This is a genomic window from Streptomyces sp. NPDC050738 (genome assembly GCF_040654175.1).
Lineage (GTDB): Bacteria > Actinomycetota > Actinomycetes > Streptomycetales > Streptomycetaceae > Streptomyces.
The window spans coordinates 340,334-395,534 of the sequence record NZ_JBFAHN010000005.1 but is presented as its reverse complement, the minus strand read 5'-3'; the positions used below and the strand labels follow the sequence as shown (position 1 = coordinate 395,534).

Sequence of the window (55,201 nt, the reverse complement as noted above, 5' to 3'; positions counted from 1 at the left end):
CCGCCCGAGCATGAGGCCCCGGTCGACCCGGTCTCGGGCACGCTCTCGGTCGGCGTCCCGGGACCCGACACGGTCGTCCGTATCGTCGACGAGAAGGGCGAAGACGTCCCCTTCGGCGAACAGGGCGAGATCGCGGTGAGGGGACCGCAGGTCGTCTCGGGCTACTGGCGCCTGCCGGAAGCCACCGAAGCGGCTTTCCCCGACGGCGAGTTGCGTACGGGCGACATCGGCTTCATGGACGCCGACGGCTGGCTCTATGTCGTCGACCGCAAGAAGGACATGATCAACGCATCGGGCTTCAAGGTCTGGCCGCGCGAGGTCGAGGACGTCCTGTACACGCACCCGGCGGTGCGCGAGGCGGCGGTCGTCGGCATCCCCGACGCGTACCGGGGCGAATCGGTGAAGGCGTACGTCAGCCTGCGGCCGGGCACCTCGCTGGAGCCCGGCGAGCTCAGTACGTACTGCAAGGAACGCCTCGCCGCGTACAAATACCCGCGCGAGGTGGAGATCCTGCCGGAACTCCCGAAGACGGCGAGTGGGAAGATCCTCAGGCGGGAACTGCGTTCCCCGCACTGAGACGTACACGCGACGAGAGGAAGGTGGCGGCCCCATGGCAGCCAGGACGACCGACGGGAACGGCACGCCCGTCCCCCAGAGGCTGCTGGCCGCCGCCACCCGCCTCTTCGCCGAGCGCGGCTACGACCGCACCTCGGTCCAGGAGATCGTGGAGGCGGCCGGAGTCACCAAGGGCGCGCTCTACCACTACTTCGGCTCGAAGGAGGACCTCCTCCACGAGATCTACGCCCGGGTGCTGCGCCTCCAGCAGGAACGCCTGGACGCGTTCGCCGAGGCGGACGGTCCCGTGGAGCAGAGGCTGCGGGACGCGGCGGCGGACGTGGTCGTGACGACCATCGACAACCTGGACGACGCGTCGATCTTCTTCCGCTCGATGCACCATCTGAGCCCGGAGAAGAACAAGCAGGTCCGGGCCGAACGCCGCCGCTACCACGAACGCTTCCGCGCGCTGATCGAGGAGGGCCAGAAGCAGGGGGTCTTCTCGGCGGCGACCCCCGCGGACCTGGTGGTGGACTACCACTTCGGCTCGATCCACCACCTGTCGACGTGGTACCGCCCGGCGGGCTCCATGACCCAGACCGAGGTGGCGGCCCACCTCGCGGATCTCCTGCTGAGAGCTTTGCGCCCGTAGGCGACCTCCGGTCGCTCTGTCCTCAATCGCCGGACGGGCTTGATGTGGCCGACCCGCGCGTGTGAGCCGATACCGGCAAAATCTCGGCCCGCGCGTGCGAGCCGAGATCAGCAAGAACTAGCGCCTCCGGCGATGAGGAGCGGGGGTCCGGGGGCGGAGCCCCCGAAACGCCCCTGGCCGCGCCTACATGTACCGCTTCAGCTCCCGCCGGGCCAGCGACCGCTGATGCACCTCGTCCGGCCCATCCGCAAGCTTCAGCGTTCGCGCCCCCGCCCAGAGCTCCGCCAGCGGGAAGTCCTGGCTGACCCCGCCCGCCCCGTGCAACTGCACCGCGTTGTCGATGATGTCGACAACCGCCCGCGGCGTAGCGATCTTGATCGCCTGGATCTCCGCGTGCGCCCCCCGGTTGCCCACCGTGTCCATCAGCCAGGCCGTCTTCAGCACCAGCAGCCGCAGCTGCTCCACCGTGACCCGCGCGTCCGCGATCCAGTTCTGTACGACGCCCTGCGCGGCGAGCGGCTTCCCGAAGGCCTCCCGGGACACGGCCCGCCGGCACATCAGCTCGATCGCCCGCTCGGCCATGCCGATGAGCCGCATGCAGTGGTGGATACGCCCAGGGCCCAACCGCGCCTGGGCGATGGCGAACCCGCCGCCTTCCTCGCCCACCACATTCCCCACCGGCACCCGCGCGCCGTCGAAGACGACCTCCGCGTGGCCACCGTGGTAGTGGTCCTCGTAGCCGTACACCGTCATGGCGCGCCGTACTTCGACACCAGGCGTGTCGCGCGGCACCAGGATCATCGACTGCTGACGCCGGACGTCCGCACCCTCCGGATCCGTCTTCCCCATCACGATGAAGATCTTGCAATCGGGGTTCATGGCCCCGGAGATGTACCACTTCCGGCCGGTCACGACGTACTCGTCGCCGTCCCGCTCGATCCGCGTCTCGATGTTGGTCGCGTCCGACGAGGCGACCTCGGGCTCGGTCATCGCGAAGGCGGAGCGGATCTCCCCGGCGAGCAGCGGCTCCAGCCACTGCTTCTTCTGCTGCTCGGTGGCGAACTGGAACAGAAGCTCCATGTTGCCCGTGTCGGGGGCCGCGCAGTTCAGCGCGGTGGGGCCCAACTGCGGTGAGCGGCCGGTGATTTCGGCGAGCGGGGCGTACTGGAGATTGGTCAGCCCGGCGCCGTACTCCGCGTCGGGCAGAAACAGATTCCACAGCCCCTGCCGACGCGCCTCCGCCTTGAGCTCCTCGACCACGGCAGGCGTGTCCCACGGGGAGTCGAGCAGCGCGCGCTGCTCGTGCGCGACGGCTTCCGCCGGGTAGACGTGCTCGTCCATGAAGGCCAGCAGCTTGGTGCGCAGCTCTTCGGTCTGTGCGTCGTATGCGAAGTCCATGGCGGGTGTTCAGCCTTCCTGGAGGGTGGTGAGGCCGTGTTCGATGAAGACGGGGACGAGCCCGCCGATCTGGTCGAAGCCGGCGCCGACGGTCTGGCCGAGGGTGTAGCGGTAGTGGATGCCTTCGAGGATCACGGCGAGCTTGAACCAGGCGAAGGCCGTGTACCAGGCGATGGCGGAGGTGTCCCGGCCGGAGCGCTCCGCGTAGCGCGCGATCAGCTCGGCGGGGGAGGGGTGGCCCGCGGCGCCGCTCGTCGTGGAGACCGGTGATTCGGGAAGCCCCAGGTCGGAGCTGTACATCACCAGCAGGCCGAGGTCGGTGAGCGGATCGCCCAGGGTCGACATCTCCCAGTCCAGGACGGCCTTGATGCGGTCGTCGTCGCCGAGAAGGACGTTGTCCAGGCGGTAGTCGCCGTGTACGACGGTCGGCGCGGGGGAGTCGGGCAGCGCGCGGCCGAGCGCGGCGTGCAGCTCGTCGATGCCCGCCAGCTCCCGGTTGCGCGAGGCGTCCAACTGCTTGCCCCAGCGCCGCAGTTGCCGGTCCAGGAAGCCCTCGGGCCGCCCGAAGTCGGCCAGTCCGACTGCCGCGGGGTCGACGGCATGCAGGTCGACGAGCGTGTCGACCAGTTCGAGGATCGCGCCGCGGGTGCGCTCGGCGCCGAGCGGCGCGAGCTGCGGAGCCGTGCGGTACGGCGTCCCCTCGACGAACTCCATGACGTAGAACGGCGATCCGATCACCGCATCGTCCTCGCAGAGCAGCACCGGCTCGGGGACCGGCACGGCGGTCGGGTGCAGCGCGCTGATCACCCGGAACTCGCGCTTCATGTCATGAGCCGTGGCCAGTACGTGCCCGAGCGGCGGCCTGCGCACGACCCACCGGCCGGTGCCGTCCGTGACGACGTAGGTGAGATTGGAGCGGCCGCCCTCGATCAGCCGGGCGCTGAGCGGTCCGCTCACCAGTCCGGGGCGCGCGCGGTCCAGATACCCGCGGAGCGTCTCCGGGTCGATACCTGGGGGGTGGACTGCGCTCATGAGAGGCACCTCCGGCAACTAGGGGTGAACGTGGTACGGACACATCATGCCGACCAGTCGGTATGCAGTCCACCCCCGGGGTGCCCGCAGCTATGCGTGACAGGCCACAGGAACCCCGCCGTTCATCGCCGCCATGTCCCCGAACACGGCCACCGCATCGAGCGGGGACCCCTCGGGCAGACCGTCCAGCTCAGCGTAGGCGCGGTGCAGATTGGCCACCAGGCGCTCGCTCTCGCGCAGCGCCGCGAACTTCCCGAGCTCCGCCTCGCGCGCGGCCTCCAGAGGCGTGAGGCCCTTGGCGTACGCGGCACCGGCGACCTCGGCGACGTACAGCAGATAGCGCTCGGTGTCGTCGTACGCCGACGGATCGGTGACCGGACCGTGGCCGGGCACCACGACCGTCGCGTCCAGCCCCCGCAACAGCTCCAGCGCCCGCAGCGAGCCGCTCAGCGATCCCATCGGGAGGAAGGGGGTGCCGCCCCGGAAGACCAGATCGCCGGTGAAGACGATCCGCTGCTCGGGGAGGTGCACGACGGTGTCGCCGGTGGTGTGGGCCACGCCGGGGTGGATCAGCCGTACCTCGGTCGTCCCGACATGGACCGTGAGGCGCTCGCTGTACGTGAGCGTGGGCGCCGTGATGCTGATGTCGCCGAAGTCCGTCTGCGGCCACACGAGATGGAGCTGGCGCCCGGCGGCCAGCAGCTCGCGGCGGCAGGATTCGTGGCCGACGACGGTGGCCCGCGGGATGAAGAGGCTGTTGCCGTAGGTGTGGTCGCCGTGGTGGTGCGTATTGACGACGATCCCCGGCGGCGGCGCCCCGACCGCGGCGATCGCCTCGCGTAACGCCCGCGCGCGGCTCAGGGTGGCGGTGGTGTCGACGAGCACCGTCGAGGTGCCGTCGCTGACGATCCCGGCGTTGTTGAGGCACCAGCCACCGTCCGGCTGTACATAGGCGTGGACCTGCGGTGCGAGTCCGACGGTGTACGGAACTGCGGCGGCCATCGGTGTCCCCCGGAGATGTGGTCCAGCTGATCCGCACACCTTAGATGCGACCGGCCCCCGTCCCCGGTTGCGCAGTGACGTCGCAGGTCAGAGGCTCGTCACTATGAAGGCGATCAGCTACAGCAGCTACGGCGGGCCCGACGTCCTGGAGTACGGCGACCTCCCCGACCCCAAGGTGGGCCCCGACCAGGTCCTGGTCAAGGTGCGGGCCGCGTCCGTGAACCCGGTCGACTGGAAGTGCCGCGAGGGCTACCTCGACGGGATCCTCGACGCGGTCTTCCCGGTGATCCCGGGCTGGGACGTCTCCGGCGTGGTCGTCCAGCCCGGCGCATCCGTCACCGAATTCGCCGTCGGCGACGAGGTCATGGGCTACGTCCGCGAGGACTTCCTCTCCCGCGGGACCTTCGCCGAGTACGTCGCCGCGCCGGTCCGCACCCTGGCCCGCAAACCGCTGCGCCTCAGCTTCGAGGAGGCCGCGGGACTGCCGCTGGCCGGACTCACCGCGTACCAGGTCCTGCGCGCCCTGGAGATCGGCCCGGGTGACACGGTCCTGGTGAACGCGGCGGCGGGCGGGGTGGGTTCCCTCGCCGTACAGCTGGCGAAGAACGTCGGCGCCCGGGTCATCGGCACCGCCAGCGAGCGCAACCACGAGCATGTGCGCGCGCTGGGCGCGGAGCCGGTCACGTACGGGGAGGGACTCGCGGACCGCATCCGCGCCATGGCACCCGACGGTGTCGACGCGGCCTTCGACACGGTCGGCGGCGAGACCCTGAAGGTCTCCGCCGACGTGCTGGGCCCGGGCGGCCGGCTGGCCTCCGTCGCGGACGGAGAGGTGACGAATCTCGGCGGACGCTATGTGTTCGTACGGCCCGACGCGACAGATCTGCACACGCTCGGAGTCCTGGCCGACGAAGGCGTCGTCACGGTCCACGTGGACCGCACCTTCCCGCTGGAGCAGGCGGCCGAGGCACACCGGCTGAACGCGGAGGGCCGCACCCGCGGGAAGATCGTCGTCACGGTGGACTGGGACAAGTCCTAGTCCGCGGAGGTCTACGCAGGCGAGACCGCGAACGCGACCACCAGGCCGGCCAGTGCGAGGAACGCGCCGCCCAGAGCCATCGCGACCGCGGTCACCTCCTCGGCGGGCGCGCCACCGATCTGGCGGCTGCACTTCAGATCCCAGACGGCCTGAATCATCAGCGACGCCCCGACGACCCCGAAAAGAATAAGAATGAAATCGGACATATCCCTACTGTGCGGGTGTCCGGGTTCAGCGGATGATCGCCACGCCGAACACGGCCAGCGCAAGAGTGCAGGCGGCGGCGGTCAGGGCGCCGCGCGGCGACATCACCGAGGGCCGCGACGAAGCCCCGACATCGACCAGCCGCCGGTGGGCGACCCGCAGGAACACCACCCAGAGCAGCAGGCCGGAAGCGGCCGCCACGAGATCGGCGGCGGTCGCCCCGTTCATCGCCTGCTTTCCCGCGAGGACGGCCGCGACCGTGAAGCTCAGCGTCGTACGCCGCCAGGCCAGCCGGGTCCGCTCCGGCTGCAGGCCCGGGTCCCGGTCGGTCACTTGCCCGCCAGGCCGAGTGCCACGACCACGACCATCGCCACGGCGACGACCGCGACCGCGAGACTGAGCAGGGTCGGGAAGGCGGTCACGGGCAGATCCTCGCCGCGCCGCATGGCGCGCTCGCACCGCACCCAGTGATTGACCGCGCGCACCGCGCACAGCGCGCCGGCGCCGAGCAGTGCCAGCGACATCCCGACGCGGACGCCCCAGCGCAGGTCGGGCAGGAACTGGTCCACGGCGAACCCGCCGCCGATCAGGGCCAGGGCGGTTCTGATCCAGGCGAGGAAGGTGCGTTCATTGGCGAGCGAGAAGCGGTAGTCGGGGGTCTCGCCCTCGTCCCGGATCCGCTGAGGTGCGAACCAGAGCCTCAGGCTCTGCACAAAGTCGATCACCTGGCCGAGACTAGCCGCCTCCACGCGGCCAGCCCGTCCGGCACCCACTCCCACTCGCCGAGGCGCTGCGTCAGCTCCTCCTCGGTGAGGAAGCCGTGCCAGGCGACCTCCTCGACCTGGGGGTGCACGGGCAGGTCGCAGCGGACCTCGTACACCCAGGCCCACCAGCTGTGGCCGTCGTCGCCCTCGTAAAGGAACTTGAAGAGCGGGACGGGCCTGGCCAGTCCGTGGACGCCCAGTTCCTCCTCCGCCTCGCGCAGGGCGGCCTCCTCGTAGGACTCGCCCGCCCCGACGACGCCGCCCACGAACATGTCGTGCAAGGAGGGGAAGATCAGCTTCGTGGGTGTGCGCCGGTGGACGAAGATCCGGCCCTCGCCGTCCCGCACCAGTACGGCCACGCACCGGTGCATGAGCTTCTTCGCGTAGACCTCGCCGCGTGGATGCTGTCCGGTGACCTGGTCGGACGCGTCGACGACATCGAGTATTTCATCGGCAGGGTTCATGCGGCGATCTTCTCGCGCGTCCGCACCGCCGTCCCCGCGGGCATCGCCGGATGCAGACCGAGGGCCACGATCCCGGCCACGATCGCGGCCAGTCCCGCCGCCTCCCAGGCCAGTGCGCCCACGTCCGTACGCAGCCGGTCGCCGAGGAAACCGACGCCGCAGACGATGCCCGCAAGGGGCTGCGCGGCCGTCAGGGCCGGCAGGGACATCCGCAGCGGCGCCGTCTCGAACGCGCTCTGCACCAGCACCAGGCCGGTGATCCCGAGCACCACCACCGCGTACGGCTGCCACGTCGTCACCAGGTCGAAGAGGCCGCCCCGGGAGAACCGCTGCCCGCTGACCCGGGTCAGCGCGTCCTGCAGTCCGTACAGCAGCCCCGCCGCGAGGGAGAGCAGCGTGGCTCCTGCGCCGAGCCGCGATCTCTTCGCGTACACCGTCAGCAGCAGGGCGACGCCCGCCACCACGCCGATGATCAGCCAGTGCCGCGTCGGCCCGGCCACCGCGACGCTGCCGTGCGGCTGACCGGCCACGATGAACGCCGTCACCCCGCCCGCGAGCAGGGCGAGTCCGCCCCAGCCCTGGCGGCCCAGCGACTGCCCCGTCTGCCACCGGCTCAGCGCCATCGCGAAGAGCAGATTGGTGGCGAGCAGCGGCTCGACGAGCGAGACCTCGCCCCAGCCCAGCGCCAGCGCGCCGAGCACCATGCCGCAGATCATCAGTCCGATCCCGGCGAGCCAGCGCGGCACGCGTACGAGATCGAGGAGCAGGCGCCACGACAGGAAGTCGCTGAGCGGGGCGCGCGCAGCGGCGTTCTGTTGCAGTACGAAGCCGAAGCCGAGGCAACAGGCCGCGCTCACGGCGAGTGCAAGGACCAGGACCGACACGTGTCTTCCACCTCAAGACCGGTCAGGGGGCGGGTACTTGGCGACGATAGCGCCCCCTGGAGCGGATTCCCCCATCGAGTGCCCCGAACGTGACGGTTGACTCGGTCACGTTCCGTACAGAAGATTCTGACCGGACAGTAACTTCTCCTGGCAGGGATGGGCCCATGGCGTACGACGCTGATGTCATCGTGATCGGGGCCGGGCTCGCGGGCCTGGTGGCGACCGCCGAGCTGGTCGACGCCGGCAAGAAGGTCATCCTGCTCGACCAGGAGCCCGAACAGTCGATCGGCGGACAGGCGCACTGGTCCTTCGGCGGACTGTTCTTCGTCGACTCGCCCGAGCAGCGCCGCTTCCGGATCAAGGACAGCCGGGCGCTCGCCATGCAGGACTGGCTCGGCACGGCCGGCTTCGACCGCGACGAGGACCACTGGCCGCGGAAGTGGGCCGAGGCGTACGTGAACTTCGCGTCGGGGGAGAAGCGGGCCTGGCTGCACGCCCAGGGCATGCGGTTCTTCCCCGTGGTGGGCTGGGCGGAGCGCGGTGGGTACGACGCCACCGGGCACGGCAACTCCGTGCCGCGCTTCCACATCACCTGGGGCACGGGCCCCGGCGTCGTGGCGCCCTTCGTGCGGCGGGTGCGCGAGGGAGTGGCGCGCGGGCTGGTCGAGTTCAGGTTCCGCCACCGGGTGACGGGGCTCTCCCGTACGGGCGGATCGGTGGACACCGTCACGGGCGAGATCCTCGAGGCGAGCGGCGCCGAGCGCGGCACGGCGAGCACGCGTGAGGTGACGGGGGAGTTCGAGCTGACGGCCCAGGCGGTGATCGTCACCTCCGGCGGCATCGGCGGCAACCACGACCTCGTACGCGCGAGCTGGCCCGAACGCCTCGGCACCCCGCCGGAGTTCATGCTCTCCGGGGTGCCCGCACATGTGGACGGCCTGATGCTCGGCATCACGGAAGCGGCGGGTGCGCACCACATCAACCGCGACCGTATGTGGCACTACACCGAGGGCATCCAGAACTGGAACCCGATCTGGGCCAAGCACGGCATCCGGATCCTGCCCGGCCCCTCCTCGCTCTGGTTCGACGCCCGGGGCAAGCGCCTGCCGGTGCCGCTCTTCCCCGGCTTCGACACGCTCGGCACCCTGGAGCACATCCAGAAGTCCGGTCACGAGTACACCTGGTTCATCCTCGACCAGAAGATCATCGGCAAGGAGTTCGCGCTCTCGGGCTCCGAGCAGAACCCCGACCTGACGGGCAAGTCGATCCGCGACGTCATCGGCAGGGCGCGCGCCGACGTGCCCGCTCCGGTGAAGGCGTTCATGGACAACGGCGCGGACTTCGTGGTCGAGAACGACCTGTCCGCCCTGGTCCGCGGGATGAACGCGCTCACCAAGGAGCCGCTCATCGACGAGGCGGACCTGCGGCGCGAAATCGAGGCCAGGGACCGGGAGATCGCCAACCCCTTCACCAAGGACCTCCAGGTGATGTCGATCCGCGGGGCCCGCAACTACCTGGGCGACAAGCTGATCCGCACCGCGTCCCCGCACCGCATCCTGGACCCCAAGGCGGGCCCGCTGATCGCGGTGAAGCTGCACATCCTGACGCGCAAGTCGCTGGGCGGCCTGGAGACGGACCTCTCGTCGAGGGTCCTCACGGAGAACGGCGAACCCCTGCCGGGTGTCTACGCGGCGGGCGAGGCGGCGGGCTTCGGTGGCGGCGGCGTACACGGATACCGGTCCCTGGAGGGCACGTTCCTCGGGGGCTGCATCTTCTCGGGCCGTACGGCGGGCCGGGCGGCGGCGAAGGCGGTCGGCTAGCCGCGGGCTGCGGCGGACGTCCGGGGGCGGCGCCCCCGGACCGGCGCCGGCTCGCCACGGTTCCTACAGCCGCTCCACGACCCGGAACCGCTCGGCCACGATCATCGTGTCGTCGTCCACGGTGAACCCCGGGTCCCCCAGGGCCTCCCTCATGTCCTCGCCGTGCCAGAACCCCTCATGATCGGTCCGCCATCGGGCGACCGACGTATGGCCCTCGCCCTCGTCGATCGCATGCTGCAGATCGACGTCCCCCAGCCGCAGCACCCGTACCTCGGTGACCTCCACCACCGCGATCTCGACACCCGCGGAGTCGATCAGCGCCGACCGTTCCCCCACCGGCGGCAGCTCCTCGCGTTCCACCTCGTACTCGGCGAGCAGCCCGGTCGTGGAGACCTTCTCCCCGCTGAGCACGGCATTGACGAGCCGGTCTCTGAGCGGTCCGGGGAAGGCGAGCAGGAACGGCTTGAGCGGTTCGGAGTTCGGCATGACGCCAAGGGTACGTAAATCCTCCCCCCGGAAAGGGAGTTGAGGAGTCCGCGACTCCAGATCGCCCTTGACGTGGACCTGCCCGGACCGCTTTGCTGTGCGTGATCATTCACTCACCGCAGCCGGGAAGGGCTTCAGCGGATGTCTCCGCCTCCCCTCGGCCGCTCCCGAAGACGGGGCGGCCAGCACGTGGACCCGGCGCTCGACGACTCCGAACTCATCGACGCCCGCGCCCAGTTGACGCAGGGCCGATGGACCCGTGTCCGCTCCCTCCTCGCCGGTACGGGTGAGGACTGGGACCGCCGCGGCCACCGTCTCGTCGTCCTCGCGGCGGGTTCCGCGTCCGCCGCCTGGGCGCGTGACTGGCAGCTCGCGGAGCCGGAAAGCCCCGACGCCGCCACGCTCCTCGCCTGCGCCACCGTCATCCGTACGCTCCGCGGCAAGGACTCCGAAGCCGCCGCGCACGATGCCTGCCGCTCCGCAGCACGCCTCGCCCCCGCCGATCCGACCCCCTGGCTGGCGCTGCTGATCCTGGCCCGTGCCCGCTCCACCGAGGACGAGGTCAGCCGGCTTTTCGAAGAGGTACGGGCCCGCCACCCCGACCATCACCACGCGCACCACCTGATGGCGGCACGCCTGGCCGAGCGCCACCCCGACGCCGGTCAGGACCCGCTCCACGAGGTGTACGACTTCGCCGCCTGGGCGGCCGAACAGGCCCCTGCCGACTCGCCGTTGGCCGTGCTGCCCGTCGTCGCCCACGCCGAGCGCTACCGGGTGCTCGCCGCCGCCGGCAGCGAACCGAGCGACCCCGCACGCTCCTCCCACTGGACGGGGCGCCGGGCCAGCCAGGTGATGAAGGCCGCCTTCGACTGGTGGCTGGAGTGGGAGCGCGAGGACCACCCCCGCAACCGTATCGACCTCAACTTCCTTGCCCACGCGAAGTACTGCGAGGGCCGCCCCGCCGAGGCCGCGGCCCTCTTCCACCGGATCGGCGAGCACGCCACCGGAGCCCCCTGGTCCTACCCGGACCGGGATCCGTACGAGGCCTTCAGTGCCGCGCGCGACGCAGCGCTCGGCTCCGTGTAAGCAATCCCGACCTCTCACGAAGGGACCGACCCGCCATGGCGCCGGGCAGTACGAGCACGAGCACGACCGAGACCAGTGGGATCAGCACGTTCAAGGGGCAGGAACAGGCCCTGCGTGCAGGCAGGCTGGGCACGGCGGGGCTGCTTCTCTCCGTGCTCGCCGCGAGCGCGCCCCTGATGGTGGTGGCCGGGGTGATGCCCACCATCTTCGGCCCGATGGGCATCGTCGGCCAGCCGCTCCTCTACGTCATCCTCGGCGTGGTCCTGGTCCTCTTCAGCGTCGGCTACGCGGAGATGAGCCGCCACGTCCACAACGCGGGCGCGTTCTACGCGTACATCGCCCGCGGCCTGGGCGCCACCGCGGGCGCGGGTGCCTCCTTCGTCGCGCTGGTCGCCTACAGCGCCATGCAGGTCGGCATCTACGGCATGTTCGGCTTCGAGGTCTCCGGCCTCTTCCAGACGTACCTGGACACCGAAATAGCCTGGTGGATACCGGCGTTGGCGGCCGTACTCGTCGTCGCCGCACTGGCCTGGCTGAAGATCGACCTCAACGCCAAGGTCCTCGGCGTCCTCCTCCTCATCGAAGTCGCCCTGGTCGTCATCTTCGACTTCTCGGCCTTCGCGTCCCCGGCCAAGGAGGGCATCTCCCTCCACGCGTTCAACCCCGACACCCTCACCGGCGCGGGCCTCGGCACCGCGCTGTGCTTCTGCATCGCCGCCTTCGTCGGTTTCGAGCAGGCGCCGGTGTACGCGGAGGAGACCAGCCGCCCCCAGGTCGTCGTCCGCCGCGTGATGTTCCTCGCCGTCGGCTTCGTCGCGCTCTTCTTCGCCCTCAGCTCCTGGGCGCTGACGGTCGCGGCCGGCCCCTCCGCGGTCAGTGAGCAGTCGGGGAAGCTCGGCCCCGGACTCCTCTTCGCCCTCAGCGAGTCGACGCTGGGCAAGACCTTCACCGACGTACTCCACATCCTGTTCGTCACGGGCATGTTCGCGGCGATGCTCAGCTTCCACAACGTGGTCGCCCGCTACGCCTTCGCCATGGGCCGCGAGGGCCTGCTCCCCGCGGCCTTCGGCCGTACGAACAGGGCCAGCGGCGCCCCCGGCACCGGGTCCGTGCTCCAGAGCGTCATCTCGGTGATCGTGGTCGTCGCCTTCGCCGTCGTGGACGACAAGCCGGCCGGCGACCCGACCGTCCCCGTCCTGCACCTCTTCACCTGGATGGGGAACATCGGCGCGCTCGGCATCATCGTGCTGATGGCGGGCGCCTCGATCGCGGTCATCGCCTTCTTCGTACGGCGCGGAGCGGCCGCCGCCCAGGCCTGGCGGCTGATCGCGGCTGCCCTCGCCTGCGTCGCACTGATCGTGATCGCCGTCTACACGGTCAAGGACTTCGACGTCCTGGTCGGCGCGGGCCCCGGATCGGCGCTGAGCTGGATGCTCCCCGCGATCGTGGGCGTCGCCCTGGTGGTCGGTCTCGTCTACGGAGCCGTACTGCGCGCGACCAGGCCTGCGGTCCACGCCCGGATCGGCCTCGGCAACGAAGCCTTCCAGCTGGACAAAGCCGCCGAACAGATGTGACGAAACACTGACGAGCACCCGCGAGGCCTGTCCTTCGGCGCCCGCGGGTGCTCGAATCGTCTTGTGAACGCAGCAGAACAGCCAGTGGAGCCCGACGAGGCCGGCGGAAAGCCCATCGGCCGCCGCCTGCTGCTCTCCATGCTCGGACTCGGTGCCGCGGGAGTCGTGGCCGCGCCGTACCTCCAGGACGGCCTCGAATCCGTCCTCTCCACCGCATCGGGCAAGGACCCCACCGGTCTGACCGGACTGCTGCCCAACGGAGGCGGCTTCCGCTACTACTCGGTGACCTCCTCCGTCCCGCACAAGTCGGCGGCCGACTACCGCCTGACGGTGGACGGCCTGGTCGACCGCCCCGCCACGTACACACTCGACTCGCTGCGCGCACTGCCCCAGACCCGACTGGTCCGCGACGTCCAGTGCGTCACCGGCTGGAGGGTCCCCGGCACGCCCTTCGAGGGCGTCCAGCTCTCCCGGATCCTGGACGCCGCCGGGGTGCGCCCAGGAGCCCGGGCCATCCGCTTCACCTGTTTCGACGGTGCGTACAGCGAGAGTCTGACCCTCGAACAGGCCCGCAGGGCCGACGTGTTGGTGGCCCTGCGCATGCAGGACAAACCGGTGGCCCACTCGCACGGTGGCCCGGTCCGTCTCTACGTAGCACCCATGTACTTCTACAAATCGGCGAAATGGCTGTCCGGCATCACGGTGACCTCCGATGTCCAGCGCGGCTACTGGGAGGAACGCGGCTATGACACCGATGCCTGGGTCGGCAAGTCCAACGGACGAGGCGACACCCCGACCGCCTGAGCACGTACGCCGCTTCGCGCGCCCGGTGCGCTGGGTCCACCGCTCGACGGCCGGCCTGATGCTGCTGTGCATCGCCACCGCGGCCTGCCTCTACGTTCCCCAGCTGGCCGAACTCGTGGGCCGCCGCTACCTGGTGGTCACGCTCCACGAATGGTCGGGCCTGCTGCTGCCCGTCCCGGTCCTGATCGGCCTGGTCTCCCGCGCGCTGCGCGCCGATCTGGGGCGCCTCAACCGCTTCGCCCCGTACGACATGCGCTGGCTGCGCTCCGTGCTGCGCCGCGACGGGGCGCTCCGGGAGGCGGCCAAGTTCAACGCGGGCCAGAAGGTCTACGCGGCCTGGATCGCGGGCGCGAGCCTGGTGATGCTGGGCACGGGCCTGCTGATGTGGTTCACGCACCTCACGCCGCTGGTGTGGCGTACGAGCGCGACGTTCGTCCACGACTGGCTGGCGCTGACGGCGGGCATCGTGATCGCGGGCCATGTGGGAATGGCGCTGGCGGATCCGGAGGCGCGGCGGGGGATGCGTACGGGATCGGTGAGCAGGGAGTGGGCGGAGCGCGAACACCCGCGGTGGAAGGACTGAGCCGCGACTCCGCCCCACTCCGGGCTAGATGACCAGTGACAGCAGCAGGACGAAGACGAGCGCGACCACCGAGATGATCGTCTCCATCACCGACCAGGTCTTGAGCGTCTGGCCGACGTTCATCCCGAAGTACTCCTTCACCAGCCAGAATCCGGCGTCGTTCACATGGCTGAAGAAGAGCGAACCGGCGCCGATCGCGAGCACCAGCAGCGCGGTGTGCGGGGTGGACATGTCGGCGGCGAGCGGCGCCACGAGACCGGCGGCGGAGACGGTCGCCACGGTCGCGGAACCTGTCGCGAGCCGGATCACCACCGCGATCAGCCAGGCCAGGAGCAGCGCGGGGATCGACCAGTCCTTGGAGATGTCCATGACCATCTGACCCACACCGCAGTCGATCAGCGTCTGCTTGAAGCCGCCGCCCGCACCGACGATCAGCAGCACACCGGCGATCGGCGCGAGGGACTTCTCGACGGTCGTCGACAGCCGGTCCTTGGTGAATCCGGCGGCGCGGCCCAGCGTGAACATTCCGACGATCACCGCGGCCAGCAGCGCGATCAGCGGGGAGCCGATCACGTCGAAGACACGCTGGATCATGTGGGTCGGGTCGTCCACGACGATGTCGACCAGGGCCTTGGCCAGCATCAGCACCACGGGCAGCAGCACGGTGGCGACCGTGGCCCGGAAGCTCGGCCGCGTCTCCAGGTCCTCCGAGGGACGGGACGGAACCATGCGCTCCGGCGCCTGGATGTCCACCCAGCGCGCGGCCACCTTCGAGAACAGCGGACCGGCGATGATCACGGTCGGAATGGCGACCAGGACACCGAGGGCGAGGGTGACGCCCAGGTTCGCACCGACCGCGTCGATCGCGACGAGCGGTCCGGGGTGCGGCGGGATCAGCCCGTGCATCACGGAGAGTCCGGCCAGCGCCGGGATGCCGATGCGCATCAGCGAGTAGTTGCCGCGCTTGGCGACCAGGAGCACGACCGGGATCAGCAGCACGATGCCGACCTCGAAGAAGAGCGGCAGCCCGATGATCGACGCGATGAGGACCATCGCCCACGGCATCAGCCGCCCACCGGACTTGCCGGCCTTCGCCAGGATCGTGTCGACGATCTGGTCGGCGCCGCCCGAGTCGGCGAGGAGCTTGCCGAGGATCGCGCCGAGCGCGATGAGGACGCCGACGCCCGCGACGGTCGAGCCGAGCCCGGCGGTGAAGCTGAGGATCACCTTGTCGAGCGGTGCACCCGCGAAGGCGCCGAGCGCCAGGGACCCGATGGTCAGGGCGAGGAAGGCGTGGAGCTTGAACTTCGTGATGAGCAGGACGATGACGGCGATGCCCGCGAGGACCGCGATCCCCAGGTGGGCGTTGCCCGCCGAGGTGATCGGCGCGACGGCGTCCGCTGCCAGGGTCTCGACGCTGAGACTGGACACGGTGGGATTCCTTTACTGGTCGAACCGGCGCAGTGCTGCGACGGCCCGCTCGGTGATGGCTTCAGGGGTTCCGGTGATGTCGACGTCCAGGCCGGCCTCGTCCTCGCCCAGCGGCTGCAGGGCGGCGAACTGCGAGTCGAGGAGCGCGGTGGGCATGAAGTGGCCCTTGCGCTCGGACATCCGCTGCTCGATCAGAGCGCGGTCCCCGGTGAGGTGGAGGAAGAGCACGCCGGGCGCCTCGGAGCGGAGCCGGTCGCGGTAGACGCGCTTGAGCGCGGAGCTGGAGACCACCCCGCCGAGCCCCTCGCGGCCGTGCGCCCACCGGCCGATGGCATCGAGCCAGGGCCAGCGGTCCTCGTCGTCGAGCGGGGTCCCCGCCGACATCTTGGCGATGTTCGCCGGCGGGTGGAAATCGTCGCCCTCGGCGTACGGAACGCCCAGACCGGCGGCGAGCAGCGGACCGATCGTGGTCTTGCCTGTCCCCGCCACGCCCATCAGGACGACGACTCGGGTGGTGCTCATGGGTGGTGCCTCGCTGTCTTCATCGACATCGGTCCGTTGCCAGTCGCTACTGAAACCCATTAGGTACGACGTATTCAAGAGTCTGTGACTTAAACGTCATACATATTCGCTACGGGGGTCGCCCCGTACCCTGAACCCATGACCACTGAGGGCCGGGGGCTGCACGCCCATGTGCTGGAGAATCTCGGCCCCGCGATCACGGCGGGCGAGTACCCGCCGGGCAGCGTCCTGCGCACCGACGAGCTCGCCCAGCGCTTCGAGGTGTCGCGCACGGTCATCCGCGAGGCGGTCCGGGTCCTGGAGTCGATGCACCTGGTGGAGTCCAGGCGCCGGGTCGGCGTGACCGTACGGCCGGCCGAGCAGTGGAACGTCTACGACCCGCAGGTCATCAGGTGGCGCCTCGCCGGTGCCGACCGCCCCCGCCAGCTCCGCTCCCTGACCGTGCTGCGCTCGGCGCTCGAACCCGTCGCCGCGGGCCTCGCCGCCCGGTACGCCACCCCCGAACAGTGCGCCGACCTCACCGGGCAGGCGCTCGGCATGGTCGCCTCGTCCCGGGGCCAGCAGCTGGAGCAGTACCTCGTCCACGACATCGCCTTCCACCGCATCGTGCTCTGCGCGTCGGGCAATGAGATGTTCGCGCGCCTCGGCGATGTGGTCGCCGAGGTTCTTTCCGGACGCACCCATCACCAGGTGATGTTCGAGGACCCCGACCCGGCCGCCGTGACCTTGCATGTGCAGGTGGCGGAGGCTGTACGGGAAGGCAATGCGGCCCGTGCCGAGGAGCTCACCCGCGAGATCGCTGTCGGCGCGCTGAAGGAGCTCGACGTCCTCGCCCCCTGATCTGTGCCGTCGCAAACCTTTTGTGACAAAGAAATCATTGGGGCGCCGGGCGGTATGCGTGCCGTCCGCGCCCCTCTACGCTGTCGCCTTGATCGTGACCCCCCACGTAAGGCAACGCACCCGCATGAGTGACCTCACCACCGCTCCGGCCGAGACCGCCCCACACGTCGACGCCGGGGACGAGGGGTACAGCAAGGACCTCAAGTCGCGTCACATCAACATGATCGCGATAGGCGGCGCGATAGGCACCGGCCTCTTCCTCGGCGCCGGCGGCCGGATGGCCGGTGCGGGCCCCTCCCTCGCGATCGCCTACGCGGTCTGCGGAGTCTTCGCCTTCTTCGTCGTACGGGCACTCGGCGAGCTCGTCCTCTACCGCCCCTCCTCCGGCGCATTCGTCTCCTACGCCCGGGAGTTCATGGGCGAGAAGGGCGCGTACAGCGCGGGCTGGCTCTACTTCCTCAACTGGTCCACCACCGCGGTCGCCGACATCACGGCCGCCGCCACCTACGCCCACTTCTGGGCGGTGTTCAGCTCGGTCCCGCAGTGGGTCTGCGCGCTCGTGGCCCTCGCCGTGGTCCTCACCGCCAACCTGATCTCGGTGAAGTACTTCGGCGAAATGGAGTTCTGGTTCTCCATCATCAAGGTCGCAGCGCTGGTCGCCTTCATGTGCGTCGGCATCTATCTGGTCGTCACCCAGCACTCGGTCGACGGCCACACCCCCGGCTTCTCCACCATCGGTGACAACGGCGGCATCTTCCCCAGCGGCATGATGCCGATGCTGCTCGTCATCCAGGGCGTCGTCTTCGCGTACGCCTCCGTGGAACTGTGCGGCGTCGCCGCGGGCGAGACCGAGCACCCCGAGAAGATCATGCCCAAGGCGATCAACTCGATCATGTGGCGCGTGGGCATCTTCTACGTCGGCTCGGTGGTCCTGCTCGCGCTGCTGCTCCCGTACACCTCGTACTCCGACGGCGAGAGCCCCTTCGTCACCGTCCTGGACAAGCTCGGTGTCCCGGGCGCGGCCGGCGTGATGAATCTGGTGGTCCTCACCGCCGCCCTCTCCAGCCTCAACTCCGGTCTGTACTCCACCGGCCGCATCCTGCGCTCGATGTCCCTCTCCGGCTCCGCGCCCCGGTTCACCGGCCTGATGAACAAGGGCAAGGTCCCCTACGGCGGCATCCTGCTGACCGCGGGCTTCGGCGTCCTGGGCGTCGCGCTGAACTACCGGTTCCCGGGCGAGGCCTTCGAGATCGTGCTCAACTTCGCCTCGATCGGCATCCTCGGCACCTGGGGCATGATCATGCTCTGCTCGCTGCTGTTCTGGCGCCGCGCGCAGGACGGCAGGGTCACCCGCCCCGGCTACCGGCTGCCGTGGGCCCCGTACACCCAGATCGTCACGCTCGCCTTCCTGGCCGCCGTCGTCTTCCTGATGTGGTGGGGCGGCGGAATCGGCCGCACCACCGTCTACTGCCTGCCGCTGATCGCCGCGGCACTGGTCGGCGGCTGGTTCCTCGTACGCGGAAGGGTCCAGGAGGTCGCCGCCGAGCGCCAGGGCCTGGGAGAATAGCCCCGAGCGACCACTCGGCGAGACGGAAGGCTGCAGACGGTATGGCACAGCAGGTCCAGGGGGTCATCGCCCCCGGCAAGAACGAGCCGGTCCGCGTGGAGACGATCATCGTCCCCGATCCCGGCCCCGGTGAAGCAGTGGTCAAGATCCAGGCCTGCGGGGTCTGTCACACCGATCTGCACTACAAGCAGGGCGGGATCAACGACGACTTCCCCTTCCTCCTCGGCCATGAGGCGGCAGGCATCGTCGAGTCGGTCGGGGACGGCGTCACCGACGTCGCCCCCGGCGACTTCGTGATCCTCAACTGGCGTGCGGTGTGCGGCAATTGCCGGGCCTGCCTGCGCGGCCGCCCGCAGTACTGCTTCGACACCCACAACGCCACGCAGAAGATGACCCTCCTCGACGGGACCGAACTCTCCCCGGCGCTGGGCATCGGCGCCTTCGCCGAGAAGACCCTGGTCGCCGCGGGCCAGTGCACCAAGGTCGACCCGTCCGTCTCCCCGGCCGTCGCGGGCCTCCTCGGCTGCGGCGTGATGGCGGGCATCGGCGCCGCGATCAACACCGGCCAGGTCGGCCGCGGCGACACCGTCGCGGTCATCGGCTGCGGCGGCGTCGGGGATGCGGCCGTGGTCGGTGCGCGCCTCGCGGGCGCGTCGAAGATCATCGCGGTCGACATCGACGACCGCAAGCTCGCCACCGCGCAGTCGATGGGTGCCACGCACACCGTCAACTCCCGCTCCACGGACCCGGTCGAGGCGATCCGCGAGCTCACCGGGGGCTTCGGCGCCGACGTCGTCATCGAGGCGGTCGGCCGCCCCGAGACGTACCAACAGGCCTTCTACGCACGCGACCTGGCCGGGACCGTCGTCCTGGTCGGCGTCCCGACGCCCGACATGAAGCTGGAACTGCCGCTCATCGACGTCTTCGGGCGCGGCGGTGCGCTCAAGTCGTCCTGGTACGGGGACTGCCTGCCCTCCCGGGACTTCCCGATGCTCATCGACCTGCACCAGCAGGGCCGGATCGACCTCGGCGCGTTCGTCACCGAGACGATCGCGCTGGGCGAGGTCGAGAAGGCCTTCGAGCGGATGCACGAAGGCGATGTCCTGCGCTCGGTGGTGGTCTTCTGATGGCGGCCCGCATCGACCACCTCGTCACCTCGGGCACTTTTTCGCTCGACGGCGGCACCTGGGACGTCGACAACAACGTCTGGATCGTCGGCGACGACACGGAAGCCGTCGTCATCGACGCGGCGCACGACGCCGAGGCGATCCTGGCCGCACTCGGCGGCCGTACCCTGCGCGCGATCATCTGCACGCACGCGCACAACGACCACATCGACGCGGCCCCGGCCCTCGCGGCCGCCACGGGCGCCCCGGTCCTGCTCCACCCGGACGACCTCGAACTGTGGAAGCAGACCCACCCGGACCGCGCCCCCGACGCCGAACTGGCCGACGGCCAGCGGCTGCCGGTGGCCGGCACGGAGCTCACGGTCCTGCACACACCCGGCCACGCACCGGGCGCGGTCTGCCTGTACGCACCCGGGCTCGCCACCGTCTTCACCGGTGACACGCTCTTCCAGGGCGGTCCGGGCGCGACCGGCCGCTCGTACTCGCACTTCCCGACGATCGTCGACTCGATCCGCGAACGGCTGCTGACGCTGCCGCCCGAGACCGAGGTCCGTACCGGCCACGGCGATGCGACCACCATCGGCGCAGAGGCCCCGCACCTGGAGGACTGGCTCCGGCGGGGCCACTGAACTCTTGCGTCAGGCCTTGCGGGCGACGCCCACCCACCCCGGGATCGGGGCGTCGCCCGCGACGGGCACCCGCTCACCGAGTTCGCTCTTCCACTCGGCGGCCAGCTCCACTCCGCTGCCGACGAGCTCCAACCCGTCGAAGAACGCGGTGACTTCGTCCCGCGTACGCAGCCGCAGGGTCATCCCGCGCTCCCGGTACATGGCGGCGGCCTTCGCCGCGCCCTCGAGGTCGAAGTCCCCTGTGACATGGGAGATGACCACGAAACTCCCGGACGGCAACTGCTCCACCAGCCGGTTCACCAGCGTGTGGGCGTCGCCGTCCTCGATGAAGTGCAGCAGCGCCACGAGCGACAGCGCGACCGGCTTCTCGAAGTCCAGGGTCTTCTTCGCCTGCTCCAGGATGGTCTGCGGATCCCGGGCATCGGCCTGTACGTACTCGGTCACGCCCTCGGGAGTGGACCGCAGGAGCGCCTCGGCATGCGCCAGCACGATCGGGTCGTTGTCGCAGTACACGATCCGCGCGTCAGGGGCGGACCGCTGCGCGATCTGGTGGAGATTGGGCTCGGTCGGTATGCCCGTACCGATGTCCAGGAACTGGCGCACCCCGGCCGACTCGGCGAGCCACCGGGTCGCCCGGTGCATGAAGGCCCGGTTGGTCAGGGCCATCTCCCGTCCCCGGGGGTCGAGTTGGAGCAGCTGCTCCGCCATGGCCTGGTCGACCGGGTAGTTGTCCTTGCCACCGAGGAACCAGTCGTACATCCGGGCCGGGTGCGGCTTGGTGGTGTCGATCTCCGTCATCAAAAGCTCCTATGCGGGGGGTGTCAGTTGACGAGGAAGTCGGCGTTGCCGGCCTTTGCGCCCAGGATGAACGCGCTGATCTCGCCGTGGGTGTAGATGAGAGCGGGGCCGTCAGGGTCGGCGGACTGGCGCAGGGCGATTCTGCCGTCGGCCAGCTTCATGGCCTCCACGCAGTTGCCTCCGTTGCCACCGCTCCACGGCTTGCGCCAGCCTTCGGCACCGAGATCCGCGGCGGGCATGCCGTTGTAGATGCGATCCATTCACAGCTCCTTGCGGAGATCCCTCAGGAGCTCCTTCGTGCGTTGTGCAGTCGCCGCCTGGGCCGCCATGCGGTCCATCACCTCGAGGTGGGCGGCCACCTCGGTCCGTCCGTCGAGATAGACGGCGCCGGTCAGATACTCGCTGTAGACCATGTCGGGCAGCTCGGGGATCGCGAACCGGAAGAGCACGAAGGGTCCGTACGTACCCGGGTGATGCCCTGTCGCGAACTCGGCGATCTGCAGCGTGACATGAGGCAGTTCGGCGGCCTCGATCAGCCGGTCGATCTGGGCCCGCATGATGGCCGGTGTGCCCACAGGCCGGCGAAAAACCGTTTCGTCCATGACGACCCACAGCTTGGGGGAGTCGTGCCTGGCAAGCAGTGACTGCCGCTCCATCCGCAGCGCCACATGGCGCTCGATGTCTTCGGGTCGGGTCTGGCCGACTGCTCCGCCGCGCAGCACGTGGAGTGCGTACTCCTCGGTCTGCAGCATGCCGGGCACGAAGTGCGGTTCATACTGCCTGACCAGGCTTGCCGCGCCCTCCAGGCTGACGTACATGGAGAACCAATCGGGCAGGATGCCGTGGAAACTCTGCCACCACCCTGGCTTGTTGGCCTCCTCCGTCAGCTCCACGAAGGACTCGGACTCCTGCTCCGTAATGCCGTAGGCCTTCAGGAGCAGCTGCACATAGGGGATCTTCAGTGCGACCTCTGCCGTCTCCATCCGACGGATCGTGGCAGGGGTGACCCGCAGAACCTTCCCGGCCTGTTCACGGCTGAGTCCCGCTCGTTCACGCAGATCCAGCAAGCGCTTTCCGAGAACGACCTGGCCAACGGTGGGGGCGGACCGCGGTTCACTCAACTCAAACCTCCGCATGGGCAGTTGGGAGCAGTGTGCCATGCCGTCCGTGTCCCGGACACACCACTCTGCATATTTCAGAGTGCCTCTTGCCAAGGTGTCGGTGACGGGTGGACAGTAGATCACTGAACTAGTTCACGCGGCTGCCGCGCGCCCCCGGGGGGAGGCGTGAGCCGGAGCTGTCTCCCCGTGGTGAGGATCTCGTCGTGGCTTCTGGCAGTGCGCTCGTCCCCCTGCTTCCGACCGGGCGCCGGTACGGGTTCGATTTACGAGCACGTCCCGAATCGGTGGGCCAGGCACGCCGGTTGGTGATGCACCGGCTGGCCGGCTGGGGCTTCTCCGAGGAGACCGGCGACACCGCCGCGCTGGTGGTCTCCGAACTGGTCACCAATGCGGTGGTGCACGCCTGCGGTGACCGTGTGCGCGGTGAGCTGAGCGCCGTCCAGGGAGTGCTCCGTATTTCCGTGCAGGACGGGGGCCGGGTACCCGACGGGCCCCGGCTCTGCCGTGCACCCCAGGGCGAGCACGGCCGCGGACTCCTGCTGGTCGATGCCGTCAGCACCGCCTGGGGCGTGCAGACCGAAGAGCGTGCCCCGGGTCGTACGGTCTGGGCGGAGCTGCCGTGCTGAGGGCCGTACTCTCCCGCGACCCCGCGCTCTGGACCCCGCTCGGCTGTGATGCCGTAGGCGTGCCCGAGCACTACGGGCTGCGTCTCATGGCGCGTCTGTCGCGCCCCGGCAGCGTCTTCGCCGACACCGACACCGGCTGGTGGTGGTGGATCGTCCCGGCGGGCTCCGACCGCGACCTGCGGTGGCCCGAACCCGCCCATTACGCCCCTGGTGCGTGTATCCCCGCAGGCCGTCCCCGCCTGATCCACTGGCCGGACGCCAAAGTGCCGTACACCCCGCCGATCCCGCTCTACCTGATGATCTGCCAGCTCGCGGGTGCCGTGCCCTCCTGGGCCCAACTCGGCTGACAGCCGAGCCTGTTGACCGTTTCCCGACCGTCAGGCGTCCGCCGTCGCGGCACAACGCAAAAAGCCGGCCAGGATCGCTCCTGACCAGCTCTTTGTCATGTACTGCATGGTGTCCGAGGGGGGACTTGAACCCCCACGCCCGATAAAGGGCACTAGCACCTCAAGCTAGCGCGTCTGCCATTCCGCCACCCGGACAAGGTGTCTGTCTCGCGGCCTTGCGGCCGTTCCGACGTGGAAAACAATAGCAAACATCTGAGGGTGCTCGATCACCCCTCTGGCCTGCGTGAACGCCGTGTGTCGGCGGGCGGCCGCTCTTGGGGGTCGGGGGGTGGGCGCGTAAGGATGGGGGAGGTGGACCACCTGCACCGACGGTGAGAGGAAACAGCGTGAGCGAGTCGAGCACGAGCCGATACGTCTCCGGCGAGGACGAGGTCACCGACCTCTGCCGCGATCTGATCCGGATCGACACCAGCAACTACGGCGACCACTCGGGACCGGGCGAGCGGGCCGCCGCCGAGTACGTGGCGGAGAAGCTCGCCGAGGTCGGGCTGGAGCCGCAGATCTTCGAGTCCCACCCCGGGCGGGCCTCGACCGTGGCCCGTATCCAGGGCGAGGACCCCTCGCGGCCCGCGCTGCTCATCCACGGGCACACCGATGTCGTGCCGGCCAATGCCCAGGACTGGACGCACCACCCCTTCGCGGGGGAGATCGCGGACGGGTGCGTCTGGGGCCGCGGCGCGGTCGACATGAAGGACATGGACGCGATGACCCTCGCGGTCGTACGGGACCGGATGCGCAGCGGCCGCAAGCCCCCGCGCGACATCGTGCTGGCCTTCCTCGCCGACGAGGAGGCCGGCGGCACGTACGGCGCCCGGCACCTCGTCGACAAGCACCCGGACCTCTTCGAGGGCGTGACCGAGGCCATCGGCGAGGTGGGCGGTTTCTCCTTCACCGTCAACGAGAACCTGCGGCTGTATCTCGTGGAGACGGCCCAGAAGGGCATGCACTGGATGCGGCTCACCGTGGACGGCACCGCCGGGCACGGGTCGATGACCAACAACGACAACGCCATCACCGAGCTGTGCGAGGCCGTCGGCCGGCTCGGCAACCACAAGTGGCCGGTGCGGGTGACGAAGACCGTGCGGTCCTTCCTCGACGAGCTCTCCGACGCGCTGGGCACCCCGCTCGACCCGGAGGACATGGAGGCCACCCTCGCGAAGCTCGGCGGGATCGCCAAGATGATCGGCGCGACGCTGAAGAACTCGGCCGCACCGACCATGCTCGGCGCCGGGTACAAGGTCAACGTCATCCCCGGGCAGGCCACCGCCCATGTCGACGGGCGCTTCCTGCCGGGGTACGAGGAGGAGTTCCTCACCGACCTCGACAGGATCCTCGGCCCGCGGGTCAAGCGCGAGGACGTGCACGGCGACAAGGCGCTGGAGACCAGCTTCGACGGGGACCTCGTGGACGCCATGCAGGTGGCGCTGAAGGCGGAGGACCCGATCGCGCGCGCCGTGCCGTACATGCTCTCCGGCGGCACCGACGCCAAGTCCTTCGACGACCTGGGAATCCGCTGCTTCGGTTTCGCGCCGCTCAAGCTGCCGCCGGAGCTGGACTTCGCCGGAATGTTCCACGGCGTCGACGAGCGGGTGCCTGTCGAAGGGCTCAAGTTCGGCGTCCGTGTTCTGGACCGATTCTTGGACAAGTGCTGAAACGACACTCCAACTAATCGGCTGCCCGTGCTATTTGACTGAAAAGAGTGAAAGGGATCGTAGGCTCGTAGCCCCCTGGGTTCCGCCTCGTTACAGGTGGTGCAGTCCGCGGCTGGGACTGCATTTGCCTACAAGGAGGAACAAATGATCAAGAAGGTCGTCGCTGCTGCGGCAGTCACTGGTGGTCTCGTGCTCGCTGGTGCGGGTATGGCCGTCGCCGACTCGGGTGCGCAGGGTGCCGCAGTGCACTCTCCCGGTGTTGTCTCGGGCAACGTCATCCAGGTGCCCGTCCACATCCCGGTGAACGCGTGCGGCAACACGGTCTCCGTGATCGGGCTGCTGAACCCCACCTTCGGCAACACCTGCATCAACAAGTGACGTTGTGCTTGAGCCTCTGAGGCTCTGAGTCCCGGCGGCCCCGGAGTGCGCGCCATGCACTCCGGGGCCGCAGGGCATTTCGGCTCGCGCGCAATGAAGCACGCGGGCTTTCCGGAAGGCAGAAGGCAGGGAACCAACCTATGCGCCAGGTCACGAAAAAAGGCCTGATCACGATGGCGGCCGCGAGCGGTGTACTCGCCATGAGCGGCGGCTATGCGCACGCCGACTCGTCGGCGAACGGAAGCGCCTCGAATTCTCCGGGCGTGCTGTCCGGGAATGCGATTCAGGTCCCGGTACACATCCCGGTCAACGCGTGCGGCAACACCGTCAATGTCGTCGGGCTTCTCAATCCGGCGTCCGGCAATCGCTGCACCAACACGTCCGGCAAGTCCAAGAGCGGTGGCGGAGCGAACGCCGGTGGCAAGACCACCGACTCGCCCGGCGTCGGCTCGGGCAACGCCGTCCAGGTGCCCGTGGACGTCCCCGTGAACGCCTGTGGGAACAGTGTCACCATCGGCGGGCTCGGCAATGCCACCGACGGCAACAGCTGCGCCAACGACTCGGGCGCGGGCACTCCGACCGGCCCCGGCACGCCGCACCACCCCGGTAAGCCGCATCACCCGGGCAAGCCGCACCACCCGGGCAAGCCGCACGAGCCCGGTAATCCGAGCTCGCCGGACGAGCCCACCAAGCCGGTCACGCGGGCGATTCCCCCGCTCTCCCCGGATGCCCCGAGCAAGCCGAGCAACCCGAACAACCCGGTGACGCAGACCATCACCATGCCGAAGCCCACCCAGCAGCTCGCGCACACCGGCGCCGGCTCGCTCGAGATGGCGATCCCGGCCAGTGCCGGACTGCTCCTCGCGGGCGCGGTTCTCTACCGCAGGGCGCGCGCGTCCGCCTAGTCGGCGCGTACGAACAACGGATCGGGCCCCGCAATCGCGGGGCCCGATCCGTCTCTACCAGGTGGCGCGCACCTGGCGGATGATCCGCCGGCGCAGCCGCACTCTGCGGCTGCCGTCCCGGTGCAGACTCAGTCGGTCCAACTCCCAGTGTCCGTACTCGGCGTGGTCGGTCAGCAGGCGCGTCGCATCGTTGCGGGAGACCCCGCGCGGAACGTACACGTCGACAAATTCGTATTCCGGCATCGCATCTATTGTGCAAGCAGAGGCCCTGTACGGATAGCGTCTGTCCCATGTCTGATGCTGCGCAGCCCACCGCTGCCGAGGTACGTGCCGCCGCCGATGCGGTCAAAGCCGCGCTGGACCGTCACCTCGAGGCGGTCGAAGCCCGCACGGGAGAGGACGACCCGGCCGTGTACGAAGCGTTCAACGCGCTCGCCTCGGCCGCCGAGACCTACGACGAGAAGCTCTACGACCGCTACGACGAGGTCACCCCTTTCGAGATCCCCGGGGCCGACGACGCGCTCCCGCCCTATGGAGGGCCGGAGGACCCGCACGCGCTCAGCGTGCTGATCCGCCGCGACTACGCGGTGGTGGAGCCCCAGCGGCTGCTCGCCCAGGCGCAGCGCATCGCCGATCTCGACCCGGACGTGGACGCGGACACGACGGTCGGCGCGATCGTCGGCAGCAGCGTCCACGCGGCGGTCGGCGTGCTCTTCGGAGAGTATGAACCGGATGAAATCGCCTCCCGTCACAAGGAGTTCGGCCTCGAAGAGGGCGACTCGACGCTGTGGGTGTCCGCTGCGGAGGAGCTGCCGGAGCCGGGGGAGTGGCTGAACACCCCCTTCGACCAGGCCGATCCGACCCAGGTGGTGTGCCGCTTCGACGTCAGTTCCGTCTTCGACGAGGACGAACTCCTCGACGAGGAGGAGGACGAGGACGTGCTGGAGGGCGAGGGGGTCTGACCCCTCACAACGGGTGAAGGGCCGGTACCGGAAGCCTCCGGCACCGGCCCTTCACCGTGCGGCTACTGCGCGGACGGCGTCAGCAGCGTCCGCAGCCGGGTCGTGCGTTCCTGCGCCGGTACGCCGGCCACCGCGTGCGGCAGCGCCTGGTCCACCCCGTGCACCACCGACAAGTGCCGCTCGCCGCGGCTGAAGGCGGTGTAGACCCACGGACGGCTGAGCGCCTGGGCAGCGTCCCCCGGCAGCACGACGACGGCTGCGGGCCACCGCATACCGGCCGCCTGGTGCGCGGTGAGCGCCCAGCCGTGTCGCAGCGCCGACTCCACCTGCTCCTTCGGTACGACCACGGGTGTGCCCGCGCAGTCCAGATGCAGTCCATCGGCGTCGGCCGAGACCACCGTGCCCAGCAGCGTCCTGCCGGGCGCCGCGACATGGGCGACGCGGTCACCGGGATCGAAGCCGGCGAAGCGGCCGGGACCCGGGTTGAGCCGCTCCTTGAGCGCGGCGTTCAGGACGCGGGTGCCGGCCGCGCCTCCGTGCCCCGGGGTGATGACCTGGGTGTCGGACGCCGGTACGCCGATCGCCCGCGGCACCGAGTCGGCCACGAGCTGGACCGTACGGTGAACCGCCTCGCCCGCGTCGCGCACCGGGACGATGACGACCTCCTTGCCAGGTGCGTCGACCTTGTTCAGTTCGCCGATGCCGATCCCCGAGACCAGTTCGCCGATCGGTCCGGGATCGGGCGTGCGCGAGGCGATCTGCGGGCACGCCCGGGCGGCCAGCAGATCGGTGAACACCTGGCCCGCCCCTGCGGAGCCGAGCACGCCGGGGTCGCCGCTGAGGACCAGCCGGCTGCCGTCGGGGAGCGACTCGACGACCATCGCGGCGGTCTCGACGTCCAGCTGGGGTGCGTCCACGACCGCGAGCAGGTCCAGGGCGAGGGCCCCGTCCTCGTCCCGGCCCGGCCCCTCCGCGCCGGAGAGCAGCCCGGAGACGGTGACCGCGGCCGAGGCGTCGTCGAGGTCCGCGGCCAGCCGTCGCCTGCCGTCGGCGCTGTGGGCGGCGGCACAGGCCCGCAGCCCGAGCGCGCGGGCCGCGGCGACCAGCGCGGTCACCTCGGCACGGGAGGCCTCGCCACCCGTGTGGGCGACCAGGCCGTGTGCGGCGACGGCCTTGATCAGTTCGGCGGCGGACGGCGGGACGGAGTCCCCGGTGGCGGACTCCCAGTCCGGACCCTCCTGCGCGGCAGGTGCGGCTCCCAGCCGGGCGAGTCCGTCCGCGAGGCTCTCCTCGGCCATTGCGTACCGCTCCAGGCCCAGCAGGATCCGTACCGGCTGCTCGGGTTCCTCCTCGCCCTCCTCGGCCACGGGGACAGGCGCGTCGTCCAGCGGGTCCCGGAAGACCAGCACGGTGCCGTCCTCGATCGCGCTCTGCAGAGCCTCGTCCGGATCGGGTACGGAACGCTCGGCGAGCGCCGCGAGCAGCGCCGACGACTCCAGCGCGGTGTGCCCCTGCAGGGCGCCCCGCTCCAGGAGCCAGCCGACCAGTGCGACGGCACGTCGCTCGTCACCGGGCGTGCACTCGGCGCCGAGCAGGGCCCGGGCGAAGGTGTCGGCCTGTTCGGGGCGCACGCCGGGCACCGAGAGGAGCTTCCAGGGGTCTTCGCGCAGCGCATCCGCGGCCTGCTCACCGAGCGCCTCCGCGGCCTGCCCGGAGAGGGACTCGGGCGCACCGCCCTCGGCGAGCACGGCCTGTACGGCGGAGACGGTGGACGGCCCGGCGCCGGCCGGGGCCGGGGCGGCGGACACCACCGGCGCCTGTGACCGTGCCGGAGCGGGCACCGCGGGCTCGGGGCGCCGCGGGGCGGGCGCGGTCTGCGGGACGAAGGCGGAGGCGGGCTTCTCGCCGCTCTCCACGGCCCGTACGGCAGCCAGCAGATCGGCGGCCGTCCCGCTGAGCGAGGTGCCCGCGGCGACCGGTGCGGTCTTCTCCGCCTTGCGCTGCTCGATCTTCGCCCGCAACTCCCGCTGGGCGGCGAGCTCGGCCTGCGCCTCGGACAGGGCCGGGGCATCGGCGGTGGCGGCGGTCGCGTCCGCGCCCTCGGCGTCGCCCGCCGCCTCCGTCTCGTCTTCGCCTTCGGTCTCTTCCGAGACTTCCGCCGAATCCTCCGCCGCGACCTCCTGCGGGGCGCTCTCCTGCGGGGCGCTCTCCGGCGTGGTGTCCGCCCCGGAGGGCTCCGTGTCCTGGCCGGCCTCGGCCTCGGTGCTGGCCTCGGTGGCGAGGCGGTCCGTACTCACAGCTCGGTCCAGTCCTGGTCGGGGTAGCGGTGTATGGGCGCCGACACGTCGTCGAGAGCCCGGCAGATCTCATCCGGAAGACTAAGCGCCTCCACTGACAATGCGGCCGTGAGCTGCTGCGCGTTGCGCGCGCCGACGATCGGGGCGACCACGCCGGGCCGGTCCCTGACCCAGGCCAGCGCCACCTCGAGCGGAGTGGTGGCGAGCCCGTCCGCCGCTATGGCGACCGCGTCCACGATCCGGCTCGCGGTCTCGTCGAGATAGGGCGCGACGAACGCCGCCAGATGCTCCGAGCCGCCGCGCGAGTCGACGGGCGTGGCGTTGCGGTACTTGCCGGTCAGCACCCCGCGACCGAGCGGGGACGAGGGCAGCAGCCCCACCCCCAGGTCCAGGGCGGCCGGGAGCACCTCGCGTTCCACGCCGCGCTGCAGCAGCGAGTACTCCATCTGCGTGCTGGCGAGCCGGGTCCGCACACCGGGCGCCGCCAGCTGCCAGGTGGCGGCCTTCGCCAGCTGCCAGCCGGAGTAGTTGGAGACTCCCGCATAGCGTGCCCGGCCGCTGCTGACCGCGATGTCCAGCGCCTGCAGCGTCTCGTCCAGCGGGGTCTCGGGGTCGAAGGCGTGCACCTGCCACACGTCGACGTAGTCGGTTCCCAGCCGTTCCAGCGAGGCGTCGAGCGCCGACAGCAGGTGACCGCGCGAGCCGTTGAAGCGGCGGTCCGGGTCCGGCACGCTGCCCGCCTTGGTCGCGATGACCAGGTCGCGCCGCGGAACCAGCCGCTCCACCAACTGCCCGAGGAGATACTCCGCTTCACCGTCGCCGTACACATCGGCCGTGTCGACGAGCGTGCCGCCCGCCTCCCAGAACGCCTTCATCAGTCCGGCGGCGTCGTGCTCGTCGGTGTCACGCCCCCAGGTGAGGGTGCCGAGCCCGATCCGGGATACGCGCAGGCCCGTACGGCCGAGATGCCTCTGCTCCATGGGCGCTGAGATTACTGGCCAGGACCGCACTCGATGGAAGCCTGTGGACAACTCACCCCTGACGGATCGCACTTCTGCGCGTTAGAGTCCCCGGGACAGGGACGTTACTGATCGGTAAGGAGAGCGGCCATGCGGCTCGGAATCAACCTCGGGTACTGGGGCGCCGGGATGGACGGCGACAACCTCGCCGTGGCGCAGGAGGCCGACCGCCTCGGCTACGACGTCTGCTGGGCCGCCGAGGCCTACGGCTCCGACGTGCCCACCGTCCTGGCCTGGGTCGCCGCCCAGACCGAACGCATCGACGTGGGCTCCGCGATCATGCAGATCCCGGCCCGCCAGCCCGCCATGACCGCGATGACGGCCGCCACCCTCGACTCGCTCACCAAGGGCCGCTTCCGCCTGGGCCTCGGCGTGTCGGGACCGCAGGTCTCCGAGGGCTGGTACGGCGTCAAGTTCGACAAGCCGCTCTCCCGGACGCGCGAGTACGTGGAGATCGTCCGCAAGGCCATGTCCCGCGAGCGCCTCAGCTACGAGGGAGCGCACTGGACCCTGCCGCTGCCCGACGGCCCCGGCAAGCCCATCAAGCTGACCGTCCACCCCGAGCGCGAGCACATCCCGCTCTACATCGCCGCGATCGGCCCCAAGAACCTCGAGCAGACCGGTGAGATCGCCGACGGCGCCCTGCTGATCTTCCCGTCCGCCGACCACCTCGAGGAGACCGCGATCAAGCACCTGCGCGCGGGCCGCGAGAAGGCCGGCAAGACCATGGACGGCTTCGACGTCTGCCCGACGCTCCCGATCGCGCTCGGCGACGACGTGTCATCGCTGGCGGACATGTTCCGTCCGTACACCGCGCTGTACGTCGGCGGCATGGGCAGCCGCAAGCAGAACTTCTACAACCAGCTCGCCCAGCGCATGGGGTACGAGAAGGAGGCCGCCGAGATCCAGGACAAGTACCTGTCCGGCGACAAGCCCGGCGCGGCTGCCGCCGTACCGCTCCAGCTCATCGACTCGACCACACTGCTCGGCACGGTCGACCGCATCGCCGACCGGATGCAGGCGTACGCGGCTGCCGGGGTGACGACCCTGACGCTGGCCCCGGCCGGCTTCACCCTGGACGAGCGGGTGGCGGCACTGCGGGCGGGCACGGAGGCCCTGGAGCGTGCGGGCCTGGCCTGACAGCCGAAGCCGCCGTCCGCCGGACGGAGTCCGGCGCAGCCGCCCGAAGCCAGTGAGGCCCCCAAGGGGCCGAACTGCGCGAGGGCGGCGTGAGAGCAAGAGGTCTGCGGCCGTGGTGGGGGCTCGGGGGGTCTCCCCGCCACGGCCGTCATGCAGCACAACGCCCCAGGAGCGCGGGAGTTACGGCCCTACAGCCATCCGCGCCGTTTGAACTGCCGGTAGAGCCCGAAGACGATCGAGGCCATCAGCACGATCACCGCCGGATACGACCACGACCAGGTCAGCTCCGGCATGTGCTCGAAGTTCATGCCGTAGATCCCCGCGACCATCGTCGGCACGGCCGCCATCGCCGCCCATGCCGAGATCTTCCGCATGTCGTCGTTCTGCCGCACGCCCATCTGTGCCAGATGTGCCGAGAGAATGTCCGAGAGCAGCCGGTCGAGGCCGTCCACCTGCTCGTTGGCGCGGGTCAGGTGGTCGCTGACATCGCGGAAGAACGGCTGTGCATGCTCATGGACGAACGGCACTCCGGCAGCCGAGAGACGGGCCATGGGGGCGGCCAACGGCCCGGTGGCGCGCCGGAATTCGAGGACCTGGCGCTTGAAGGTGTAGATCCGCGAAGCAATCGGGGGTCCGGGGGTCGCCCCCCGGAAGGACACAGCCTTGGCATCGCCCCCGTTCGGGGCGAACACCTCGGCCTCCAGCTCCTCCAGGTCGGTCTGGAGCTCCGCTGCCACGTCGATGTAGTGGTCGACGACGGCGTCGCTCACCGCGTACAGCACGGCGGTCGGGCCGTGCCTGAGCACCTTCGGATCGTGCTCGAGACGCTTGCGCACGGCGCCCAGCGGCGCGCCCTCGCCGTGGCGGACCGTCACCACGAAGGAGTCGCCGACGAAGACCATCAGCTCCTCCGTGGTCACGGTGTCGCTCTGCGGTTCGTACACCACCGGCTTGAGCACCACGAAGAGCGAGTCGTCGTACACCTCCAGCTTGGGCCGCTGGTGGGCGGTGAGGGCGTCCTCCACGGCCAGCGGATGCAGCCCGAACTCGCTGGTGACGAGCTCGAACTCCTCCTCCGTGGGCTCGTGCAGGCCGAGCCACAGGAATGAGTCCCCGGTCGCGCGCGCCTCGTCGAGGGCGTCGGAGAAGTCGGCAGGACCCTCCGTGCGGCGTCCGTCCCGGTAGATGGCGCTGTCGACAATCACGGCGCGCATTCTTCCCGCTCAAAGGCCCGTCCGCACCCGCGGTTACGCTGGTGGCCATGGTCACGCTGATCCTTGTCCGGCACGGACGCTCGACTGCCAACACCTCCGGGGTCCTCGCCGGACGCACCCCCGGCGTCCGCCTCGACGAACGGGGTCTGGCGCAGGCCGCGGGTCTTCCGCAGCGGCTGGCGGGAGTCGCGCCGGCCGCCCTCGTCACCAGTCCGCTGGAGCGCTGCCGGGAGACCGTACAGCCGCTGCTCGACGCGCGGCCGGGTCTCGCCCTGCACACCGAGGAAGGGATCAGCGAGTGCGACTACGGAGACTGGTCGGGGCGCAAGCTCGCCGAACTCTCCGAAGAGCCGCTGATGAGCGTCGTGCAGCAGCACCCGTCCGCCGCCGCCTTCCCCGGCGGCGAGGCGATGTCCGCCATGCAGGCGCGCGCGGTCGCCGCCGTACGGGACTGGAACGCGCGGATCGAGGAGGAGCACGGCGAGGACGCGGTGTACGTCATGTGCTCGCACGGCGACATCATCAAGTCCATCGTCGCGGACGCCCTCGGCATGCATCTCGACCTCTTCCAGCGCATTCACGTCGACCCGTGTTCCCTGACCGCGATCCGCTACACCAGGCTGCGCCCCTTTCTCCTGCGCCTCGGCGACACCGGCGAGTTCGGTTCGCTGGCCCCGCGCGAGACCACGGGCAGTGCGGACGCGGCGGTGGGCGGTGGCGCGGGAGCACCGTGATCGCTTCGCGCAGTAGGGTGGTCGGGCCGTTGACACCCCCTTTTCGAACCTCTGGAGACAGAACGTGTCCCGTCAGGTGTTCTTCTACGATCCGCCGGACCGCTTCGTGGCCGGCACGGTCGGGCTGCCTGGACGCCGTACGTTCTTCCTGCAGGCCTCGTCCGGCCCCCGCACCACCAGCGTCGCGCTGGAGAAGACACAGGTCGCGGCGCTCGCCGAGCGGATAGACGAACTGCTGGACGAGGTGGTGCGCAGGACCGGCGGCAACGCCCCGGTGCCGGCCGTCGCCCCTGCCGAGATCACCGACACCGCGCCGCTGGACGCTCCCGTCGAGGAGGAGTTCCGGGTCGGCACGATGGCGCTGGCCTGGGACGGCGACGAACAGCGCATGATCATCGAGGCGCAGGCGCTCGTCGAGCTGGACGCGGAGTCCGACGAGGACCTCGCCGAGGCCGAGGAGCGGATGCTCCAGGACGACGAGAACGGCCCGCCGATGCTGCGGGTACGCCTCACCGGGCTCCAGGCCAGGGCCTTCGCCAAGCGCGCGCTCGACGTCGTGAACGCGGGCCGGCCCCCGTGCCCGCTCTGCAGCCTGCCGCTCGACCCGGAGGGACACGTATGCCCGCGCCAGAACGGATACCGCCGCTCCTCCTGAAGGGCGAGCTGACGGTGCGCGGCCGGATCCGCGAGGCGTCGAACGCGGTGCTCTACTGCTCGCTGTCGTACGAGGGCGCCGAGGCGGCCTGTGTATACAAACCCGTGGCCGGCGAGCGCCCGCTCTGGGACTTCCCCGACGGGAACCTCGCCCAGCGCGAGGTGGCCGCCTACGAGATCTCCGAGGCGACCGGATGGGGCCTGATCCCGCCCACGGTGCTGCGCGACGGCCCGTACGGCGAGGGCATGGTCCAGCTCTGGATCGAGGCACAGGAGCCTCCCACCGAGCCGCTCCTCGCCCTGATCGACCCGCCCGAAGAGGAGGAGCCCGCCGAGGGCTGGAAAGCCGTCGCCCTGGCCGAGGTCGGGGAGGGCCGCACCGCCCTGCTCGTCCACGCGGACAGCGCCTCGCTGCGGCGCCTCGCCGTCCTGGACGCCGTCATCAACAACGGCGACCGCAAGGGCGGCCATCTGCTGCCCGCCCCGGACGGACGGCTGTACGGCATCGACCACGGCGTGACCTTCAACACCGAGGACAAGCTCAGGACGCTGCTCTGGGGCTGGGCGGGAGAGCCGCTGACGGCTGAGGCCGTCGAGGTGCTGACCCGGCTCGAGACCGCCCTGGCGGCCGGTATGCCGCTCGCCGCCCGGATGGGCGAACTGATCACCGCCGCCGAGCTGGCGGCCCTCCAGGCACGGGTCAGGGAGCTCCTGCGCACGGGTCTGCACCCCGAGCCGTCGGGGGAGTGGCCCTCGATCCCCTGGCCTCCGGTCTGATCCGGCGCAAAGCGGACGCAAGAGTGCCCTACCGGCCAAGATCGTGGATCCGGTTCGTATCCAGAACTCCAGTCCGGTTACGCTCATGACATGCATGCCTGGCCCGCTTCTGAGGTCCCCGCCCTGCCTGGCAAGGGCCGCGACCTCCAGATCCACGACACCGCGACCGGCGGTCGGATCACTCTGACCCCCGGTCCCGTCGCCCGTATCTACGTCTGCGGCATCACGCCGTACGACGCGACCCACATGGGTCACGCGGCGACCTACAACGCGTTCGACCTCGTTCAGCGCGTGTGGCTCGACACCAAGCGGCAGATTCACTACGTCCAGAACGTGACCGACGTGGACGACCCGCTCCTGGAGCGCGCCATCCGCGACGGCATCGACTGGACGGGCCTCGCCGAGCGTGAGACCGCCCTGTTCCGCGAGGACATGACGGCCCTGCGGATGCTCCCGCCGAAGCACTACATCGGTGCCGTCGAGGCCATACCGGGCATCGTTCCGCTCGTCGAGCGACTGCGTGACTCGGGCGCCGCGTACGAGCTCGAGGGCGACGTCTACTTCTCCGTCGAGAGCGACGCCCACTTCGGCGAGGTGTCCAACCTGGACGCCGAGGCCATGCGGCTGCTCTCCGCCGAGCGCGGCGGCGACCCGGACCGTGTGGGCAAGAAGAACCCGCTCGACCCGATGCTCTGGATGTCCGCCCGTGAGGGCGAGCCCAGCTGGGACGGCGCCTCGCTGGGCGCCGGCCGGCCGGGCTGGCACATCGAGTGCGTGGCCATCGCCCTGGAATACCTCGGCATGGGCTTCGACGTGCAGGGCGGCGGCTCCGACCTCGCCTTCCCGCACCACGAGATGGGCGCCTCGCACGCCCAGGCGCTGACCGGCGAACACCCCTTCGCGCAGGCGTACGTCCACGCCGGGATGGTCGCCCTCGACGGCGAGAAGATGTCCAAGTCCAAGGGCAATCTGGTCTTCGTCTCCACGCTCCGCAGGGACGGCGTCGACCCCGCCGCGATCCGCCTCGCGCTGCTCGCGCACCATTACCGCTCCGACTGGGAGTGGACCGATCAGGTCCTGGCCGACGCCGTCGAGCGGCTCGCACGCTGGCGTGCGGCCGTATCGCGCCCGGACGGGCACTCCGCCGACGCACTGGTCGAGGAGATCCGCACCGCGCTCTCCGGCGACCTGGACGCCCCGGCCGCGCTGGCGGCCGTGGACCGCTGGGCCGAAGTGCAGATCGCCGAGGGCGGCAGTGACGAGGGCGCGCCCGGCCTCGTCTCGCGCGCCGTCGACGCGCTGCTCGGAGTGGCGCTGTAACAACTGCTTCACCGCGCAGGAACAACAGGCCCCGGACTTCTTCACGAAGTTCGGGGCCTGCCCTGTTTTGTCCATGGTCAAGTGCTCGTTGCTGCGCTAAAAGCGCTCTATGCAATCATCATCGCGCACATCAACGCGCTTCAGATCGGCGGCAGTTGCCGCCCTGGTCGGACTGCTCGCGTTCTTCGCGGGCCCGGGCAGTGCACAGGCCGAACCCACCGCCGCCGACACCGCGGTGGGGGACGTCACCGGATTCTCCGCGGACGGCTCCGTCTACCACCTTCGGGCGGGCACGGCCGAAGCCCGCGTCAGCTTCGTCTCCGAGGAGACTTTCCGCCTCGAACTCGCCCCGGGCGGTACGTTCACCGACCCGACCGGCACGGACATCGTCCTGCCGCAGGGCACGCCGCCGCGCACCCACTGGAAGGACAGGGGCGACCGTTACGAACTGAGCACCGCCAAGGTCACCCTGCGCGCCTACAAGTCCCCGCTGCGCTTCGCGCTCTTCCGCGCCGACGGCAGCCAGGTCTGGGCCGAGTCCAAGCCGCTGAGCTGGAGCGCGGACACCACCACCCAGACCCTGGCCCGCGGCGCCGACGAGCAGTTCTACGGCGCCGGGATGCAGAACGGGCGCGGCAACACCTCGCACCGCGGCCAGACCGTCGAGGTCGGCGTCGACGGCAACTGGGACGACGGCGGCCACCCCAACTCGGTGCCGTTCTACCTCTCCTCGGCCGGATACGGCGTCTACCGCAATACGTACGCGCCGAACACGTACGCCTTCGACGACCCGGTCACCGCGAGCGCCGAGGAGCAGCGCTTCGACGCGTACTACTTCGCCGGGAAGAGCTCGAAGGACGTCATCGGGCAGTACACCAAGCTCACCGGCAAGCCCTTCATGCCGCCGATCTACGGCCTGGAGAACGGCGACGCCGACTGCTATCTGCACAACGCCAACCGCGGCGAGCGCCACACGCTGGACGCCCTGAAGATCGCGGACGGCTTCGTCGACAACGACATGCCCAACGGCTGGATGCTCGTCAACGACGGTTACGGCTGCGGCTACGAGAACCTCGCCGAGACCTCCAAGGGCCTCGGCGAGCGCAACACCAAGCTCGGCCTGTGGACCCAGGACGGCATCGCCAACCTCGCCCAGCAGGTCAAGGACGGCCAGCGCGTCGCCAAACTGGACGTGGCCTGGGTCGGCGGCGGCTACAAGTTCGCGCTGGACGGCTGCAAGGACGCGTACAAGGGCATCGAGGACAACAGCGATGCCCGCGGCTTCACTTGGGCGCCCGAGAGCTGGGCCGGCGCGCAGCGCTGCGGGGTCCAGTGGTCCGGCGACCAGAGCGGCAGCTGGGACTTCATTCGGTGGCAGATCCCCACGTACGCCGGATCGACCATGTCCGGACTCGCCTACACCACCAGCGACGTGGACGGCATCTTCGGCGGCAGCCCCAAGACGTACACCCGTGACCTGCAGTGGAAGTCCTTCCTGCCCGCGATGATCACGATGGACGGCTGGGCGGCGAGCGACAAGCAGCCCTACCGTCAGGGCGAGCCGTATGTCTCCATCAACCGCAAGTACCTCAAGCTCAAGGAGTCGCTGCTGCCGTACATGTACTCCTACGCGCACGAGGCGAACACCACCGGTGTCGGACCGGTCCGCCCCCTCGCCCTGGAGTACCCGGACGACCCGACGGCGGCCACCGACGCGGCCAAGTACGAGTTCCTGACCGGCGAGGACTTCCTGGTCGCACCCGTCTACCAGGACTCCGCCACCCGCGACGGGATCTACCTCCCCAAGGGCACCTGGATCGACTACTGGTCGGGACGCACCTACCAGGGCCCGACCACCGTCAACGGCTACAGCGCCCCGCTCGACACCCTGCCGCTCTTCGTCAAGGCCGGGGCGAGCGTGCCGATGTGGCCCGGCATCAGGTCGTACGCCGACCGGACCGCGAACTCCCCGCTCGCCTGGGACGTCTACCCGCAGGGCACGTCCTCCTTCGACCTGTACGAGGATGACGGCGTGACCCGGCAGCACCGCGACGGGAAGTACGCCACCCAGCGCGCGGAGGTCGACGCGCCGCGCACGGGGGCCGGAGACGTGACGATGCGGATCGGCGCCAGCAAGGGGAACTTCCAGGGCAAGCAGAGCACGCGGCCCTACCAGTTCACCGTGCACACCGGCGACGCCCCGCAGCAGGTCGAGCTCGGCGGCCGCAAGCTTCCGCAGTTCAACTCCCTTGCCGCGTACGACAAGGCGTCCCAGGGGTGGTTCTACGACCGCGACGACCGGGGCGGCGTCGTCAAGGTCAAGACGGCATCGCTGCGTACGGACACGCCCTTCGAGGTGAAGCTGAAGGATGCCGCCGCGGTCGGTGGCGCCCACCCGGGCGCCGCGGCCACCCTGGCTGTCGCGCCCGGCCAGGAGCTCGGCGCGGGCGTCGCGGGCAAGGTCGCCGTCGACGTGACGGCGGGCAACAGCGACGCCACCGGCGCGGGCGTCACCCTGACGGCCCCCGCGGGCTGGAGTGTCACCCCCTCGGCGGCCGTCGGACGGATCCCGGCCGGTACCACCCGGCGCGTCGAGGTGGCCGTCACCCCGGCCAAGGACGCCACACCGGGGGACACCGCGCTCGGCGCCGTCGTCCGCTACCGCTCGGCAGGCCAGGACCGTACGGCGACCCAGCAGTTCGGGGCCTCCGTCATGCCGGAGCCGCCGACCGCCGACACCTGGGCGAGCGACCTGGCCTGGCTGAAGTCCACCAATGGATACGGGCCCGCCGAACGCGACCGCTCCAACGGCGAGTCGGGCGCGGCCGACGGCCACACCCTGACCCTGGCGGGGACGACGTACACCAAGGGAATCGGCACGCACGCCGACTCCGACATCGAGGTCTATCTCGGCGGGCGCTGCACCGCGCTCACCGCCGATGTCGGCATCGACGACGAGATCAACGGCTATGGGGAGGTGGCCTTCTCCGTCGAGGCGGACGGAAAGGTGCTGTGGACCTCGCCGAAGGTGACCGGGGCATCGGCAGCCGTGCCGGTGGACGTGAAGCTGGACGGTGCACGGCACGTGCATCTGAAGGTGACCGACACCAACGGGTCCAAGACCGGTGACCACGGGGACTGGGCCGGCGCGAAGTTCAGCTGCTCCTAGGAGCTGACGCACCGCGGGCGCCGGCCGGGTCCATGCCCGGTCGGCGCCCTCTGCGCGGTGGCGGCCTGCGGCTACTGCTTGTTGACGACGACGGCCGAGACGGTGCTGTTGACGTTGTCGTAGAAGCCGATGACCTGCTGCCCGAAGGCGAAGGCTTCCTGGACCTCGTCGTGCGTCACCTGGTTGGGGTTCGTCAGGGGACGCCAGGCGTTGTCGATGAACAAGTACAGGATCGAAGGCTGGCCGGGGAGCGGTGTCACGACGTCCCAGAACTTCGTCGCGATGCCGCTGGTGAGGGCCTGGCTGTCGACGGTGCTCTGGATGACGAGGGGCTGCCCCATCTGCTGCTGGCCGTAGCCCTGCTGGCCTTGCTGACCCTGCTGTCCCTGCTGCTGGCCTTGTTGCTGGCCGAGCTGCTGGAGCAGCTGCTGGAAGGGCTGCTGCTGGCCGAGGTGGGAGAGCTGCTGCTGGATCTGCTGCGGCAGCTGCTGTTGCTGCTGCTGGCCGTAGCCCTGCTGCCCGTAACCCTGTTGGCCGTAGCCCTGCTGACCCTGGCCGAAGCTCTGCTGGCCGAAGGACTGCGGGGGAGACGTGCTGGGGCCCTGCTGCTGGCCCTGCTGCTGTCCGTAACTCTGCTGACTCATCTGCGGGGTGGTGCTCATGCGGGTGTCACCTTCCCTTTGTGATTCGGTGCATTGACGTTCAGCCGGAGACGACCAGGCCGACAACCTCGTCGTCCGAGAACCAGACACGTACGTCCGGCCGTCCCCCCGCGAAGGCGGTGTGGACCGCCGTGCGGATGTCGGGCGCGGGGTTGTTCAGATTCCGCCAGGCACCGGCCACGAACAGCCGTAGACGCGGCGGAAGTTCATGCGGATACGGCAGGAGTTCGTCCCAGTAGCGCTCGGCCTGGCCGGAGCCGATGGCCGAGGGCAGCAGCCGGGTCACGGCCGCCTTGATGTCGGGGCGGTTGCCGATCCGCTGGGAGGCGGGGCGTCCCGTGGTGTCCTGCTGGGGGGATCCGGTCGTACGGAGAATCTCGCGGGCCCGGTCGGGGGTCATCGGGGCGAGTCCCGATGCCTTGAGCATGCCCTGCAGCGAGGCCAGGGCGCCGACCACCACCGGCGATGCCGACGATGTGCCCGAGAAGGTGTCCGTGTACCAGGCGATCTCCTCCGCGCCGCCCTGGAGGTCGCCGGGCTGGTCCCAGAATCCTCCGGTCGTGGTGGTCTCGCGTCCCCAGCCCTGGGCGTCGAGCCGTGCCCCGTAGTTGGAGAAGGAGAGCCGGGAGCGGTCGGGGCCGTGGTCGCGGCCATGGGTGCCGGGCGGGGGAGCGCCCGCACCGACCAGTACGGCGCCCGAGCCCTGGTTGGAGGGGTTGAAGGGGTTGCGCCAGCCCTCGGGGAACGCGTCGGGCCTGCGCTCGTACACGGCGTCGTCGAGACTCTCGGCGCCGTTGCCGCCGGCCTCCACCACCAGGACGCCCTTGGCCGTCGCCCAGCGGATCGCCGCGAAGTCGTCGGGCCACCACTCCAGCGGGATGTAGCCGCGCTGGTCGTCGCGGTCCGTGAAGTCGAACCGCGGCCCTGGACGGTGGAGTTCGATCAGTACGATGTCGCCGGCGGAGAGCCGGTCGGCGGCCGCGTGGATGGCCGCCGCGGTCCCGATGCCCTGGAAGGACGCGGCCGCGGTGACCGCCTCGGGGGCGATCCCCGTGATGCCCTTCTCGTCGCGGTCGCCGCCGATGACGCCGAGCACGGCGGTGCCGTGATTGCGCCACGCCACGTCCTGGATCGGCGAGCCGATGACGATGCCCGCGAGCTTCTCGGCGAGATCCTCGTGGCCCAGCTGCCACGCGCCTTCGACGTCGACGACGGTGACGCCGTCGCCGGAGCCGCCGGGGCGCTGCCAGGCCCAGTACGCGTCGACGCCTTCGGGCGCGGCGTTCAAGTACCCCTGCCGGCCGGTGAAGTCGGGGGTCGCGGGCGAGCTCTCCTTGAGTCGCTTGTCGCCCTCCATCCGCTGCTGCGGCATGGATGCGGGGACGGCGCCGGGCTTCACGTACGCCGTCTCGATCTCCGGAAGGGCCGCGAGCCGTGCGGTCAGTTCCTGACCCCGCTCGCCTCCGCCGCGTACCCGGTAGAAGAGCGAGAGGTCCGGCATGGTGCCCAGGAGGCCGGGCTCGGCCTGCAGCGGAACGGCCGCGCGCAGCCGCTCCTCATGGCCGAACAGCGGTTCCAGCGCGAGCTGTTCGTCGCTGAGGAACATGGACAGGGCCGATACGTCCGCCCCGGCCGCCGACCGGATGCCTTCGGCGCCGGCGCGCAGCCGCGCTTCGGCCCGGGCAACGACGATCAGTTCCGGCGCGGCTCCTTGATAGGTGAATCCTGTTCCGTGGGGTCCGGGGCCCGCCGTTCCGGGTCCGTCGCCCGGGAGTGCCTGATCGGTCATCGCTTTCGCCGCTCCCTTCGAGTCTTCGAGTCTTCGGGTGCTGTGCTCCGCGTGCCTTCGGCGCTCACCCTGCTACGGCGGCGGCGGCTCGTCCACCCCCATTGCGTCAACTGGGTTTGAAAACAAGTTGAATGGGCAACCCGTGCAATCTGTCCCGAAAACGATGTCACGTAGCAATTCGGCCAAACACTGCGGAGACGGATGCCGTGTGGTGGGGTGTGAGCGACCGTAGAACACTCGTCGGAAGGGCGATCGATGCACCGTTCCTTCGCACGTCGAAGACTGCTCCAGGGGGCTGCGGCCTTAGGCGGAGCAGTACTTCTCACTCCGCTCGGCACCACGGCCGAGGCGGCCGGATCAGCCGGAGGGCGATGGCCCTCCGGCTTTCCGCTGCCCGACGGTTTCCAGCCCGAGGGCATCGCGATCGGTACGCGCCCGTACGCGTACGTGGGCTCGATCGCCCACGGTTCCGTCCACCGGGCGAGTCTGGCCACCGGCCGGGGCCGGACCGTCGTCGAGGGGGCGGGCCCCGACCACCCGGTGATCGGGCTGAAGCTCGACGAACAGCACGGGCGGCTGCTGTTGTGCGGCGGGGTGAGCCGGGAGATCCGGGTCGCCGACCTGCGCTCGGGCCGGGTCGTCACGTCGTACACCGTCGGCTCGGAAGGCACGATGGTGAACGACGTCGTGCTGACGCCGGGCGCGGCCTGGTTCACCGACTCCTACAAGGCGCAGCTCTACCGGCTTCCCCTCGGCCGCCGCGGGGAGCTCGGGGACATCGCGACGGTTCCGCTGAGCGGCGACTGGGTCCAGGGGCCCGACTTCACGGCGAACGGCATCGCGCGGACCCCGGACGGCAGTGCCCTGATCGTGGCCGACACGGCTGCGGACGGCGGCGCGCTGATGCGGGTGGATCCGCGGACCGGACGGGCCCGCAAGGTCGAGATCGGTGCGCTTCAACTGCCCTACGCGGACGGCCTGTTGCTGCTCGGGCGGACGCTGTACGTCGTGCAGCAGCAGATCAACGCCATCGATGTGGTCGAGCTGAACGCGGCCGGCACCCGGGGCAGGGCGATCACCAGGATCACCGATCCCGCGCACTTCAGGATCCCCACCACGGCGGCGGCCTGGGGCGACCGGATCTACCTGCCGAACGCCCGCTTCGATGTGCCGCCCACACCGGAGACCGACTACGACGTGGTCTCGGTCCAGCAGGTCTGACGGCGCGGAGACGGGCGCGGAGGCGGACGCGGGGGCGGGGGTGAATGCACCCCCGCCCCCGCGCTCCGGCTATTCGTCGGAGGAATCGGCCTCTTCGGGCCCTTCCTCATTCTTGGGCTCGGCCTCGCCCTTGGCCCCGGCTTCGGGGTCCGGGCGCTGAGGCTTGGGCGGCCTGGTCCGGCCGCTGGAGGTGTCACGGAGATACGAGGCCGATTCGCCGTCCGTGGCGTGCGAACCGGGGCCAGGCCCAGGTCCGGGCCCACCGTCCCGCCTGCGCAGATACCGCTCGAACTCGCGCGCGATGGCCTCACCGGACGCCTCGGGGAGCTCCGCGGTGTCCCGGGCCTCCTCCAGCGACTGTACGTACTCGGCCACTTCGCTGTCCTCGGCGGCCAGTTGGTCCACGCCCAGCTGCCAGGCCCGCGCGTCCTCGGGCAGTTCGCCCAGCGGGATGCGCAGGTCGATCAGGTCCTCCAGGCGGTTGAGGAGGGCGAGCGTGGCCTTCGGGTTCGGCGGCTGCGAGACGTAGTGCGGGACCGCGGCCCACAGGCTCACCGCGGGCACGCCCGCGTGGGTGCACGCCTCCTGGAGGATGCCGACGATGCCCGTCGGGCCCTCGTACCGCGTCTCCTCCAGGTCCATGGTCCGGGCCAGATCGGCGTCCGAGGTGACCCCGCTGACCGGGACCGGACGGGTGTGCGGGGTGTCGCCGAGCAGGGCGCCCAGGATCACCACCATCTCGACGCCCAGTTCATGGGCGAAGCCGAGGATCTCGTTGCAGAACGAGCGCCAGCGCATGGACGGTTCGATGCCGCGGACCAGGACGAGGTCGCGCGGTGTGTCGCCGCCGATCCGGACCACGGACAGACGCGTCGTGGGCCAGGTGATCTTGCGGACCCCGCCGTCCAGGAACACGGTGGGCCGGTTGACCTGGAAGTCGTAGTAGTCCTCGGCGTCGAGCGCCGCGAACACCTCGCCCTTCCACTCCCGGTCCAGATGCGCGACCGCGGCGGAGGCGGCGTCGCCGGCGTCGTTCCAGCCCTCGAACGCGGCCACCATGACCGGGTCGACCAGCTCGGGAACTCCCTCGAGCTCGATCACCCAGTGCCTCCTTCCGAAGTTCCTTGCGTACGCACCAACCTTACGGCTTCCGCGGTACGCCGCCGCAGCCCCGTGCGCGGGGACTGAACTTCCCCGGGTATGGGCAGCAGTGCAGGCAACCTGCCCATATGGAACCGATTCATCCGAGCTGTACCCGGATTTTTTCGTCCCGCCCCTGGACGTTGTGGCATGCCCGGCGCTATACATCGGATGACCGACAAAGGTCCGATGTTCTGCCGTACTTCTCCGTACCTGCCATGGGGGCATGCATGAGTCCGACCGTCACCGAGTTCGAGGTGTTCGACATCCGATTCCCCACCTCGGACCAACTCGACGGCTCAGACGCCATGAACCCCGACCCCGACTACTCCGCGGCCTATGTGGTGCTCCGCACCGATGCCGGAGACGGAGTCGAGGGCCACGGCTTCTGCTTCACCATCGGGCGGGGCAACGACGTGACCGCCGCGGCCATCGAGGCACTCCGCCCCTACATGGTCGGCCGCCCGGCCCCGCGCACCGCCGCCGACCTCGCCTCGCTCTACTTCGATCTCACCCACGACTCCCAACTGCGCTGGCTCGGCCCCGAGAAGGGCGTGATGCACATGGCGGCGGGCGCACTCGTCAACGCCGCCTGGGACCTGGCCGCCACCGCGGCGGGCAAGCCGGTCTGGCAGTTCCTCGCCGAGATGACACCCGAGGAGCTCGTCTCGCTCGTCGACTTCCGCTACCTCACCGATGTCCTCACCCCCGAGGACGCCCTCGGCATCCTGCGCGCCGCGCAGCCGGGCCGCGCCGAGCGCGCCGAGCGGCTCCGGGCCGACGGCTACCCGGCGTACACCACCTCGCCCGGCTGGCTCGGCTACGACGACGAGAAACTGGTCCGGCTCTCCAAGGAGGCCGTGGCCGAGGGCTTCGCGCAGATCAAGCTGAAGGTCGGCGCCGACCTTTCCGACGACGTACGGAGAATGAAGCTCGCCCGCGCCGCCGTCGGCCCCTCGGTCCGTATCGCCGTCGACGCCAACCAGCGCTGGGACGTGCCGGACGCCGTCCGCTGGATGGAGGCGCTCGCCCCCTTCGACCCGCACTGGATCGAGGAGCCCACCAGCCCCGACGACATCCTCGGCCACGCCGCCGTCCGTGCGGGCCAGCCCGTCAAGGTCGCCACCGGCGAACACGTCGCCAACCGGGTCGTCTTCAAGCAGCTGTTGCAGGCGGGCGCCGTCGACTTCGTCCAGATCGACGCGGCCCGCGTGGCCGGCGTCAACGAGAACGTCGCGATCCTGCTGCTCGCCGCCAAGTACGGCGTCCCGGTCTGCCCGCACGCCGGCGGCGTCGGCCTGTGCGAACTGGTCCAGCACCTCTCGATGTTCGACTACGTCGCCGTCTCCGGCACCGACGAGGACCGCGTCATCGAGTACGTCGACCACCTCCACGAGCACTTCGTCGACCCCGTCGTCATCGAGGGCGGCCGCTACCGCACCCCGCTCTCCCCGGGCTTCTCGGCCCGGATGCACCCGGAATCGATCACCGCACACCGCTATCCCGACGGGTCCGTATGGCAGGCCCGGCGCACCACCCTGGAGGCCAACTCATGAGTGCAGCAAGCGACTTCGAAGGGCTCGCAGCCCTGGTCACCGGCGGAGCCTCCGGCATCGGAGCGGCCGTCGTGACCCAGCTGCTCGCCCGGGGCGCGCGGGTCGCCGTACTCGACAGGGAGACCAAGGGTGCGCCGGACGGCGCCCTGGCGCTGACCGCCGACGTCACGGACGACGCGGCGGTACGGGAGGCGGTCGACGCCGCCGCCGCGGAGTTCGGTGCGCTGCACACCGTCGTCTCCAACGCGGGGATCGGTGCGATCGGCACCGTCGCCGACAACCCCGACGACGAGTGGCGGCGCGTCATGGACATCAACGTCCTGGGCATGGTCCGCATCGCCAGGCACGCCCTCCCGCACCTGCGCGCCGCGGCCGCCGACCGGCCCGGCTGCGTCTCCATCACCCAGACCTGCTCCATCGCGGCCACCGCGGGCCTGCCGCAGCGCGCGCTCTACAGCGCCAGCAAGGGCGCGGTCCTCTCGCTGACCCTGGCCATGGCCGCCGACCACGTCCGCGAGGGAATCAGGGTCAACTGCGTCAACCCCGGCACCGCCGACACCCCCTGGGTCGGCCGCCTGCTCGACCAGGCAGACGATCCGGCGGCCGAGCGAGCCGCGCTCAACGCCCGTCAGCCGTCGGGGCGTCTGGTCACGGCCGACGAGGTGGCCGCGGCCGTGCTCTATCTCGCCAGTCCCGCGGCAGCCGCCGTGACGGGCACGGCGCTCGCAGTCGACGGCGGAATGCAGGGCCTGCGCCTTCGCCCCGCCGAGTAGTCCAGCAGACCCCCGAGCTCACCTTTGGCAGCTCACCCTCAGCGCCATCACACTCACCAAGGACGGGACCCCATGAGAGTGCGAAACTCAGCCGCCGCGGCCTGCGTCGTACTGCTGGCCGTGACAGCCCTCGCGGGCTGCAACCGCGACTCGGGCAGCGGATCCGCGGACAAGAAGGTCGGCATCGACCTGCCGCGCAGCGACAGCGACTTCTGGAACTCCTACCAGCAGTACATCGAGAAGGGCGTCAAGGCCGGTGACGTCAAGGCGCTGCCGCTGACCAACTCGCAGAACGACATAGGCAAGCTGGTCGCGAACGTGCAGACGTTCAGCGACCAGAGCGCGAAGGCTGTGGTGATGGCGCCGCAGGACACCGGGGCGATCGCCTCGACGCTGGAGAACCTCAACAAGAAGAAGATCCCGGTCGTCAGCGTCGACACCCGCCCCGACAAGGGCAACGTCTACATGGTGGTACGGGCCGACAACAAGGCGTACGGAACCAACGCCTGCAAGTACCTCGGCGAGCAACTCAAGGGCAAGGGCAAGGTCGCCGAGTTCCAGGGCGACCTCTCCTCCATCAACGGCCGCGACCGCTCGGAAGCCTTCAAGTCCTGCATGACCGCCAACTACCCCGGCATCAAGGTCTTCGAGCTGGCCACCGACTGGAAGGGCGACGTCGCCTCCGCCAAGCTCCAGTCGACGCTCGCCGCCAACCCCGACCTCAACGGCATCTACATGCAGGCGGGCGGCGTCTTCCTGCAGCCCACGCTCGCGCTCCTGGAGCAGAAGCACCTGCTGAAGCCGGCCGGGACCAAGGGCCACATCACGATCATCTCCAACGACGGGATCCCGCAGGAGTTCGACGCCATCAAGGCCGGGAAGATCGACGCCACGATCTCCCAGCCCGCCGACCTGTACGCCAAGTACGCGCTGTACTACGCCAAGGCGGCCCTGGACGGCAAGACGTTCAAGCCGGGCAAGACCGACCACGACTCCACGATCATCCAGCTCCCGAACGGACTCGAGGACCAGCTCCCCGCGCCGCTCGTGACCAAGGCCAACGTGGACGACCCGAAGCTGTGGGCCAACCAGCTGGGGAAGAACTAGCCATGGCACAAGCCGTACCAGCTGTTCACGCGGAGGGCATCGTCAAGCGCTTCGGTCCCACCGTCGCGCTCGACGACGTCCACCTGACCGTGCAGCCCGGCGAGTCGCACGCACTCGTCGGGCGCAACGGCGCGGGCAAGTCCACACTCGTCAGCGTCATCACCGGTCTGCACAGGGCGGACGCGGGCCAGGTCACCTTCAGCGGGGAGAGCGCGCCCGCCTTCGGGGACACGGCGGCCTGGCAGTCCAAGGTCGCCTGCGTCTACCAGAAGTCCATGGTCGTCCCCGACCTCACGGTCGCGGAGAACCTCTTCCTCAACCGCCTTGATGCGGGCGGCCGTTGGATCAACTGGAAGGGGCTGCGGCGCCGCGCAGCCGACCTGCTGGCCGAGTACGGGGTCGACGTCGACCCCAACGCGCGGGCCAAGGACCTTTCCGTCGAGCAGGTCCAGTTCGTCGAGATCGCCCGCGCCCTCTCCTTCGGCGCGAAGCTGATCATCCTCGACGAGCCGACCGCCCAGCTCGACGCCCGCGGCATCCAGAGCCTCTTCGCCAAACTGCACGATCTGCAGAGCCAGGGCGTGGCATTCCTCTTCATCTCGCACCATCTGCAGGAGGTGTACGAACTGTGCACCGCGGTCACCGTCTACCGTGACGCCCGCCATGTCCTGACCGCACCCGTGGCGGAGCTGAACAAGGCGGACCTGGTCGCGGCGATGACCGGCGAGAAGGCGGCCGGGGCATCGGCCTGGCACGCGGCCCCGCGCGTCCCGGTGGAGGGGGCCGAGCCTGTGCTCCGTACCGAAGCGCTCGCGCTGGAAGGGGAGTTCGAGCCCCTGGACATCGAGGTGCGGCCCGGCGAGGTCCTCGGCATCGCCGGGGCGGCGGCCAGCGGCAACACCGCACTGGGGGAGACCCTGGTCGGGATGCGCAAGGCCACGGCGGGGCGGGTGACCGTACGCGGCGTCACGGTGAAGCCGGGCAGCGTCCCGCACTCGCGGGACGCGGGGATCGGCTACATCCCCGAGGACCGGCACCGTCAGGGCCTGGTCCTGGAGCGCAGCGTCGCGGAGAACGCCACGCTGACGGTCGCCGATCAGCTCGGGCCGTGGGGGACCGTACTGCCCTCCCGTACAAGGGAGTTCGCGCAGTCCATGATCTCCTCGCTCGACATCAAGACCACCGGGCCCGAGCAGAAGGTGTCCGGGCTCTCCGGGGGCAACCAGCAGAAGGTCGTGGTGGCCCGCGCGCTGGCCCGCAAGCCGAGCGCACTGGTGGCGCTGCGGCCGACGGCGGGCGTGGACGTGAAGTCCAAGGACTCGCTGCTCGGGGTGGTCCGCACGGTCGCCGACGGCGGCAGCGCAGCAGTGATCATCTCGGACGAGCTCGACGATCTGCGGGTGTGCGACCGCGTGATCGCCCTCTTCCACGGGCGAGTGGTCGCGGAATACGACAGTGGGTGGACGGACGGGGAACTCGTCGCCGCCATGGAAGGCGTAGGGGAGCGGGCATGACCGACACGATGGGGCCGATAGCGGCCGACGAGGCCAAGGCGGAGGGCGGTCCGCTGCGGGGGAGGCTGGCACTCATCCGCTGGAGCGACTTCTCGCTCGTGCCGGTGATCCTGGTGCTGATGGTGATCGGCTTCATCGTCTCGCCGGTCTTCCTGACCTCGGACAACCTGATCAGCGTGATCCAGCAGTGCTCCGAGCTGAGCCTTCTGGTCCTCGGACAGGCGCTGATCCTGATCTGCGGGCGCATGGACCTGTCCCTGGAATCGACGATCGGTATCGCGCCGGTCGTCGCGATGTGGCTGGTCATGCCGACCGAGGGCGGCCGCTTCACCGGTCTCGGACTGCTCCCCACGTGGACGGCGATCCCGCTCTGCCTGCTGGTCGGCCTTGCGATCGGCGCGATCAACGGCTTCCTGATGCTGAAGCTGAACGTCAACGGGTTCATCGCCACGCTCGGCATGCTCACCATGCTGCGCGGACTCCAGGTCGGCATCACCGAAGGCAAGTCGATCATCGACGTCCCGGAGTCCTTCAGCTACCTGGGCATGACCTCATGGCTCGGCGCACCGGCCGCGGTCTGGATCTGCCTGGCGCTCTTCGCCGTCGGCGGTGCCGCACTGGCGTGGACCCGGTACGGACGTTCGCTGTACGCGATCGGCGGCAACCCCGAAGCGGCACGCGCGGCCGGCATCAGGGTGGACCGCATCACCTGGGTCGTCCTCGCCGTCGGCGGGCTGCTCGCCGCCTTCGCGGGCATCCTCTACACCGGGCACTACGGCTCCATCGCCGCCAATCAGGGCAACGGCTGGATCTTCCAGGTGTTCGCGGCGGCCGTCATCGGCGGGATCAGCCTGAAGGGAGGCCGTGGCACGCTCTTCGGCGCGCTCACCGGCGTCCTCACCCTTCAACTGGTTCTCAATGTGATGACGCTGGGCGGAGTCCCGGCCCTCTGGAACCAGTTCCTCAACGGCGCCATCATCATCGTCGCCCTGATCGTCTCCCGGTACGCCAGCGGCGAGAAGCAGGACTGACACCGCTCAGAGCGTCGAGCGAAGCCACTGCTCGACGCTGGCGATGTGCACCGTCGCCCAGGACCGGGCCGCTTCGGCGTCCCGGTCCTTCAGCGCTGTCAGGATCGCCCGGTGCTCCAGCAGGGTGCGGCTGACCGCGTCCTCCTGGGTCAGCCCGCGCCACACCCGCGCCCGGGTCGTCGGCCCCGAGAGGCCGTCGAGCAGGGAGCAGAGCACCGAGTTGCCGGAGCCCTGGACGATGCCGCGGTGGAACTCCAGGTCGCTCGCGACCAGTTCCTCCACCGAGGGCTGCGGCCCCAGGGCGTCCAACTGGGCGGTCAGCCGCTCCAGTTCGGCCTCGCTGATCTTGGCGGCGGCCATCGCGGTCGCGGCCGGCTCCAGGATTCGCCGTACGGCAAGGAACTCCAGGACGGTGTCGTCCCGGTGGAAGTCCACGACGAAGCTCATCGCTTCGAGGAGCAGCTGTGGATCGAGGCTTGTGACGTACGTGCCGTCGCCCTGACGTACGTCGAGGATGCGGATCAGCGAGAGGGCGCGTACCGCCTCGCGCAGGGAATTGCGGGAAAGCCCCAGCTCAGCGGCGAGTTCGCTCTCCTTGGGGAGCCGGTCGCCAGGGCGTAGCGCGCCTGAGACGATCATTTCCTTGATCTTCTCGATGGCCTCGTCGGTCACAGCCATGGGAACCTCGCCTCATCAGACATCCGATCTATCTGGCGATTATGTCCCCTGATTGGCCTCTCGCGCACGGGGGTCCCCCGATCCGGTTCCATCCCGCCCGCTCGACCGACTTATTTGAGGGCTAAGATTTTCACCGTACGCACTGTGGGAGCTGCGACAAGGGAGGCTGCAGGGCATGACGGGGAAGAGGCCGGCGCGACGTCAGGACGCCGTCGCATCGATCATCGAGGACTGGGCGAGAGAGCGTCCCGAACTGGACACCGCGCCCCTGGAGGTCCTCGCCCGGCTGCACCGCACCTTCCTCAGATACAGCACCCGGCTCACCAACGCGGTCGACCGGCACGGGCTTTCGGTGGCCGGTTTCGACGTGCTCACGGCGCTGCGCAGGGCGGGCGCCCCGTACCGGCTCACAGCCGGGCAGCTCGCCGACTCCGGTCTCGTCTCCTCCGCCGGGGTGACCCTGCGCATCGACCGCCTCGAGAAGGACGGTCTGATCGTCCGCGAACGGGACGCCGAGGACCGCAGGGTCGTGTACTCGCGGCTGACGGACGCCGGGCTCGCCAAGGTCGACGAGGTGTTCGCCGAGCATCTCGACAACGAACGCCGGATGCTCGGCGGACTCACCCCGGCCGAGTGCCGTCAGATGGCGCGGCTGCTGTCCAAGCTGGAACGTTCCATCACCGACTCGGACGTGATGCCTGAGCCTCAGCCTCCGCGCGGTAGAGGCGCCGCAGCCTGACCACTCCGAGGTCGTGCTGGTAGAGGTTCTCGCGCTGGTCGGCGTCCGCCGGCATGGCCTCCAGCATCACCCGGTCCTGTTCGAGGACCGCCCAGTGGCGCTCCTCGATGAGGATGCGGTAGAGGAAGCGCCAGCTGTCGCGCTGCCAGCCCTGGACGTTGCGGTAGCGCCAGAAGAAGACGCCGGTACGGTTCTCGTCCACCGGACAGACCATGCCGACGATCCCGAAGGGTCCGCCGGGGCCTGCCGAAGCCGGGTACGGGATGGACAGGTCCACCCAGTCGACGCCCGTCCTGCACAGCTCCACCCAGTCGAAGTTGACGCCCCGCTGGTCGGTCTTCTCGAAGAAGTAGCCGCGGTCCGTCTCGCGGATACGGAACTTGGCCGTGGTGTCGCCGTCGAACATGGTGTGCGACTCGTGGTGCAGGAACGAGCCGTGCATCGGGTCGAGGAGGTTCTCCACCGCGTAACGCCACCCGCCCTCCCACTCCGCGTAGCAGAGGATCGCGTCGATGTCCGGGTCGGTGAGCGGCTCGGGGAGGGTCAGTTCGGCGGGCTCAGGGTGCTGCTCGTCGCCGAAGTACGCGAGGACCGCCCCGCTCACCTCGCGCACTGGCAGACTCCGCACCAGCTTCTTGCCCTCCAGATTGCAGCCGGGCAGCCCGGGCACGGACGAGACGGTGCCGTCCGTCTCGACCTCGACCCCGTGGTACCAGCAGGCCACCCGGTCCCCGAGGTGTTTTCCGAGCGAGAGCGGTGCTCCGCGATGCGGGCAGCGGTCCTCGAGCATGCTCAGGGTGGAGTCCGAGCGGCGGAACAGCAGCCACTGCTCGCCCAGGACGGTCACCTTGCGCATGGCGCCCGGCGCGACGAAGTGCGAAGGGACGACGGGATGCCACTGGTTGCGCAGGCCGGTCGCGTAGATGTGGTCGGCGGTCGCAGTCGTCATGTCACGCTCCCAGTCGGTGGATCTCGGTACGGAAGGACTGCTCGGTCCACGGGGCGCCGTCGGGGGCGTGGACCTGGCGGGCGTTGAGTCCGCGTACGACGTCGGCCAGTTCATGGCCGTCCTTGGTGAAGACCTCTTCGAGCGTCGCGGCGAGCTTGAACTCGTACGGCGTGGGCTCGTGCGTACGGGACTGATGGACGTCCAGGTACGGCCAGTCGGTGGTGGTGTTCACGGTGTCTCCAGCTCCAGAAAGGTTCACGGGTTCAGAGGTCGAGGACGAGGCGGGCGGAGGCGCAGCGGGAGACGCAGATCATCATCGTCGCGTCCGCCGCGTGCTCCGCCGCGCTGAGTACGAAGTCGCGGTGGTCGGGGGACCCTTCGAGCACCCGGGTCTCGCAGGTGCCGCAGATGCCGTCCCGGCACGAGGTGGCGACATCGATCCCTGCCGCCTCGACCGCGTCCAGGACCGACGTGCCGGAGTCGACGGTGACGGTGACGCCGGAGGTACGGCACTCGACCTCGAAGGAGGTGTCGTCGTCGCCCGTCCGCTCCACGGCCGGCGCGGCGAAGCGCTCCACGCGCAGCCGGTCCGCCGGGCAGAGGGCCTCCACGGCGGCGAGCAGCGGTTCGGGCCCGCAGCAGTAGACCAGGGTGTCGGGTGCGAGACCGGCCAGAGCCGAGGCCAGATCGATGTGCCCCAGCTCGTCCTGCGGGTGGAACACCACCTCCCCGCCGGTCAGTCGGGCCAGCTCGGCACCGAACGCCATGGACGCACGGGTCCTGCCGCCGTGCACGAGTGTGTACGGTGTGCCGCGCCGGTCCGCCGCACGGGCCATCGCCAGGATCGGCGTGATCCCGATGCCGCCGGCGACAAAGACGTACCGGGCCGCGTCGGCGAGCGCGAAGTGGTTGCGCGGGCCCACGGCGGCCACCCGCTGTCCCGGCCGCAGCTGCGTATGCACGTACCGCGAACCCCCGCGCGACGACGGCTCGTCGAGGACCCCGATCCGGTAAGTGCCGAGGTCGTGCGGGTCGCCGCACAGCGAGTACTGCCTGATCTGTCCGCCCACCTCCAGATCGACATGGGCGCCGGGCTCCCAGGCGGGCAGCGGCTTCCCGTCGGGGTGCACCAGGTCCAAGGAGAGGACCCCGTCGGCTTCCCAGGTCATCCGGCGTACGAGCAGTTCGAGGCGGGGCTCGTCGAGTGCGTCCATGGTGGCTGCCTCCCTACGCGGTGGGGATCGAGACGGGCGGGGTGAACGGGGTCTTCATCGGGCCCAGTCGGGCCAGATCGACCTCGACGAGCACGGGACCGCCCGAGGCGATCGCATGCTCCATGACGGGCTGGGCGTGCTCGGGCGCCGCGATGCGGGCGTACGGAAGCCCGCACGCCGCCGCGAGTTGCTCGAAGTCGGGGGTGGCGAGGTCGACCCCGGAGCGGCGTTCGCTGTAGCGGTCCTGCATGTTGCGGAGCACCCCGTAGCCGCCGTCGTTGAAGACGACCAGGGTGAGAGCGGGCTTCTCCTGGGCGAGGGTGAGGAGTTCGCCGAGGTGGACGGCGAGGCCGCCGTCGCCCGCCATCACCACGGTGGGGGAGTCGGGGCGGGCGAGTGCGGCCCCGATGCCCATGCCCAGGCCCTGCCCGATGCCGCCGCCGCGCGGGAAGACGTTGTCCCGGGGGTCGTACATCTCCAGGAGCTTGTTGCCCCAGCTGCTCGACGCGATGGTGACGTCGCGGGCGACGACCGCCTCGCGGGGGAGCGCGGCCCGTATCGCGTCGCAGACCGCGGACTGCGGCCCGATGGACTCATGGAGGGCGGCGCGCACCTCGTCGCGTACGGATGTGATCCGCTCGCCCCAGCCTGCTTCGGCCGGGCGGGCGTGCGGCAGCAGGGCGCCCAGTGCGTCGGCCGCGTGGGCGTGCAGCGTGTGGCGGGCCGGGTACGTACGGCCGAGCGCGTCCGCGTCGATGTCGATCTGGAGGTGCGCGGCGGGGAGCTTCAGCGCGTAGTCGGCGGTCTCGTTGGAGCGGAAGTGGGTGCCGACGGTGAGCAGGACGTCCGCGTCGGCGAGGAGCGCGCGTGCTGCGGGGGTGGTGGCGAAGTTACCGATGACCTGGGGGTGGTCCTCCGGGACGGCGCCGCGCCCCGAGTTGGACGTCAGCAGGCCTGCCCCGGTCGCCTCCAGAAGGGCGGCAAGCTGTTCGGGGGCGCGAGTGGCGCCGCCGCCGGCCCAGATCAGAGGGCGCCGTGCGGACGCCAACAGCTCTGCCGCACGGGCGAGTTCGCCGGCATCGGGCACCGGGTGCGGCAGGGCGCCGGGCGCGGCGGCCTCGTCGGTCTGTTGCGCGTACTGCAGATCGACCGGCCACTCCACGCTGCCCGGCCCGCCCGGATCCGAGAGCGC

57 protein-coding genes and 1 tRNA gene (2 of these 58 cut by a window edge) are annotated in these 55,201 nt (G+C 70.1%); 31 read left to right on the top strand and 27 right to left on the bottom strand.

Annotated features, from left to right (window positions below):
- Together AB0H78_RS16265 and AB0H78_RS16260 are read left to right on the top strand one after the other, a co-directional pair.
- Nucleotides 1-576, top strand: the end of a protein-coding gene (locus AB0H78_RS16265) for an AMP-binding protein (protein ID WP_363235032.1). 1,092 nt of this gene lie to the left of the window's left edge; only the last 576 of its 1,668 coding nucleotides appear in the window; the start codon falls outside the window, past its left edge; it ends in the stop codon at nt 574-576.
- Nucleotides 577-610: 34 nt separating this feature from the next.
- On the top strand, nt 611-1,207 hold the full coding sequence (locus tag AB0H78_RS16260) for a TetR/AcrR family transcriptional regulator (RefSeq protein ID WP_363235031.1): 597 nt from the start codon (nt 611-613) through the stop codon (nt 1,205-1,207).
- Nucleotides 1,208-1,390: 183 nt separating this feature from the next.
- Here the strand turns inward: AB0H78_RS16260 and AB0H78_RS16255 are convergent, their stop codons facing one another.
- From AB0H78_RS16255 to AB0H78_RS16245, 3 genes are all read right to left on the bottom strand, one after another.
- Nucleotides 1,391-2,605, bottom strand: coding sequence for an acyl-CoA dehydrogenase family protein (locus AB0H78_RS16255; RefSeq protein WP_363235030.1), 1,215 nt, complete (start codon nt 2,603-2,605; stop codon nt 1,391-1,393).
- A 9-nt stretch (nt 2,606-2,614) separates the two neighbouring features.
- On the bottom strand, nt 2,615-3,637 hold the full coding sequence (locus tag AB0H78_RS16250) for a phosphotransferase family protein (protein WP_363235029.1): 1,023 nt from the start codon (nt 3,635-3,637) through the stop codon (nt 2,615-2,617).
- Between the two features lie 90 nt (nt 3,638-3,727).
- Nucleotides 3,728-4,639: an MBL fold metallo-hydrolase gene (locus AB0H78_RS16245; protein ID WP_363235028.1), complete on the bottom strand. Its 912-nt coding sequence runs from the start codon at nt 4,637-4,639 to the stop codon at nt 3,728-3,730.
- A 103-nt stretch (nt 4,640-4,742) separates the two neighbouring features.
- On the opposite strand from AB0H78_RS16245, the gene AB0H78_RS16240 reads away from it, so the two are divergent.
- Nucleotides 4,743-5,678 (top strand): NADP-dependent oxidoreductase, encoded by a 936-nt coding sequence (locus AB0H78_RS16240; RefSeq protein ID WP_363235027.1) that lies wholly within the window; start codon nt 4,743-4,745, stop codon nt 5,676-5,678.
- Between the two features lie 11 nt (nt 5,679-5,689).
- Here the strand turns inward: AB0H78_RS16240 and AB0H78_RS16235 are convergent, their stop codons facing one another.
- From AB0H78_RS16235 to AB0H78_RS16215, 5 genes are read right to left on the bottom strand one after another with little or no spacing between them, the layout of a single operon-like run.
- On the bottom strand, nt 5,690-5,884 hold the full coding sequence (locus AB0H78_RS16235) for a hypothetical protein (protein WP_363235026.1): 195 nt from the start codon (nt 5,882-5,884) through the stop codon (nt 5,690-5,692).
- A gap of 25 nt (nt 5,885-5,909) precedes the next feature.
- Complete coding sequence (locus AB0H78_RS16230) at nt 5,910-6,215, bottom strand: DUF202 domain-containing protein (RefSeq protein ID WP_363235025.1); 306 nt, start codon at nt 6,213-6,215, stop codon at nt 5,910-5,912.
- Nucleotides 6,212-6,607, bottom strand: a complete 396-nt coding sequence (locus AB0H78_RS16225) for a DUF202 domain-containing protein (RefSeq protein WP_363235024.1) — start codon at nt 6,605-6,607, stop codon at nt 6,212-6,214. Before AB0H78_RS16225 ends, AB0H78_RS16230 begins: the two co-directional genes overlap by 4 nt.
- Entirely contained in the window at nt 6,604-7,110 is a 507-nt protein-coding gene (locus AB0H78_RS16220) for an NUDIX domain-containing protein (protein WP_363235023.1), read from the bottom strand. Before AB0H78_RS16220 ends, AB0H78_RS16225 begins: the two co-directional genes overlap by 4 nt.
- The gene (locus tag AB0H78_RS16215; RefSeq protein WP_363235022.1) at nt 7,107-7,994 is read right to left on the bottom strand and encodes a DMT family transporter; all 888 of its coding nucleotides are present in this window, start codon (nt 7,992-7,994) and stop codon (nt 7,107-7,109) included. The genes AB0H78_RS16220 and AB0H78_RS16215 overlap by 4 nt, the downstream gene beginning before the upstream one ends.
- 164 nt (nt 7,995-8,158) lie before the next feature.
- On the opposite strand from AB0H78_RS16215, the gene AB0H78_RS16210 reads away from it, so the two are divergent.
- Nucleotides 8,159-9,814 (top strand): FAD-binding dehydrogenase, encoded by a 1,656-nt coding sequence (locus AB0H78_RS16210; RefSeq protein WP_363235021.1) that lies wholly within the window; start codon nt 8,159-8,161, stop codon nt 9,812-9,814.
- 63 nt (nt 9,815-9,877) lie between these two features.
- Here AB0H78_RS16210 and AB0H78_RS16205 read toward each other — a convergent pair whose 3' ends face one another.
- Complete coding sequence (locus tag AB0H78_RS16205) at nt 9,878-10,300, bottom strand: ASCH domain-containing protein (RefSeq protein WP_363235020.1); 423 nt, start codon at nt 10,298-10,300, stop codon at nt 9,878-9,880.
- A gap of 141 nt (nt 10,301-10,441) precedes the next feature.
- Between AB0H78_RS16205 and AB0H78_RS16200 the strand changes: the two genes are divergently transcribed.
- From AB0H78_RS16200 to AB0H78_RS16185, 4 genes are all read left to right on the top strand, one after another.
- Nucleotides 10,442-11,386 carry a hypothetical protein gene (locus AB0H78_RS16200; protein WP_363235019.1) on the top strand — a complete coding sequence of 315 codons (945 nt, stop codon included), beginning with the start codon at nt 10,442-10,444 and terminating at the stop codon, nt 11,384-11,386.
- Nucleotides 11,387-11,421: 35 nt separating this feature from the next.
- Nucleotides 11,422-12,960, top strand: coding sequence for an APC family permease (locus AB0H78_RS16195; protein ID WP_363235018.1), 1,539 nt, complete (start codon nt 11,422-11,424; stop codon nt 12,958-12,960).
- Between the two features lie 63 nt (nt 12,961-13,023).
- Entirely contained in the window at nt 13,024-13,764 is a 741-nt protein-coding gene (locus AB0H78_RS16190) for a molybdopterin-dependent oxidoreductase (protein ID WP_363235017.1), read from the top strand.
- Entirely contained in the window at nt 13,715-14,347 is a 633-nt protein-coding gene (locus tag AB0H78_RS16185) for a cytochrome b/b6 domain-containing protein (RefSeq protein ID WP_363235156.1), read from the top strand. The genes AB0H78_RS16190 and AB0H78_RS16185 overlap by 50 nt, the downstream gene beginning before the upstream one ends.
- Nucleotides 14,348-14,371: 24 nt before the next feature.
- Here the strand turns inward: AB0H78_RS16185 and AB0H78_RS16180 are convergent, their stop codons facing one another.
- On the bottom strand, nt 14,372-15,778 hold the full coding sequence (locus tag AB0H78_RS16180) for a gluconate:H+ symporter (protein ID WP_363235016.1): 1,407 nt from the start codon (nt 15,776-15,778) through the stop codon (nt 14,372-14,374).
- 12 nt (nt 15,779-15,790) lie between these two features.
- Nucleotides 15,791-16,300, bottom strand: coding sequence for a gluconokinase (locus AB0H78_RS16175; protein ID WP_363235015.1), 510 nt, complete (start codon nt 16,298-16,300; stop codon nt 15,791-15,793).
- A gap of 138 nt (nt 16,301-16,438) precedes the next feature.
- Between AB0H78_RS16175 and AB0H78_RS16170 the strand changes: the two genes are divergently transcribed.
- From AB0H78_RS16170 to AB0H78_RS16155, 4 genes are all read left to right on the top strand, one after another.
- The gene (locus tag AB0H78_RS16170) at nt 16,439-17,140 is read left to right on the top strand and encodes an FCD domain-containing protein (RefSeq protein ID WP_363235014.1); all 702 of its coding nucleotides are present in this window, start codon (nt 16,439-16,441) and stop codon (nt 17,138-17,140) included.
- Between the two features lie 124 nt (nt 17,141-17,264).
- Nucleotides 17,265-18,707 (top strand): amino acid permease, encoded by a 1,443-nt coding sequence (locus AB0H78_RS16165; RefSeq protein WP_363235013.1) that lies wholly within the window; start codon nt 17,265-17,267, stop codon nt 18,705-18,707.
- Nucleotides 18,708-18,748: 41 nt separating this feature from the next.
- Nucleotides 18,749-19,834: an S-(hydroxymethyl)mycothiol dehydrogenase gene (locus AB0H78_RS16160; RefSeq protein WP_363235012.1), complete on the top strand. Its 1,086-nt coding sequence runs from the start codon at nt 18,749-18,751 to the stop codon at nt 19,832-19,834.
- Entirely contained in the window at nt 19,834-20,463 is a 630-nt protein-coding gene (locus tag AB0H78_RS16155; protein ID WP_363235011.1) for an MBL fold metallo-hydrolase, read from the top strand. Before AB0H78_RS16160 ends, AB0H78_RS16155 begins: the two co-directional genes overlap by 1 nt.
- A gap of 9 nt (nt 20,464-20,472) precedes the next feature.
- On the opposite strand, the gene AB0H78_RS16150 is transcribed toward AB0H78_RS16155, so the two are convergent.
- The 3 genes from AB0H78_RS16150 to AB0H78_RS16140 are packed head-to-tail and all read right to left on the bottom strand — an operon-like array spanning nt 20,473 to nt 22,382.
- Nucleotides 20,473-21,261, bottom strand: coding sequence for an SAM-dependent methyltransferase (locus AB0H78_RS16150; RefSeq protein ID WP_363235010.1), 789 nt, complete (start codon nt 21,259-21,261; stop codon nt 20,473-20,475).
- A gap of 23 nt (nt 21,262-21,284) precedes the next feature.
- Nucleotides 21,285-21,521: a DUF397 domain-containing protein gene (locus AB0H78_RS16145; RefSeq protein ID WP_363235009.1), complete on the bottom strand. Its 237-nt coding sequence runs from the start codon at nt 21,519-21,521 to the stop codon at nt 21,285-21,287.
- Nucleotides 21,522-22,382 carry a helix-turn-helix transcriptional regulator gene (locus AB0H78_RS16140; protein ID WP_363235008.1) on the bottom strand — a complete coding sequence of 287 codons (861 nt, stop codon included), beginning with the start codon at nt 22,380-22,382 and terminating at the stop codon, nt 21,522-21,524.
- Between the two features lie 203 nt (nt 22,383-22,585).
- Here AB0H78_RS16140 and AB0H78_RS16135 point away from each other — a divergent pair, with 203 nt between their 5' ends.
- On the top strand, nt 22,586-23,008 hold the full coding sequence (locus AB0H78_RS16135; protein WP_363235007.1) for an ATP-binding protein: 423 nt from the start codon (nt 22,586-22,588) through the stop codon (nt 23,006-23,008).
- Nucleotides 23,002-23,355 (top strand): hypothetical protein, encoded by a 354-nt coding sequence (locus tag AB0H78_RS16130; RefSeq protein WP_363235006.1) that lies wholly within the window; start codon nt 23,002-23,004, stop codon nt 23,353-23,355. Before AB0H78_RS16135 ends, AB0H78_RS16130 begins: the two co-directional genes overlap by 7 nt.
- Before the next feature lie 107 nt (nt 23,356-23,462).
- On the opposite strand, the gene AB0H78_RS16125 is transcribed toward AB0H78_RS16130, so the two are convergent.
- Nucleotides 23,463-23,550 (bottom strand) — tRNA-Leu (locus tag AB0H78_RS16125).
- A gap of 191 nt (nt 23,551-23,741) precedes the next feature.
- Here AB0H78_RS16125 and AB0H78_RS16120 point away from each other — a divergent pair.
- The 3 genes from AB0H78_RS16120 to AB0H78_RS16110 all read left to right on the top strand — a co-directional run bounded on the left by AB0H78_RS16120 (nt 23,742) and on the right by AB0H78_RS16110 (nt 26,350).
- Nucleotides 23,742-25,067, top strand: a complete 1,326-nt coding sequence (locus AB0H78_RS16120) for a M20/M25/M40 family metallo-hydrolase (RefSeq protein WP_363235005.1) — start codon at nt 23,742-23,744, stop codon at nt 25,065-25,067.
- Nucleotides 25,068-25,211: 144 nt separating this feature from the next.
- Nucleotides 25,212-25,445 (top strand): chaplin ChpH, encoded by a 234-nt coding sequence (gene chpH, locus AB0H78_RS16115; protein ID WP_363235004.1) that lies wholly within the window; start codon nt 25,212-25,214, stop codon nt 25,443-25,445.
- A 140-nt stretch (nt 25,446-25,585) separates the two neighbouring features.
- Entirely contained in the window at nt 25,586-26,350 is a 765-nt protein-coding gene (locus AB0H78_RS16110) for a chaplin family protein (protein ID WP_363235003.1), read from the top strand.
- A 54-nt stretch (nt 26,351-26,404) separates the two neighbouring features.
- Here AB0H78_RS16110 and AB0H78_RS16105 read toward each other — a convergent pair whose 3' ends face one another.
- Nucleotides 26,405-26,593, bottom strand: a complete 189-nt coding sequence (locus tag AB0H78_RS16105) for a DUF5703 family protein (RefSeq protein WP_363235002.1) — start codon at nt 26,591-26,593, stop codon at nt 26,405-26,407.
- A gap of 47 nt (nt 26,594-26,640) precedes the next feature.
- Here AB0H78_RS16105 and AB0H78_RS16100 point away from each other — a divergent pair, with 47 nt between their 5' ends.
- Nucleotides 26,641-27,312 carry a hypothetical protein gene (locus AB0H78_RS16100; protein ID WP_363235001.1) on the top strand — a complete coding sequence of 224 codons (672 nt, stop codon included), beginning with the start codon at nt 26,641-26,643 and terminating at the stop codon, nt 27,310-27,312.
- 62 nt (nt 27,313-27,374) lie between these two features.
- Here AB0H78_RS16100 and AB0H78_RS16095 read toward each other — a convergent pair whose 3' ends face one another.
- A complete protein-coding gene (locus AB0H78_RS16095; protein WP_363235000.1) occupies nt 27,375-29,609 on the bottom strand; it encodes a helix-hairpin-helix domain-containing protein in 2,235 nt (744 codons plus the stop codon).
- Nucleotides 29,606-30,589 (bottom strand): aldo/keto reductase, encoded by a 984-nt coding sequence (locus AB0H78_RS16090; protein ID WP_363234999.1) that lies wholly within the window; start codon nt 30,587-30,589, stop codon nt 29,606-29,608. Before AB0H78_RS16090 ends, AB0H78_RS16095 begins: the two co-directional genes overlap by 4 nt.
- Before the next feature lie 129 nt (nt 30,590-30,718).
- On the opposite strand from AB0H78_RS16090, the gene AB0H78_RS16085 reads away from it, so the two are divergent.
- Entirely contained in the window at nt 30,719-31,768 is a 1,050-nt protein-coding gene (locus AB0H78_RS16085) for an LLM class F420-dependent oxidoreductase (RefSeq protein ID WP_363234998.1), read from the top strand.
- 188 nt (nt 31,769-31,956) lie between these two features.
- Here the strand turns inward: AB0H78_RS16085 and AB0H78_RS16080 are convergent, their stop codons facing one another.
- Nucleotides 31,957-32,982, bottom strand: a complete 1,026-nt coding sequence (locus AB0H78_RS16080; protein WP_363234997.1) for a magnesium and cobalt transport protein CorA — start codon at nt 32,980-32,982, stop codon at nt 31,957-31,959.
- 47 nt (nt 32,983-33,029) lie between these two features.
- Here AB0H78_RS16080 and AB0H78_RS16075 point away from each other — a divergent pair, with 47 nt between their 5' ends.
- The 5 genes from AB0H78_RS16075 to AB0H78_RS16055 all read left to right on the top strand — a co-directional run bounded on the left by AB0H78_RS16075 (nt 33,030) and on the right by AB0H78_RS16055 (nt 39,636).
- A complete protein-coding gene (locus AB0H78_RS16075) occupies nt 33,030-33,716 on the top strand; it encodes a histidine phosphatase family protein (protein ID WP_363234996.1) in 687 nt (228 codons plus the stop codon).
- A gap of 64 nt (nt 33,717-33,780) precedes the next feature.
- Entirely contained in the window at nt 33,781-34,371 is a 591-nt protein-coding gene (locus AB0H78_RS16070; protein ID WP_363234995.1) for a DUF3090 domain-containing protein, read from the top strand.
- Entirely contained in the window at nt 34,335-35,147 is an 813-nt protein-coding gene (locus AB0H78_RS16065; protein ID WP_363234994.1) for an SCO1664 family protein, read from the top strand. The genes AB0H78_RS16070 and AB0H78_RS16065 overlap by 37 nt, the downstream gene beginning before the upstream one ends.
- A gap of 90 nt (nt 35,148-35,237) precedes the next feature.
- Nucleotides 35,238-36,467 carry a cysteine--1-D-myo-inosityl 2-amino-2-deoxy-alpha-D-glucopyranoside ligase gene (gene mshC, locus AB0H78_RS16060; RefSeq protein WP_363234993.1) on the top strand — a complete coding sequence of 410 codons (1,230 nt, stop codon included), beginning with the start codon at nt 35,238-35,240 and terminating at the stop codon, nt 36,465-36,467.
- Nucleotides 36,468-36,576: 109 nt separating this feature from the next.
- Nucleotides 36,577-39,636 (top strand): NPCBM/NEW2 domain-containing protein, encoded by a 3,060-nt coding sequence (locus AB0H78_RS16055; protein ID WP_363234992.1) that lies wholly within the window; start codon nt 36,577-36,579, stop codon nt 39,634-39,636.
- Between the two features lie 71 nt (nt 39,637-39,707).
- Here the strand turns inward: AB0H78_RS16055 and AB0H78_RS16050 are convergent, their stop codons facing one another.
- Together AB0H78_RS16050 and AB0H78_RS16045 are read right to left on the bottom strand one after the other, a co-directional pair.
- Entirely contained in the window at nt 39,708-40,298 is a 591-nt protein-coding gene (locus tag AB0H78_RS16050; protein WP_363234990.1) for a hypothetical protein, read from the bottom strand.
- Between the two features lie 40 nt (nt 40,299-40,338).
- A complete protein-coding gene (locus AB0H78_RS16045) occupies nt 40,339-42,087 on the bottom strand; it encodes a S8 family peptidase (protein ID WP_363234989.1) in 1,749 nt (582 codons plus the stop codon).
- A 255-nt stretch (nt 42,088-42,342) separates the two neighbouring features.
- Here AB0H78_RS16045 and AB0H78_RS16040 point away from each other — a divergent pair, with 255 nt between their 5' ends.
- Nucleotides 42,343-43,308 (top strand): superoxide dismutase, encoded by a 966-nt coding sequence (locus tag AB0H78_RS16040; RefSeq protein ID WP_363234988.1) that lies wholly within the window; start codon nt 42,343-42,345, stop codon nt 43,306-43,308.
- A gap of 69 nt (nt 43,309-43,377) precedes the next feature.
- Here AB0H78_RS16040 and AB0H78_RS16035 read toward each other — a convergent pair whose 3' ends face one another.
- Nucleotides 43,378-44,409: a PAC2 family protein gene (locus tag AB0H78_RS16035; RefSeq protein ID WP_363234987.1), complete on the bottom strand. Its 1,032-nt coding sequence runs from the start codon at nt 44,407-44,409 to the stop codon at nt 43,378-43,380.
- A gap of 269 nt (nt 44,410-44,678) precedes the next feature.
- Between AB0H78_RS16035 and AB0H78_RS16030 the strand changes: the two genes are divergently transcribed.
- The 5 genes from AB0H78_RS16030 (at nt 44,679) to AB0H78_RS16010 (ending at nt 50,429) form a co-directional block, all read left to right on the top strand.
- Complete coding sequence (locus AB0H78_RS16030) at nt 44,679-46,004, top strand: enolase C-terminal domain-like protein (protein ID WP_363234986.1); 1,326 nt, start codon at nt 44,679-44,681, stop codon at nt 46,002-46,004.
- Complete coding sequence (locus tag AB0H78_RS16025; RefSeq protein WP_363234985.1) at nt 46,001-46,777, top strand: SDR family oxidoreductase; 777 nt, start codon at nt 46,001-46,003, stop codon at nt 46,775-46,777. The genes AB0H78_RS16030 and AB0H78_RS16025 overlap by 4 nt, the downstream gene beginning before the upstream one ends.
- Before the next feature lie 72 nt (nt 46,778-46,849).
- Nucleotides 46,850-47,884, top strand: a complete 1,035-nt coding sequence (locus tag AB0H78_RS16020) for a sugar ABC transporter substrate-binding protein (RefSeq protein WP_363234984.1) — start codon at nt 46,850-46,852, stop codon at nt 47,882-47,884.
- 2 nt (nt 47,885-47,886) lie between these two features.
- A complete protein-coding gene (locus AB0H78_RS16015; RefSeq protein ID WP_363234983.1) occupies nt 47,887-49,398 on the top strand; it encodes a sugar ABC transporter ATP-binding protein in 1,512 nt (503 codons plus the stop codon).
- On the top strand, nt 49,395-50,429 hold the full coding sequence (locus AB0H78_RS16010) for an ABC transporter permease (protein ID WP_363234982.1): 1,035 nt from the start codon (nt 49,395-49,397) through the stop codon (nt 50,427-50,429). The genes AB0H78_RS16015 and AB0H78_RS16010 overlap by 4 nt, the downstream gene beginning before the upstream one ends.
- 6 nt (nt 50,430-50,435) lie before the next feature.
- Here AB0H78_RS16010 and AB0H78_RS16005 read toward each other — a convergent pair whose 3' ends face one another.
- Nucleotides 50,436-51,107 carry a FadR/GntR family transcriptional regulator gene (locus tag AB0H78_RS16005; RefSeq protein ID WP_363234981.1) on the bottom strand — a complete coding sequence of 224 codons (672 nt, stop codon included), beginning with the start codon at nt 51,105-51,107 and terminating at the stop codon, nt 50,436-50,438.
- Nucleotides 51,108-51,282: 175 nt separating this feature from the next.
- Here AB0H78_RS16005 and AB0H78_RS16000 point away from each other — a divergent pair, with 175 nt between their 5' ends.
- Nucleotides 51,283-51,846 carry a MarR family transcriptional regulator gene (locus AB0H78_RS16000; protein WP_363234980.1) on the top strand — a complete coding sequence of 188 codons (564 nt, stop codon included), beginning with the start codon at nt 51,283-51,285 and terminating at the stop codon, nt 51,844-51,846.
- Here AB0H78_RS16000 and AB0H78_RS15995 read toward each other — a convergent pair.
- The 4 genes in view from AB0H78_RS15995 to AB0H78_RS15980 are tightly spaced (at most 31 nt apart) and all read right to left on the bottom strand, a layout consistent with a single transcriptional unit that may run on beyond the window.
- On the bottom strand, nt 51,785-52,795 hold the full coding sequence (locus tag AB0H78_RS15995) for an aromatic ring-hydroxylating dioxygenase subunit alpha (protein WP_363234979.1): 1,011 nt from the start codon (nt 52,793-52,795) through the stop codon (nt 51,785-51,787). The genes AB0H78_RS16000 and AB0H78_RS15995 overlap by 62 nt on opposite strands.
- 1 nt (nt 52,796) lies before the next feature.
- A complete protein-coding gene (locus AB0H78_RS15990; RefSeq protein WP_363234978.1) occupies nt 52,797-53,027 on the bottom strand; it encodes a recombinase-like helix-turn-helix domain-containing protein in 231 nt (76 codons plus the stop codon).
- Nucleotides 53,028-53,058: 31 nt separating this feature from the next.
- Nucleotides 53,059-54,009 (bottom strand): PDR/VanB family oxidoreductase, encoded by a 951-nt coding sequence (locus AB0H78_RS15985; RefSeq protein WP_363234977.1) that lies wholly within the window; start codon nt 54,007-54,009, stop codon nt 53,059-53,061.
- A 13-nt stretch (nt 54,010-54,022) separates the two neighbouring features.
- Nucleotides 54,023-55,201 carry the 3' portion of a thiamine pyrophosphate-binding protein gene (locus tag AB0H78_RS15980; protein WP_363234976.1) on the bottom strand. 447 nt of this gene lie beyond the right edge of the window, so only the last 1,179 of its 1,626 coding nucleotides appear in the window; the start codon falls outside the window, past its right edge; the stop codon is at nt 54,023-54,025.

Coding starts and splice junctions, on each gene's coding strand:
- AB0H78_RS16020 (WP_363234984.1), top strand. CDS start 46,850: ATGAGAGTGCGAAACTCAGCCGCCGCGGCCTGCGTCGTACTGCTGGCC.
- AB0H78_RS16005 (WP_363234981.1), bottom strand. CDS start 51,107: ATGGCTGTGACCGACGAGGCCATCGAGAAGATCAAGGAAATGATCGTC.
- AB0H78_RS16045 (WP_363234989.1), bottom strand. CDS start 42,087: ATGACCGATCAGGCACTCCCGGGCGACGGACCCGGAACGGCGGGCCCC.
- AB0H78_RS16085 (WP_363234998.1), top strand. CDS start 30,719: ATGCGGCTCGGAATCAACCTCGGGTACTGGGGCGCCGGGATGGACGGC.
- AB0H78_RS16110 (WP_363235003.1), top strand. CDS start 25,586: ATGCGCCAGGTCACGAAAAAAGGCCTGATCACGATGGCGGCCGCGAGC.
- AB0H78_RS16250 (WP_363235029.1), bottom strand. CDS start 3,637: ATGAGCGCAGTCCACCCCCCAGGTATCGACCCGGAGACGCTCCGCGGG.
- AB0H78_RS16260 (WP_363235031.1), top strand. CDS start 611: ATGGCAGCCAGGACGACCGACGGGAACGGCACGCCCGTCCCCCAGAGG.
- AB0H78_RS16055 (WP_363234992.1), top strand. CDS start 36,577: ATGCAATCATCATCGCGCACATCAACGCGCTTCAGATCGGCGGCAGTT.
- AB0H78_RS16165 (WP_363235013.1), top strand. CDS start 17,265: ATGAGTGACCTCACCACCGCTCCGGCCGAGACCGCCCCACACGTCGAC.
- chpH (WP_363235004.1), top strand. CDS start 25,212: ATGATCAAGAAGGTCGTCGCTGCTGCGGCAGTCACTGGTGGTCTCGTG.
- AB0H78_RS16145 (WP_363235009.1), bottom strand. CDS start 21,521: ATGGATCGCATCTACAACGGCATGCCCGCCGCGGATCTCGGTGCCGAA.
- AB0H78_RS16185 (WP_363235156.1), top strand. CDS start 13,715: ATGCCTGGGTCGGCAAGTCCAACGGACGAGGCGACACCCCGACCGCCT.
- AB0H78_RS16030 (WP_363234986.1), top strand. CDS start 44,679: ATGAGTCCGACCGTCACCGAGTTCGAGGTGTTCGACATCCGATTCCCC.
- AB0H78_RS16090 (WP_363234999.1), bottom strand. CDS start 30,589: ATGGAGCAGAGGCATCTCGGCCGTACGGGCCTGCGCGTATCCCGGATC.
- AB0H78_RS16075 (WP_363234996.1), top strand. CDS start 33,030: ATGGTCACGCTGATCCTTGTCCGGCACGGACGCTCGACTGCCAACACC.
- AB0H78_RS16175 (WP_363235015.1), bottom strand. CDS start 16,300: ATGAGCACCACCCGAGTCGTCGTCCTGATGGGCGTGGCGGGGACAGGC.
- AB0H78_RS16160 (WP_363235012.1), top strand. CDS start 18,749: ATGGCACAGCAGGTCCAGGGGGTCATCGCCCCCGGCAAGAACGAGCCG.
- AB0H78_RS16010 (WP_363234982.1), top strand. CDS start 49,395: ATGACCGACACGATGGGGCCGATAGCGGCCGACGAGGCCAAGGCGGAG.
- AB0H78_RS16205 (WP_363235020.1), bottom strand. CDS start 10,300: ATGCCGAACTCCGAACCGCTCAAGCCGTTCCTGCTCGCCTTCCCCGGA.
- AB0H78_RS16015 (WP_363234983.1), top strand. CDS start 47,887: ATGGCACAAGCCGTACCAGCTGTTCACGCGGAGGGCATCGTCAAGCGC.
- AB0H78_RS16065 (WP_363234994.1), top strand. CDS start 34,335: ATGCCCGCGCCAGAACGGATACCGCCGCTCCTCCTGAAGGGCGAGCTG.
- AB0H78_RS16240 (WP_363235027.1), top strand. CDS start 4,743: ATGAAGGCGATCAGCTACAGCAGCTACGGCGGGCCCGACGTCCTGGAG.
- AB0H78_RS16040 (WP_363234988.1), top strand. CDS start 42,343: ATGCACCGTTCCTTCGCACGTCGAAGACTGCTCCAGGGGGCTGCGGCC.
- AB0H78_RS16100 (WP_363235001.1), top strand. CDS start 26,641: ATGTCTGATGCTGCGCAGCCCACCGCTGCCGAGGTACGTGCCGCCGCC.
- AB0H78_RS16080 (WP_363234997.1), bottom strand. CDS start 32,982: ATGCGCGCCGTGATTGTCGACAGCGCCATCTACCGGGACGGACGCCGC.
- AB0H78_RS15985 (WP_363234977.1), bottom strand. CDS start 54,009: ATGGACGCACTCGACGAGCCCCGCCTCGAACTGCTCGTACGCCGGATG.
- AB0H78_RS16255 (WP_363235030.1), bottom strand. CDS start 2,605: ATGGACTTCGCATACGACGCACAGACCGAAGAGCTGCGCACCAAGCTG.
- AB0H78_RS16200 (WP_363235019.1), top strand. CDS start 10,442: ATGTCTCCGCCTCCCCTCGGCCGCTCCCGAAGACGGGGCGGCCAGCAC.
- AB0H78_RS15995 (WP_363234979.1), bottom strand. CDS start 52,795: ATGACGACTGCGACCGCCGACCACATCTACGCGACCGGCCTGCGCAAC.
- AB0H78_RS16155 (WP_363235011.1), top strand. CDS start 19,834: ATGGCGGCCCGCATCGACCACCTCGTCACCTCGGGCACTTTTTCGCTC.
- AB0H78_RS16000 (WP_363234980.1), top strand. CDS start 51,283: ATGACGGGGAAGAGGCCGGCGCGACGTCAGGACGCCGTCGCATCGATC.
- AB0H78_RS16050 (WP_363234990.1), bottom strand. CDS start 40,298: ATGAGCACCACCCCGCAGATGAGTCAGCAGAGTTACGGACAGCAGCAG.
- AB0H78_RS16220 (WP_363235023.1), bottom strand. CDS start 7,110: ATGAACCCTGCCGATGAAATACTCGATGTCGTCGACGCGTCCGACCAG.
- AB0H78_RS16170 (WP_363235014.1), top strand. CDS start 16,439: ATGACCACTGAGGGCCGGGGGCTGCACGCCCATGTGCTGGAGAATCTC.
- AB0H78_RS16245 (WP_363235028.1), bottom strand. CDS start 4,639: ATGGCCGCCGCAGTTCCGTACACCGTCGGACTCGCACCGCAGGTCCAC.
- AB0H78_RS16025 (WP_363234985.1), top strand. CDS start 46,001: ATGAGTGCAGCAAGCGACTTCGAAGGGCTCGCAGCCCTGGTCACCGGC.
- AB0H78_RS16195 (WP_363235018.1), top strand. CDS start 11,422: ATGGCGCCGGGCAGTACGAGCACGAGCACGACCGAGACCAGTGGGATC.
- AB0H78_RS16235 (WP_363235026.1), bottom strand. CDS start 5,884: ATGTCCGATTTCATTCTTATTCTTTTCGGGGTCGTCGGGGCGTCGCTG.
- AB0H78_RS16105 (WP_363235002.1), bottom strand. CDS start 26,593: ATGCCGGAATACGAATTTGTCGACGTGTACGTTCCGCGCGGGGTCTCC.
- AB0H78_RS16210 (WP_363235021.1), top strand. CDS start 8,159: ATGGCGTACGACGCTGATGTCATCGTGATCGGGGCCGGGCTCGCGGGC.
- AB0H78_RS16150 (WP_363235010.1), bottom strand. CDS start 21,261: ATGACGGAGATCGACACCACCAAGCCGCACCCGGCCCGGATGTACGAC.
- mshC (WP_363234993.1), top strand. CDS start 35,238: ATGCATGCCTGGCCCGCTTCTGAGGTCCCCGCCCTGCCTGGCAAGGGC.